This is a genomic window from Paenibacillus sp. KS1 (assembly GCF_001680695.1).
Lineage (GTDB): Bacteria > Bacillota > Bacilli > Paenibacillales > Paenibacillaceae > Paenibacillus_B > Paenibacillus_B suaedae.
Genome location: NZ_MAIS01000026.1, coordinates 1 through 57,671 on the forward strand (window position 1 = coordinate 1; position 57,671 = coordinate 57,671).

A 57,671-nucleotide genomic window follows, 5' to 3' on the forward strand; every position below is an offset into this window, starting at 1 on the left:
TATAAACAACGGCGGTTGTTTGTATAGAGCTGAAGCCTGAATGAAATAGATACCGCCATGACTTCAAATGAAGTTATGAAGTTGATAGCTTAGACTTTGCTCTCTTCACAGTACATTTCTGTAAGGGGTAGAGCGAAGATGAAATATGTAAATGCAGATCGAGTATTACCCAAGACATTGATTCAAGAGATTCAAAAATATATCCAAGGCGGACTGCTGTATGTCCCTGCGCCGAAGTCGCAGCATAAGAAATGGGGCGAACAATCGGGAGGCAGGAAGATGTTGAACAGGCGGAACACGGCTATTCGTCATTCCTTTGCAGCGGGCTCAACGGTAGATGAGCTTGCAGAGCAATATTGCTTATCCTCGGACAGCATTAAGAAGATTGTATATACAAAATCATAGTGATTTGGATGTAAAGACTGCATCAGAGGGATCTGGTGCAGTCTTTTTCTTGCAACATGTTGCAGCTTCTTGCAGCGTTTTTGTAATGTTTGTTTTAAATGATTTTTTCCCTATGTTGCTTGGAGTGCACCTACTACAATAAAGGCTGTAAGAGCTGCTTATGAATGTGTCGACCGAGAAATAGTTCGATAAGAACATCCAACCTTCGATACGAACTTCATGTGGCAAAGTGCTCGAATATGCTCAATATTGGAGTGGAGAAAAATGATTTCATTCTTTCAATTCGACACGAACGAAGAGAAACATGTGCTGCTGGCACGGGCGAGAAATGTGGCGCTAAATGCTATTCAGAAGTATGACATCGCATGGGAAAAAATCCAGTTCATACAGTTGTCGGATACGATTACGTATATGATTGAAGCGACTCCTCAAGAACGTTATCTACCGCGTATTCACTCGGATCGGTGCAGTCGAGATGAGATTGCTTCCGAACTCGCCTTTCTTCAGATGTTGCATCATTCGATGGAGCTGACAGTGCCGACTGGGGTGGCGAGCAAGGATGGATCCTATGTAATTGAAGTGGAAACGGAAACGGGTTATTGCAGGCCCGATGTCACGTTGATGAGATGGGTAGAAGGGGAGCATGCAATGGCATTAACGGATAGCCAAGCGTATCGAACGGGTACGATGATGGCACGACTCCATGAGGAAGCTGCACATTATGTTCCTTCCTCTGATTTCACACGTCCCGCCTGGGGCATTGACAGTTTTAGAAAGGGGTTCAAGAAGCTCGAACGATATTACCCTCGATTTTTAGCCGAGCAAGGTTGGGATCTCTATCAAGCAGCGGCCGATAAGGTTATTGCTCAAGTTGCCGGGATGGAACGAAATGCTGATACATATGGTCTGATTCATGCTGATTTGCATACAGGGAATGTTGTATATACCGGGGAAGAGCCGTCCGATTGATTTTGGTCGGTGCGGTTATGGTTATTATCTTTATGATATGGCGGGTGCACTATTAGGACTTGGTGTAAATCAGCGCAAGCAGTTTATTGCAGGATATGAAAATATGAAAAAGCTGTCCAGCGGCTATATTCAGCAGGTGGAGTGTTTTTTTATCATGTTTATGATCGAGAACTACTGTCATCATGCTGCAAATCCGGAAGAGACGGAAAATCTGAAATCCGAACAGGTATTTGCACAAACGTATTTGCATGCCTTTTTGCAAGATTCGTCGTTTTTATTCCGCCGAGTTGATCCGGTTCAAATAGGAAGTCCAGTGAACCCGGTGAACATCACTTCTCATTAGAACGTGCAAGGGGAATGCGCAGCGAGATATTATTCTCTCTTGCATTCCCCATATGTACGAGTACGATTGTTGTATTATTGTTTGCAGTGCGAGCTTACGAACTGTTGGACAAAATACTTAGGATGAAGTGGCTCGCCCGTTGCACGTTTCAATAGATCATTCCATGTCCATGTCGCGCCAGGGAAGAAAACTTGCTCCTTTACATAAGTTCCAGCTTCTAGAGAGAACAAGTCCCGCGAAATGTTCGTCATGATATAATGATGCAGTTGGGAAGCGGTCAGCTCACCTAATATATAGCTTTGATAGCTTACGGGAGCGAGCGTGAAATGCATCTTGGCAGCCCAGTCCGGATGCCGGGTATCCTCTGGCGCTTGCAAGTGCTGGATCTCTTCTACGAGCTGCCACCAACGTTCATTCACATTGGTATGCGGACGCTCATACAACTCGCGCTCGAACTTCACAAATGTAATATACCATCTCATACTGACCAGCATCTCGCGTTGAAGAGTATCGCGCAGGGCAGAGGCATGGGATGAAAAGGCGGTGGGTTCCGGCTTGATGAAGCGGGTAATCCAATCCTGATCCTTTGTCATTCGGCCAAAGAGCATCGCAATCGCTTCGGTAGTAAGCGTATGGGCAGGCTTGCGTAGAAGGAAAGGCAGCGCTGCGTCAATATTTTTCTCATATGCCGCATGACCGAACTCGTGCAGCATCACGCTCATCCAAAATTCGCTCGGATTCATGCTCATCATGACGCGTGGTTCGCCCGTACGTCCCATATCCGTGCAATACCCATATGGATATTTCTTATCGCGCGGATATAGGTCACTGCGTGCGATTACATCTGTGATATTGAGCCCCATGCTTTGAAACGTCTCTGCTGTAATGGCTTCCATCCTTTCATTTTGTAAATACTCAGCCATACTCCATTCACTGACGGCAGGCGTACTTTGAAAGAACGGATCTGAATAATGCCAAGGCCTAAGCTGCGATACCGTAATACGAAACTTTTGAGCTAGTTCCTCGTCAATTTGCTGCTTCACGAGCCGATACGGTTCTTCACTCTGGACAAGCAGCTCATCGATTAAGGCAAATACGACGTCAAGATCGAGATCCTGCGCGCTATATTGCATCTGATAATAATTGTCGTAACCAAGTGTGCGAGCCTCTTCATTGCGCTGCTGGATAAGCTGCAGCGCGCGATCGCAGACCTGCTTGCCGATTTGCTTGCTAGCGAGCCATGCCTGCTTGCGTTCTTCCGGATCAAGACTCGTTTCCAGAATCGTACGAATATCATTATTTGATACATGCTGGTTCTGTATGGTAGGACGGTAGGAATTGAAAATGTCCACTAGTTCCTTTGTCATGCGAGTAGAGCGTTCAGCCAGCTGCGGATCTAACTGTTGATTGATCATAAAGTGGTGAAGCTCTGTAAGCTGACGTTGTTGTAATGATGTAAGCTGCTTATTCTCTAGGTGCTTCGTAATGAGGGCGAACCGCTCTGTATCTGATAAATAACGCTTCCATTCATTTCGAGCAACCTCCAACGCATCATTCCATGATTCCTCACCTGTAGAAGTTACCATCCATCCTGTTTGACCAATCTTTACGCTTAGCTCCTGAAGATTCTTGTTCTCACGCTGCAAAAAAGACTCCACATCCATGACATCCATATGAATTCTCCTCTCCATAACACTACTAGCACAATGTGTAAGTTTATAGTTATTACCATACCAAAATAATGTAATTTGGAATTCTTGATTTATGGCATTAATCGTACAATTATGTAGGTATGTTGATGCTATAGTTAGGTATACCCGAGAAATTAAAAGAAAACAGGCAGAGCCAATTACAGTTACTTGAAGGTAACAAGGTTACTTTTAGGTTACTAGAACACTTCAAAGTGCGTACTTCCATTTCGATTCCATGTAAGCCATAATGCATGTATCGCGTTATGGTGAAATTCGCCGATCACATGACGTGTATAGGTGGATTCTTATGAAGAAGACTTAGGAGGAACGTGAAATGGCAGCGAATTTACAAGATAGAGTGACATTGCATAATGGAGTGACAATGCCGTGGTTCGGACTTGGCGTGTTCAAGGTGAATGACGGTTCCGAAGTTGTCGATTCCGTTGCGGCAGCAATCAAGAATGGATACCGCAGTATTGATACTGCAGCTATATATGGAAATGAAGCAGGCGTAGGCCAAGGAATCCAAATCGGATTGAAAGAAGCGGGTATCGCGAGAGAAGACTTGTTCATCACTTCGAAGGTGTGGAATTCGGACTTGGGTTATGAATCTACACTTGCAGCCTATGATGCAAGCTTGAAGAAGCTCGGTCTCGAATATTTGGATTTGTATCTGATTCATTGGCCGGTAGAAGGTAAGATTAAAGACGCATGGAGAGCGTTGGAGACCTTATATAAATCTGGTCGCGTGAAAGCAATCGGGGTAAGCAACTTCCACATTCATCATTTGCAAGATTTAATGAAGGATGCAGAAATTAAGCCGATGATCAACCAAGTCGAATTCCATCCACGCTTGACACAGCAAGAGCTGCGCGAATATTGCATGGAGCAAGGCATTCAGTTTGAGGCATGGTCTCCGCTTATGCAAGGACAACTGCTTGATCAACCTGAATTGCAAGAAATTGCTAGCAAGCACGGAAAATCGGTTGCGCAAGTAATCTTGCGCTGGGATCTGCAGCATGGCGTCATTACCATTCCGAAATCGATCAAGGAACATCGGATCGTTGAGAATGCCTCCATTTTCGATTTTGAATTGACATCAGAAGAGATGGAGCGCATTGATGGATTGAATCAACATCATCGTGTTGGTCCAGATCCTGACAATTTCGACTTCTAAATTGAATAACGAAGGGCTGCCCAAGTCACTAGTGTGACAAGGGGCAGCCTTTTTACGTTTATTGAACGGTCATCATGCATCATCTATGGACAAATGAAAACGAACATGAGAAAATAAGTCCCTGATATTGAGAATCATTATTAATTAAACAATCGTGGTTAACGAATGATAGGAGTAGGAGGAAAGTGGTGAAAGAGGATATACACAACGCCTTTTTACATAAGACCTTGTTGGAAATCAAACAAATGGAGCAGGTTGAAATTCACGATGGTAGTCGATGGGCGAAACAAGAGCTTATATCTCATATGTTACTGTATGTGGTGAATGGTAAGGGAAAATTGTACATGAACGACGGATGTAATGCCGCCGAGCTGCTGCCGAATACTGTTTTTCTTTTGCCGGTCGGAACCGTTCTTGCAGCTGAATGCGCCGCGGAACATGGACTGCACCTCTATAAAATCGAGTTCGACATCTATCGCGCAATGGAATGGAGCGATAAGAGAAGAGTATATGAGAAGGAGTTGACTTTGCCTGGTAACGGGGAAATACGGGTCGAGCAGCATCCTCGCATTAGACGCTTGATTCGATTAATATTCAAGGACAGCCCCTCTATAACGCGTATGGATCATTCCCCTAATAAGCCTTATCTACATGATTTATTAAGCGTCATATTTGACAACAGGATGTCCACGATATTAGAGAGCACCGACAATTTGCTGGATTACACGATTGAGTATATCCAGCAGGCATTTTCCACGAATATTACCTTGGCCAAGCTAGCGGATCTGACTGGTATGAATCCTTCTTACTTCTCTCAACTATTCAAACGGAAAATGAAGAAGAGTCCAATCGAGTATTTGACCGATCTGCGCATGAATCAGGCGAAGAAGCAATTGCTGCAGCCAAACGGAAAAATACGCGATATTGCCCAAGATGTAGGATACAAGGATGAGTTTTATTTCAGCAGGCGATTTAAGACATACAGCGGAATCGCACCAACCGCATATATGAAGCAGCAGCATATACATATCGTGTCACTCTCTCAGCCATACACAGACCATCTTTTAACACTGGGCGTGAAGCCATTAGCCATACATATCGATAAAGAAGCGCCAATGATGTCTATGCCAGTCTATGATCGATTGTGGGAACGATATCGAGAAACGTTATTGATGAACAAGCCCGATATGATTTTGTGCAAGGATCACATTTCCCAGCAAATGAACAGGTATTTTGGGGATATCGCTCCCATTGTAACGATTCCTTGGAAGCGTTTAGACGTATTCGGACACATGCGCGAGATTGCCCGTCTTGTGAGTAAAGAAAATGAAGCTTATGAATGGATAGCACGTCACGAAGAACGAGTCGAGCGCGACCAAAAAAAAGTAAAAGCAATGATCGGGGAAGGTACGGTTGGGCTGCTTACATTTGTCGATCATAAAGTAAAACTATATGGCGCGCGCAACATTGGACATGTGTTTTATCGATCTTTGAATTTATCACCACCTGAACAAATTCAAAGAGAAATAGATAAGCACTTGCCTGGAACGGTCTTTAATTGGATGTCTGCGACCACAGCAAATTTATCTGATTGCGATACGGACTATTTGTTCCTTGTAACGAAGTCTGGAGAGTGGGCGAGAGATTCCATAAAAGAGTTGCAGCAGAGCGAAGGCTGGCGCAGTCTTCCTGCCGTGAAGTATGGTAATGTGCATGTGTTGGATTGGGACAAATGGATGATGTATTCTCCACGGTCAATTGAAAGTCAACTCAGCGAGGCCGTAAGTCTGCTCATGGCTGCAAAATAAAAATTATACAAATAGATATCTAAAGATATGGCATGGATTAATGGATAGAGTTCGATCATAATAATGATTATCATTTTCATTTAAACAACATATAAAGGGGTTTTGGCATCATGATTACACGACATCGCATGAAGATACTTACTTGTATCTGCACATTACTCGTAATGATTACTGCAGCATGCAGCGGGCAAGTGCCCTCAAATAAACAGAGTGAATCGGGGAAATCATTACAGGTTCAAACGGCCACTTCCGATACGAAGCCGCCAGCTGATATTGCAGGAGCAGACAAACGGATTGCGGTATTATCTATTCCTTTTACGAGCGACTTGCTTGCTTTAGGAATTACCCCGATAGGAGCGGTTACGCAAAAAGGTAAAGAGTTTCTCCCACATGTAGCTGATCTCTTGCCACATACGCAAAATTTAGGGAATTCCCAAGATCCCAACCTTGAAGCGCTCGTGAACGTGGAACCAGACCTTATCATCGCGCAGGAAGAGCTGATAAAGGGCAAGGATGAACTTGAGAAGATTGCGCCGACAATTGTGCTTAATTTCAAGCAATCGACCTGGCAAGAACAGTTGCAGCAACTCGGTAAGGCGTTAGGCAAAGAAAAGGAGGCCGAAGCGTTCATTGCCGATTATAAGCAAAAAGCCGCTACAGCAAAAGAATCTATCAAGCAAGTGCTTGGTGACGAGACGGTGTTAGTGCTGCGCGTCATGAAAAAAGAGCTCAGAGTATACGGATTAGATCGCAATTATGGCTCGTTGCTTTATCAAGATTTGGGGATTAAACCCGCCAAGGGCTTAGAAAGTATAGGCCGAGGAAAGGAAGGGCCGCAATCCATCTCCAGCGAGCTGCTGCCGGATTTCGATCCCGATCACATTCTGCTTGAGGTATCTGCTGACAAGGCTGCGCAGCAGCTGTTCAAAGAGTTGGAGGATAGCTCCATCTGGAAACATCTAAAGGCGGTTAAAAACGGCAACGTTCATACGATTGAACAGCAGCCATGGTTAGATTACTCGGCTCTTGGCCAGCTTAAATCGTTGGATGAGGCGGTAAACCTATTTACGCGCAAATAGGTGACGGCGTCTAGCAAACAATAAGGGGCTGCCATTACATCATCAAGGAAGACGGGTGGAAGCCCCTTACTCTTATGACCATTCCTATTGAATGACCCCACATGCAATTCGATCACCTGAGTTGCCTGACGGATCAGTCGTATAATCATCAGGCTGTGCATGGATGATTAACGCTGTACCACCTGACTTCAACAGCGAATTCGGCTTATCCTTCTCCAGCGTGACCATCTCAGTTGTGAAGGTGGCTTGCGCTTTGCCGTCTTCTCCTACCTCTAGATTTGGCAAATCGCCACTATGGTAACCCTTCGGATTCTCAAAGCCATGCTCCTTATGAGTCGGGTTCAAATGGGCCTCAGCGGTCTTGAAGTCAGGGGTATCGCAACGGCCTACCGCGTGAAAGTGTATGCCATGCTTACCTGGTGACAGACTTTGGACATCGATCGCCATTTGAACCTTATTGCCGACTTGAGTTAGCTGTGCCGTACCGATGGAATCTCCTTTCGTGTTAATTATATTTACGTTTACACTGGGAGACTTCACTCCGGCCATTGTTTCCTTAGCTACACATGCGCTAAGCAGCAGACAGCTTATCAGCAGGCACGCGAATACGAATTTCTTCATGTTGACCTCCTTGAGTTATATCGTGTCGGTAACAGTGTTCACCTATTTTTCAGAAAGAAAACCGTCTTTCTTCAATTTGCTTATGGTTAAGGGATTAACAATCACAGATATGGTATGCTTGTACAGGAAGAATCTAGACAGGGCGTTAGCATGGTGCATGATGTTCGAATTAGCATGAGGTGCATGCTGTTGGAAGAAAGCCTAAAGCGAGGGTTGAGCATGATTCAGGTGAAAGGCGCAATTGACGCGAATACGAGATGCCGTCATTATCAATCAGAGGTGGACGTAATTGCGATTAAGTTCAAATGCTGTGGCACGTATTATGGCTGCTATTATTGTCATGAGGAGGCAGAGGATCACGAGCCTATGGTATGGCCAATAGCGGAATGGGGTACGAAGGCGATTTTATGTGGCAATTGCCATACGGAGCTCACGATTCATGAGTATCTTAGTTGTAACTATAAGTGCCCGATATGTCGAACCTCATTTAACCCAGGATGCAAGAACCACGATCATTTGTATTTTGAACAAGAGAAGGTAACGGCGGTTGTTAGTAAAGGCTAGAGAAGCAGACGGAAAATATACTTTCTTACTATGGAATACACAAAAGATGACTTCTGAATGGATCGAGGCCACTGAAAAAGTCCATCTCATGTTAAAGGTACAGCCCCCCCCCAAGAAAATTGAGGAAGCTGTACCTTTTTTTTGCTTATAATGAAAGCATCATGGAGAGCGGGTGAGCGAGATGATTCGTCAACAACAAACCTTGGTTCTGAGTCCTTATGTGGCATTGTACGACATCGTCGTGCCGAAGGACAACATGCTCCGTCAAATTAATGAACTGGTGGACTTCACCTTTATATATGAGGAACTGGAAGAAAAATATTGTTTGGATAATGGACGCAACGCCATCGACCCCATCCGCATGTTTAAATACTTACTGTTGAAAGCTATCTTTGAACTGTCTGACGTAGATATTGTCGAGCGTTCGAAGTACGACATGTCATTTAAATATTTCCTCGGCATGGCGCCGGAAGACTCGGTAATCGACCCGAGTTCCCTGACAAAATTCCGCAAATTGCGATTGAAAGACATGAATCTGCTCGACATGCTCATCGATCAGACAGTGGCCCTTGCAATCGAGCGGAATATCTTAAAGAGTACCTCTATCATCGTAGATGCTACACATACGAAAGCACGTTACAACCAGAAGTCACCGCAAGAAATCCTACAAGACCGTGCTCGAAAGCTGCGTAAGGTTGTTTACAGCATGGACGAGTCGGTCAAAACAAAGATGCCAGCGAAGAACATGAACAACGTGCTTGAAGACGAAATCGCATACTGCCAAAAGCTTGTCGCCTTTATTGAAAAGGAATCTGGAATCGCACAGGTGCCAAAAGTTCTGGAACCGCTTAATCTTCTGAGAGAAACAATTGAGGATGATGTGGAGCAACTGCAACTTGCAACAGATCCAGATGCACGCGTAGGACACAAGAGTGCAGATAGCGCCTTTTTCGGCTACAAGACACATCTAGCAATGACCGAGGAACGACTCATAACAGCAGCCGTAATTACGACAGGCGAGAAAAATGATGGCAAGCAATTGCAAACACTGATCGAAAAAAGCCAAGCTGCTGGAATGCAGGTCAAAACGGTGATTGGGGATACGGCGTATTCGGAGAAAGATAACCTGATCTACACGAAACAGAACGAAATTGAACTTGTAGCGAAGCTGAATCCACTAATTACCCAAGGCGCTCGCAAGAAAGAGAACGAATTTCTGTTTAACAAAGATGCTGGAATGTACGTTTGTCCAGCCGGACACATAGCGATTCGGAAAGCACGACAGGGTAAGAAAGGTGTCAGTAAAAACCAGCTGAAGACCTATTTTTTCGATGTGGAAATTTGTAAACGCTGCCCATTGAAGGAAGGTTGTTACAAAGAAGGAGCTAAGAGCAAAACGTACTCAGTGACGATAAAGTCTGATGAACACGTGGAGCAGATAGCGTTCCAGGAAACAGAATATTTCAAGGCGAAATCTAAGGAACGCTACAAAATTGAAGCCAAAAATAGCGAACTCAAACATAGGCACGGGTATGATGTAGCCACATCCTCGGGTCTGCTTGGCATGCAATTGCAAGGCGCGATGGCGATATTCGCTGTAAATCTCAAACGAATATTGAAGCTAGTGGACTGAGGATTACTAGAAAACCAGCTAAGCTAGACCCACAAAAAGAAGACATTCGTCTCGAAATGCGGTACGAATGTCTTCTTTTCTGTTGTCTAAATAGCATCTGAAGAAAATGGCTAGTTCTTCAGTGGCCTCGAATGGATCAGAGGTCATCTTTTTTTTGTGGGATCTAGCTATGGCTAGGAATGTGCAGTTGTTTGTGGTCATTAAGACATGCTTAATGTTATGTATAGTATGTATTATATGCACCCAATTTTCATTATAATACACATTTTAACCGTTGATTACCGAAATAAAATCGAATATAGTGTGTATTATATATTGAAATTCCATTTATTATGACGTAATATATGAGTTGAGCAAAGGAGGTTCAAACGATATATGCTGAAACGACTCGGTGTGAGTGGTACAGGAAGAATCGGCAGATTAGTTATTCGCAGTCTGTTCATGAATGGAAACGGTGCATCACTTGGCCTTATTAATTCTACCTGTGCACCTGATCAATTGGCGCATCTCTTGAAGTATGATTCGATTCACGGTCGCTGGGAGGAAGATATTAAGGCGGGAGATCAATGCCTTATCATTCGGGGACATCGGATTCCGTTAGTAAGCGAACGCAACCCAGAACTGCTGCCATGGAGAGAGCACGGAATTGATGTTGTCGTTGATGCAACAGGGAAGTTTAAGAGTCGTTCAGAAGCATCCCTGCATCTGGAAGCGGGAGCAAAGCGGGTTGTCGTGACAGCCCCAGGTAAGGATCTGGATTGTACTATCGTAATGGGCGTGAACGAGCACGCATATGATCCGCAGGAGCATACACTTATTTCTACTGCTTCCTGCACAACGAATTGTCTAGCTCCGCTTCTTCATGTTCTTGATCAGGAATTTGGCTTGGGCTACGGTTGGATGACGACGGTCCATGCGTATACGAATGATCAGAAGCATCTGGATAATGCACATTCGGACTGGAGAAGAGGCCGTGCTTGCGGCAGCTCCATTATTCCAACTTCAACAGGAGTTGGCAAAGCCTTGAAGGATATTCTGCCCCATCTGGCGGAGCGGGTTCAGGGTCTGTCCTTGCGAGTTCCCGTGCAAAATGTATCCTTAGTCGACCTTACTGCTCATTTGCACTGTGAAGTTACGAAGGAAGACATCGTCCGCGCATTTACAAATGCGATTAAGGAAGGCATGGGGCATTATGTAGAATACAATGAGGAGCCGCTTGTCTCCTCCGATTATATTGGCAACAACAAATCTGCAATTATTGATGGGTTATCAATTCAAACATCAGGGTATCAGGTGAAGCTGCTGGCATGGTATGACAATGAATGGGCATACGCATGCCGTGTAACGGATTTCGTCAAGTATATGTTCGTCCAATCCGAGGAGGTAGAACAATCATGCGGAACCAAATCGATGAGCTCATTGATCAGTATGTAAAAGAGAACGACTTGGGCACAATCATTTGCCGATATTGTGATGACATTATTGATACACTGCCTACGAATGGCGTGAAGACGAAATATATGGTGTGTGACAAAGAAGCGTGCCGCGAGCAAGAGGGGAGTGCTACGGCTTGATAAGTGTGCGCGTGAATTCGTTCCGAAATGGTGGCAAAGAGGATGCTGAGCTGCTGGGCGGCAAAGGTGCTAATTTGGCTGAAATGACGAAGGCGGGACTCCCAGTCCCGCCAGGCTTCACCATAACGACAGAAATGTGCAGACAGTATTACAGCAATGGATGCCGACTTCCCGAGGGATTAATGGATGAAGTAATGCGTGCAATGGTGGAACTGGAAAGAGTGCAGCAGCGCCGATTCGGCAGTGCTGAATGCCCGCTGCTTGTATCGGTTCGATCAGGCGCTGTGACATCAATGCCTGGAATGATGGATACGATACTCAATCTTGGGCTTACAGATCAGACAGTAGAAGGATTGGCTAAGCTCACGCAAAATCGCAGATTCGCTTATGACTGTTATCGCCGCTTCATTCAAATGTATGGCTCTGTTGTCTATAATATCGAGGCTGTCCATTTCGAACGCATACTTCAGCAAGAAAAGCTGCTCGCTGGGTGCACCGAGGATCAACAGCTTACGGAAGAATCGCTGTGTTCTCTTGTTCAGAAGTTCAAGCAGCTCATTGAAGTGCGCTCGGAACGCTTATTCCCTCAGGATGTGAAGCAGCAGCTTCAAGAAGCAGTTGAGGCTGTATTTCTGTCTTGGTCGAGTCCAAGAGCGAAGGTATATCGGAAGGTGCATCACATCCCACACGATCAGGGTACTGCTGTCAATATACAGTCGATGGTATTCGGAAATATGGGGGAGACAAGTGGAACTGGCGTGTTGTTTACACGCAACCCATCAACAGGAGAACCCGACTTATTTGGTGAATACCTCATGAACGCGCAGGGTGAAGATGTAGTTGGTGGTACAAGAACGCCAGTTTCGATCTCGCAGCTCGAAGTAACGATGCCACATGCCTATGAGGAGCTGACTTTATGCGCTAAGCAGTTAGAGCTTCAATATCGGGATATGCAGGATATTGAGTTTACGATCGAGAACGGGAAGTTGTATTTGCTCCAGACCCGCAATGCCAAACGCAATGCTAGAGCTGCCCTGCAAGTTGCAGCCGATTTAGTGAAGGAAGGCCTGATTAGCAAGGAAGAGGCCGTAATGAGAATTGATGTGCAGCACCTGAATCATATGCTTCATCGTTCGCTTCATACAGCTGCGGGCTATCGTGCAATCGCGACTGGGCTTCCTGCTTCACCAGGCGCGGCATGTGGGCAAGCGGTGTTCGACGCCGACACAGCAGATGAGTGGAAGCGACTAGGGAAGCCGGTTATTCTCCTTCGGATGGAGACAACACCGGAAGATATCCATGGTATTGTTGCCGCAGAAGGGATCGTAACACTGCGTGGCGGTATGACCAGTCATGCTGCCGTTGTAGCTCGGGGGATGGGTAAGCCGTGTGTGTGCGGCTGTGAAGCGCTGCAGATTGATGAGGAGCAGCGTCAGCTGATCGCCGAGGGGAATGTCCTTCGAGAGGGAGATTGGATTACGATTGATGGGGGCAGTGGACAGGTAATACCGGGGAGAATTGAGCTTCAAGATGCCAATGTATCACCCGAGATGCTGCTCATCTTGCAATGGGCGGATGAGATTCGTGCGATGAAGGTACTCGCGAATGCGGATTCACCAGCGGATGCCCGCAAAGCAAGAGAATTCGGTGCGGAAGGTATCGGCCTGTGCAGAACAGAGCACATGTTCCTGTCACCGGCAAGAGTGCCTATCGTACAGCAAATGATTATGGCAGATAAGGATATCGATCGTCAGCTGGCATTGAATCGGCTTTTGCCAATGCAGCGTGCAGACTTCGAAGATATGTTCCGTGAGATGAACGGATTGCCGGTTACCATACGCCTGCTCGATCCCCCGCTGCATGAATTCCTCCCGAATCTTGAGGAGCTTACAGAGCGATTGGATGCACTTCGCTCCTCGGGACAAGAAGAACGTGAGCAGGAATATGAGCGCAAGGAGCTTGAACGGATGATCCGCCGAGTTCGGGATCTGGAAGAAACGAACCCAATGCTCGGACAGCGTGGCTGTAGACTTGGAATTATGTTCCCCGAAATTTATGAGATGCAGGTAGAAGCAATATTCCAAGCTGTGCTGCGTTGTCTTCGTGATGGTGTTGCAGTTCAGCCCCAGATTATGATCCCACTTGTCGGTCACGTTAATGAACTGCAATTCCTGCGCAACATTGTCGATCTCGTGGCGGAACAGGTATTGGGTGAAGAGAGACGTAATTGCATGTATAAGGTAGGAACGATGATCGAAGTGCCTCGCGCGGCATTAACAGCAGGCGAAATTGCTCGTTCGGCGGATTTCTTCTCCTTCGGTACGAATGATCTGACGCAAATGACATTTGGCTATAGTCGAGATGACGCGGAGGGGAAGTTCCTAACGCATTACGTGGAAAATAAGCTGCTTCCTCATAACCCATTTCAAGTGCTGGATACGGAAGGTGTTGGCAAGCTGATTGAGATGGCGGTCAATCAAGGCCGCTCCGTTAACCCGATGCTCACGACCAGCATTTGTGGGGAGCATGGTGGCGACTATGAATCCATTATGTTCTGCCATCAGATCGGCTTGGATTATGTCAGCTGCTCTCCGTATCGGCTTCCAGTCGCTCGTATTGCAGCGGCACAGGCGCAGATCCGTCTGGGAGGCGCATTAAGGCGACAAGCAGAATCACATGCAGGAGAACGGCCAGTAGATCAATCATCACAAGAAGCAGCGGTATGATTAGCTTGACCTTATAACCCTGCGCATGACTTACGGGGCGGAGTACGTGATCTTCTGCAATTGGGAGTTACGCACTTTCCGCCCAGAATGCTATAATCTTGTCAGAAGATGAACAGAATCCTACGTATTTCACGTATGGGCAGGGATCGTGATTCAAGGCGACCTTTATAGCATGAAACGGAGGGATGCGCTATCGAACTAACAACGAGACAGTTAGAAATTATTAAAATCGTCAAGAAGCATGCCCCCATTACGGGAGAACAAATCGCGGAGATGTTGACGGTCAGTAGACCTACGATTCGTGCGGATTTATCCTTGCTGGTCATGCTCGATTATATTGCGGCAAAGCCCAAGGTAGGCTATTTTCTCGGGGAGAAGGCGGAGAAGAAGGAGTCGGATTCCTACGTCCTGCGCAACATGAAGGTCGGACAGGTTCAGGGCATGCCAGTTGTGGTTGATGTGAAGACGACAGTACAGGATGCGGTTGTCACCTTATTCTTAGAGAACATCGGCAGTCTCATTGTAACCGATGAAGGCGGCAAGCTTGCAGGTGTCATTTCGCGCAAGGATTTGCTTAAGGTTACATTAGGCAATCCGAATGCGTCCTCGATGCCTGTCAGCATGGTGATGACCAGACAACCGAATATTGTAACGATTACGCCAGAGGAATCTGTATTGGAAGCTGCGCGTAAAATGATACATCACCAAGTAGACAGCCTTCCGGTCGTATCTTACCCAGAGAATCGTTCTGATCTGGAAGGGAATGTCGTAGGACGAATAACGAAGACGACGATCATCAAGCTGATGCTCGACAAAGTAGACCAGGATTAGCAGGGGGACGAAGCGTATGGGGAACGCGTCATATACGATAACCGTGTGTTCAGATTCCGTCGGGGAGACGGCAGAGGCTGTAGTGAAGGCGACAATACGCCAATTCGAAGCGCCGCAAATCAGGATTAAGCGCTATATGAATGTGCGCAATGAGGAAGAGCTCCGCATGTTGATGGAGGAGGCTGCCGAATCCGGAGGATTTGTCGCGTATACGCTCGTTCAGCCTGAATTGCGGGAAGCCATTAAAGAGCATGCAATCCGTCTAAATGTTCGAGCTGTGGATGTTATGGGGCCGATGATTCAAGCTTTCGTCGATACGTTTGCGGATCAGCCGAAGCGAATGCCAGGATTGCTGCATCGTTTGGATGCCGATTATTTTCAGCGCGTTGAAGCCGTGGAGTTCGCTGTCAAGTGTGATGATGGCAAGGATCTGCATGCGATCCTGAAGGCGGATATTGTGCTGTTAGGGGTCTCTCGCACCTCCAAAACACCATTGAGCGTCTTCTTGGCTCATAAGGGGAAGAAGGTTGTCAATTATCCGGTAGTGCCTGAAATTCAGCCGCCAGAGCACTTGTACAGCATCTCCCCAAGTAAAATAATCGGTTTGACGATGAACGCTGAGCATCTATTGAAGATCCGTTCTGAGCGGCTGAAGACGATGGGGCTTCCTGTCTTAGCTAGATATGCTTCGCTCGATCGCATCGTCGAGGAATTGGAATATGCCCGTTCATTGTTCGACCGATTAGGTTGCCCTGTCATCGATGTGACGGATAAAGCAATTGAGGAAACTGCAGGCATTGTCATGGATTTGATTACGTGAGTGAAATCAACTTGTCGTAGATAAAAGGGAGAGAAGTGGAGATGGATCGTCAGCTAGCTCTGGAAATCGCACGTGTTACAGAGGCAGGCGCTCTGGCGTCAGCCTCCTGGATCGGCCGGGGTGACAAGCATGGCGCGGATTATGCCGCTACCTCTGCTATTCGGGAAATGTTCGATTCCGTTCCGATTAATGGGACGGTTGTAATCGGTGAAGGTGAAATGGATGAGGCACCAATGCTCTATATTGGAGAGAAGGTTGGGAGCCGCTTCGGGCCGGATGTTGATGTCGCAGTGGATCCGCTAGAAGGAACAGAAGTTGTCGCGAATGGATTGAATAACGGAATGTCAGTCATCGCTATTGCAGAGAGGGGCAATCTTCTGCACGCTCCAGATATGTATATGCAGAAGCTAGCCGTAGGCCCGCTGCTCGCAGGCCACGTCAATTTAGATGATCCGATTGAGGTAACACTGGAGAAGTCCGCAGCAAGGCTGGGCAAGTCTGTAGAAGATCTCACGGTCATGATTCTTCAGCGAGATCGCCATCGTGAACTTATTGAAGCCCTACGCAGCAGTGGAGTTCGGATTAAGCTGCTTGATCATGGGGATGTATCCGGTGCGATTGTACCGGCAATTATCGAGAGTGGCGTTGATCTGTACGTCGGCTCTGGCGGAGCACCGGAAGGCGTGCTGGCTGCTGCAGCTCTCCGCTGTCTTGGAGGAGAAATGCAGGGTCGGCTCATGGTGCAGAGTCGGGAACAGCTAGAGCGCTGCAAGCGGATGGGGATTCAACAGCCTGATTCATTGCTTCGAATGGAACAGCTTGTAGGTACAGGCGATATCATATTTGCAGCGACGGGCATCACAAATAGCGACTTGCTGAATGGGGTTCGTAACTTACCTGGTCAGCGTGTGGAGACGCACTCGGTCATCATGCGTGCGAACACAGGAACCATACGGTACTTGCGGTGTGTGCACAATATGTCGATCAAGCTTAAGTATGCGGCAGGGATGCATGGATAGAAGACGACGACTTCATTTCAAATGAAAAGACCGTCCTTCACCGGAATGAAGATGCAGCAAGGGAACATGATCCTCTACGATCACAAATCCAAATGTACTTCTCTTTTTGTAGACGAGACCCATCATGAATATACGTGCGAGAGCTGGATTGCAGCGGCTGGCAGCGTACATTCAATGATGGGTTTTTTGTTGTGTTTATTTGACGATCAGAGTACCTTGAATATGATGTATTTGCAGTAAATTTTCAGAAAAACAGATAAAAAGTCATAGCATCTATAAAAATTATGTCTGATTTTGTCGATAATGATAAAGTTACATAGAGGGGAGAGAAAGCATGAAGTTTAGATTTAGAGACCTGCGTACTTCAATTAAAATTTTTATACTGGTTGGTGTAGGCATTTTGCTGCTGGCATTAAGTACGCTGACTTCGTATCGCGCCATGAATGAGATCAATCATAAGAACGACACCATTTTCAAGCATAATCTGATGTCGATCATGTGGGTGAAGCAGATTATGGTGAATAACCGTTCCATTGACTCCGCCATATTCGAATTAATGGCAAGCAGTGATGATCGGCGGAATAGTGAGCTCAAAGCATCTATTGCTCGTTTCCGTGGTGAAAGTGATACACTCATGAAGAAATATAAGGAAGTCTTGCAAACGGATGAGGAAAAAACATTCGTAGCTGAGTATGAGAAGGCGCTAAAGCCATATCGCGATAGTAATATTCGTGCTATAGAGTTGGCAATCGCGAATAAGAATGAAGAGGCATATGACTATTACGTACACAATGTACGCGAGTCTCGCAGCAAGGTACAAGAAGTGTTGACCGAGCTTGTAAAGTGGAATGAAAATTTGGCGGAGCAGCAAGCGAAGAAATCAACGGAGCTAACGAAAGCTTCCACCACGACGAATGTAATCATAGGAATGATTTCACTGCTTGTATGCGTGCTAGTTGGATATGTGATCGCCAATCTGATTGTGAAGCCGCTTCGACAAATGCAAACCTTGATGAAACAAGCAGAACAAGGAGATCTCACGGTTCGCGGCTCCTATGATTCGAAGGATGAGATCGGGGTGCTGATGAAGGACTTCAACAAGATGATAGACGGTTTGTCCTCGATTATGAGCACGGTGCATGAGCGTTCGGTGCAACTGCTTCACAATTCACGCTTAGTCTCTGACAATGCGAATGAAACGGCGCAAGCGACAGAGCATATTGCCGCTTCAATGGAACAGGTCGCATCGGGTGCGCAGCTGCAGCAGACAGCATCGGAGGAAAATGCGATTGCGCTTGAAGAATTTGCGCGCGGTATTCAATCGATTGTCGAAAATACATCGAGCGTTGCAGAATTGGCCAATCATTCGGCCATACAAGCTGAGCAGGGCAATGCAACGATCGTCGATGCGATGGAGCAGATGAAGTCAATTAACCAATCCGTACAAACAACGGAATCTGCTGTTGAACAGCTGCATGATCATTCTCAGCAGATCGAGAACATTATTGATGTTATTACGAATATTGCAGGGCAGACGAATCTTCTTGCGCTCAATGCGTCGATTGAAGCAGCAAGAGCCGGGGAGAGCGGCAGAGGGTTCTCAGTCGTTGCCGGAGAGGTACGCAAGCTGGCTGAACAGTCTAGTGAATCTGCCAAGCAAATAGCCGAGCTTATTGTGGAAATGCAAAACAGCACGCAGGAAACGGTAAATGCAATGGCTTATGTACGTCAGGATGTTGCGTCAGGTATGAAGGTTGTTGCGCAGGCAGGGCAGATGTTCGAGCACATCATGGCGCTGGTGCAGCAAGTGACAGGGCAAGTACAGGAGACATCAGCTGCGACAGAACAGATGTCAGCAGGTACTGAGGAGATTACTGCTTCAGTTGACGAAATGGCGAAGATTGCAGCAGATACGTCTTCCACCGTACAATCGGTGGCGGCTGCATCTGAGGAGCAGCTTGCCTCTGTAGAGACCATTTCTGCTTCGATCGGACAGTTGAAGCAAATGGCGGAAGAGCTGCAGGAGATGGTGAATCGTTTCAAGCTATAATCGCATGTAGAATGGGGATTTCATTGTATTACCGGTTGCTAGAAATAGCGGCCGGTTATTTATTTTGTAAACGAAGCAGAAACATTATGTACAGAAAAAGGATGTGCCGCAGCACATCCTTTATGTATACGATTATTTATAATAGGAGTCGATGAGTGGAATAAAGTATCCACCGCCGCCCTTGACTTGGAAGCTGATAACAACATTTTTTACACCGCCAATATTGGCTTCAATTTCTTTGAGTCCATCTTCAGGAAGAATCGAATCTACTTTCTTTAGCAGTGCGTTCTTGTCGAGATCGGAAATCTCGATATTCGTTAACTCTTGATCGATTGCAGCAAGCTTGATGACGATCTTCTGATATTTTTTGTTAGGAGTGACGATGATGGATGGCGCTTGCGAACTATCAGAATGATCATAGATGACTTCCTTATAATTTTTGCCGCTGTAGGTCGTTTGTGCGGGGTCTTTGGAGTAGTAAGAGTTCGAAAAAATTTCTGCATTTAGAGGAGTGCCGTTAACTTTTTCGCCCACAATGATTTCATTTGTTTTCGAGTCGATGGCAACTGCAACATTCAATGCGCTGCCAATGCCTTTAACTGGTACATATACGTTGCCGTTATACCTAATCGGTTGCAGTGCCAATCCCTTGTCATCATTGAACTGAACTGCCTTTCCATTCACCTTCACCTTAGCAGTGCTGTCCAAGTAAGCCTCAATCTTCTTCAGGTTGGTGCCTGCATACACGCCAGTGCCTAGACCGACTAGTAATGCAGCGCTAGTTAGAGAAGCGACTAGTGCTTTTCTCAATTCATCCCACTCCTTTTTATTCACACAAATGAAAGGAAATCATAGCTAGATAGTAGAGGAACAGAGGTCTACAATCAATAGTTCTAATTGCTTATTATTCGAGCAAACTGTCACTTTCCCAGCGTCAAGAGGGAGTGATCATTGGAAGGAAAGTGTGTACATATAAATAAAACGCTTGGACTGCGAAGAGCCCAAGCGTTTGAGGGGGGAGATATACTAGCTTTATTGTGCTTTTACGAATTCAGCAGATTTAATACCTGCTTGGCGACCGAAGATAATGATATCTGCAACGGAGTTGCCGCCGATACGGTTCTCACCGTGCAGGCCGCCGATGACTTCACCTGCTGCGTAGAGACCTGTTATAGCCTTGCCATCCTTGGTTACAACTTCGGTGTTTGTGTTGACTTTTACGCCGCCCATTGTGTAGTGGATACCAGGAGCAATTTTGATTGCATAGAATGGTCCAGCGGACAATTCGTTGTCCATGCCTGTTGTTCTGCCGAATTCAGCATCTTTTTTGTCTTTCACCGCGCCGTTCCATGTATCAAGTGTAGCTTTGAGCTGGTCGCCCGGAACGCCCATTACTTTGGCCAAATCTTCAACCGTTTCACCTTGGATGACAAATCCCATTTTGTCGTATTGTTGAATAGCTTTTGCACGGGATTTCACGCCAGAATCAAATACAAGGTAAGCTGCTTTGTCAGACAGTTTATTAATTGCTGCCGTTACGTTATCGCGAGTATCCAGCTCGTTCGTGAATCGTTTGCCGTCTTTATCAACCAAGATTGCACCTTCACCGCGAACTGCTTCCCCGATAAGATAGGACTTCTCTTGCTGTACAGTAGGGTGAACCTGAATTTGATCCATATCTACAGTTACGCCGCCGAGCTTCTCAATCATCGTAATGCCGTCACCAGTGCTGCCGATTTGGTTCGTTGTTACGAGACCTTTCAAATCAGGGCGAACAGAGGAGATCATGTCCATGTTAGCACCATAACCGCCTGTTGTGACAACAACTGCGTTTGCGGCAATGTTCTTCTCATCCTTCTCTTCGAAGAGGACTTTAACGCCGTTCACTTTTCCGTCTTTTTCTGTTATATCAGTAACTTTTGCATTTACGAAAACCGGAATTCCTTTAGACTGTACATTCTTAACCAAGCCGCTGACGAGATATTGTCCAACTGCAGATCCGTCTTCAGGTCGGTGTGTACGTTTTTCCTTCATACCGCCAGTAATCGTAAGGTTGTTCAAGCGAATGCCAATGGAATCCAACCAGTCGATTGCGCTTGCGGAATTGTCGACGAAATAACGAAGCATTTCTTTGTCGTTCGTACCGTGACCACCTTTTAATGTTTGTTCGAAGAAGAGGTCGTTATTGTCTTCAATGCCTTGCTCTTTTTGGAACTTGGTTTGAGATGCATTCATACCCGAAGAGGATTTCATCGTATTTCCGCCGGCTGCTGGCATTTTTTCGAAAATAACCGGATTCATGCCTTTGGCTTTGGCCTCAAGAGCAGCCGTCATTCCCGCTCCGCCAGCACCGATGATGATGATATCATATTTGTCTTTCAGTTGATCGATAGGGGTATAGCTCGCTTTAGAAGCGCCGGACACAGCTTCTGTTTCTGGTTTCTCCGTTTTTGCTGCGTTGTCTTGATCCTGCGTCTTGTTCCCATTACCACCGCATCCTGCGATGATAAGCATGATCGACAGAAGAAGAATCATTGTTGCTGTAGCTTTCTTTCTCATGTGAAACCCTCCACTTTCTATCTCTTTATAAATGAACATAGTTTCAATACCCAGAATAAAATCAGACGAAGCAAACCAGATGTTGGGTGTGCTATGTACTCAATATCTCCGTTATTTTACGGTTATATCGGGTGCTGTTCCGTACTGACAGGGTATGTGTTTGATGCTCATTTCAATTTTAATCAATTATTAATACAAAGATTGTGATGTATTTCACATTCCGGGGTGATTTTTATCATATTTGTCCTGCGTAAATATTGGTAAATAGAAACGAAGTTAAATGATGCCTAGCATATAGGAGTTAGAATGGTGGGTATAGGTGGTTCTTGCTAAGAAGTTTTGCTATAATGTGGTTTATATTATGAATTTCCCCCTATTATTTATTATGTAAGGTGATCACTCATTATGGCACTCTCATTTGCAAGATTAATTAAATGCAAACCCCCGATACCCTGACATTTCGATGATGTAATTGAGATTTCCGAAATTATAGGGGGAATGCAAGTTGGCACAAAAAATCTCAACTCCATCATTGCTTTTGTTTATTATTCTTGTGGGATTTCCACAAATCAGTGAAACGATATATACGCCTTCCTTGCCGGACATTGCTAGTCAATTGCAGGCAAGCAACAACATGATTCAGCTTACGCTCAGCATTTATTTTCTTGGTTTTGCGTTTGGCGTGTTTTGCTGGGGAAGGTTATCGGATGCAATTGGCCGACGTCCTGCTATGCTGTGGGGCATTTTCGTATATGGAATCGGTAGCCTAGGCTGTTACCTGTCAGGTTCCGTGGAATGGCTATTGGTAAGCCGGTTCATTCAGGCATTCGGTGCAAGTACAGGCTCGGTTGTGACGCAAACGATTTTGCGAGAAAGTATCGACGGTTCGAAGCGTCATGCTGTATTTGCTCAAATCTCAGCAGCTCTTGCCTTTACACCGGCTCTAGGGCCGCTGATTGGAGGTTGGGTCGACCAGTCGCTAGGCTTCAAGGCCGTATTTCTAACCCTTGTCGTGATGAGTGTGGCAATATTCGCGTACACGTTCGCTTCTTTACCTGAGACGAGAGTTGCCACGACGACCTCGAATGTGAATACAATATCTGTCGTTAAGCGCCTCATTGCAGACGGCAGAGTATGGGCATTTGGCTTTCTAATCGGAGCAACAAATGGCATTCTGTTCAGTTACTATGCAGAAGCGCCTTTCGTTTTTATTGAATACTTTGAGATGACGCCCGGCATCTATGGCTTCTTTGGTATTTTTGTAGCGCTGTCTTCGATAATAGGAGCCATGCTGTCGAAGAGACTATTGTCCACCTACAAGCCAGAGCTAATCATACTGATCGGCTGTCTTGTTACCGCGCTCGGTGCTGGAGCGCTAGTCGGTTTTACGCTTAGTGGATTAAGCTCATCTCTGTTGTCCATGGGTGTATTTGTCGCCTGTATCTTCATTCTGCTGCTCGGTATCGGTATGGCGATTCCGAACTGCTTAAGCCTAGCGCTAATGCGCTACAGCGATGTATTGGGTACGGCAGGGGCTATTTTTGGATTAGGGTATTATCTCATCGTGAGTCTGATTACGAGCGGAATGAGCTATTTGCATAATGACTCATTAGTGACGATGCCTATGTACTTCTTCGTGCTGGCGGCTATTATGGTTATCGTGAGCAGACGAATTTCGAGTGAGTAAGCAAGGTAAACGCATAGCAACTAGAAGTGCTACTGCATAGAGACAGAAGCCGATTTTCTGAAATAGAAAATCGGCTTTTTTTGTTTTTTTCTTCATATGACCAAATGAATAACATTTCGATCGTAATCAAACAGTGGAGTTGAAGGAATTCCAAGTTCTAAGTGGAATAGGTAAACAGGTATTTTAGTTCATCTATATTACTTCATATAGGAGTGGAACCATATTTGAATGATACATTCAAAACTACCTTAATCATCTTATTATCAGTGCTAATTGTATTTGGAATCCCAACGTTCATATTCTTAGAAGTCTACCAATTTCCTAAGAAGATCGATGTGGTTCGATCTGCTATAACTTATAATGAGAAAGACCCTTCATCTTTTAAGAAAACCTCGATTCACATATCCGGGACATTCGTTCGACCTTTTCTACGACAACATAAATTCGTAGGTTCCATTCGAATTGACGGCATCGATATTTCGAACAAGTATAAATCATTAGATACGTATATATTTGAAAAAATAAAAGGGATTAATTCAGGAAGTTTGCTTTATCATAGCCCAGATCTAAAAAAGTATAAAGAGGAAGGAGCTATCTGGGCAGGTATGATTTGGTTTGATGATGATTTTCAGGATATAAACATAGAGTGTTTCAAAGAGATGAAGGAGAATGTGGACTTTATTGTAACGGCTGATTCTTATGAAGATGCGCTTCTTGTTCAACAGAAGATGAGGAAAGCTTTTGGATCTGGTTTTATGCCGAGTGAGTAGTTCGATTTGATATGCGTGGTATTCAATAGAGAAGTCCGTAAACATATAAAACAGCGGCAGTTCGGACGATGTGTTGTCCATAACTGTCGCTGTCTTCATTTCTAGCAAATCCATTTCTTGTTTTTGCAAGAAATGTGGTTGGTATTATATCAACCTAAGGTCAATTAATGAAATAAGTAGCCGTGATGTGGTTGATTGTATAGGTGGAAGGTGCCGCAAACTGCAAATACAGATACCCGTCTTCAGTCGCAGTGAAAATTCTTCCTACATTGCTGTTGAAAAATGTCCCGAGATGATTGCTCGAGTCATATACCGAAAAGTACGAATAGCTCCCTTGTGCATAGACCGTAAGCTGTTGGCCTTTCTTCAAATAGATCCCTTCCAGTGAGCTCAGTTCATTGGGACGAAGTGCAAAGTACTTAACGAACTTCTGTGTTTGTTGAACCTCAGGCTTGACAGCATCGATAGGTGCAGTGGAAGCATATGCAGGTGCTGCTGTAGCCAGGGCGACCAGTACTGATAATGACATAAGCAATTTCTTCAAACGAATTCAACTCCTCTGATAGTTTTGTAAGTAATATCTGGAAGTTATGTTAAATATAACTCAATATCGGATTCTTGTAAACAGTTAATTCCGATTTTTATTGTAGGAAATAAAATGTTATCAGTATGTAAAGAGAAGGCTGCCAGAATGATTGGCAGCCTTTAATCGAATGAGGATATTGTGATTCATTGATTTGTAGGATTGCGAACTCAAAACTATCAATTATTTGGGTCGATCAATGCTAAAGATTTTACCTAGCTTCGAGTAGTTGTTACCGGCTAATCGGCTCACAGGCTTTAATCGTTGTGCATCGATACGCCCGCTCTCAACCAATTCTTCCGCAATGTGAAAGCACACGACTCTCCCGATAATGAGATCACATGCTGGAGACGAAGGCGTTCCGCCGAGAGCAAGAGATTGCTCGAACGTACATTCCATGCGGATTTTGGCTTCGGCAATCCCTGGAACCTTAATCTTAGTGCTTGGGATGGAAGTAAGTTGTGCGAAGTCCACTTCGCTCTCATCAGGCGGAAGATTGGCCGCGGTTAGATTGATTGCCTCGATGTAATCCTCATCCGATATATGAACAACAAACGAACCTGTTTCCATCATATTTCTTGAAGTATCTTTGCGCACGCCATTTTTCCTTTGAACAGATACAGAAATCATGGGCGGATCAGCAGAGACGATATTGAAATAGCTATAAGGTGCGGCATTTAACACGCCTTCAGCAGACAATGTTGTGATGAACGCGATTGGTCTCGGGAGGATGCTGCCGATGAGCAGTTTATAATTATCCCGCTCCGTTTGCTCCTCCGGATAAATGGTTAACATGGGCTCACCCCTGAATGATATGGCTTTGTAACCAAGATGAGGCTGCATGAACCTCAGAATGCGTTAATTGATGGCCATGCTGCTCCCAATATACGGTTACATGTGCACCTGCTTGGGTTAACAGCGTCTGCAATTCTTCCGTCTCTTGCGGTGCGCAAATCGGATCGTTCGTTCCTGCACCGATAAATACAGGCGTACCGGACAGGTTGGGCAGTTTCAGCCCGCGACGCGGAACCATAGGGTGATGCAGTATTGCTCCTCTTAGAGAACCTTGGTGGTGAAATAAGAGGCTTCCGGCAATATTGGCTCCATTGGAGTAACCGACTGCAATGAAGTTGTTGCGATCAAGCTCATACTTGGTCGCCGCTTCATTCAGAAATTCATTTAGCTCAATGGTTCTAAAGATAAGATCCTTTTCATCAAAAACGCCTTCGCTTAATCTGCGGAAAAAGCGAGGCATGCCGTGCTCAAGTACGTTCCCTCTCACGCTCAACACGGAAGACTCCGGCGATACGATTTGCGCTACCGGGAGTAAATCATGCTCAGTTCCGCCAGTACCGTGGAGCAGGACGAGTGTAGGCTTTGAAGGATCCGTGCCTTTTTGAAAAATATGCTGCATAATTATTTTCCCTCCAATTCGCGTACTTGGATAGGAGGTAGGAGTTTCTCGATTTGCGCCCGGAGCGGTTCATATTGTGCAGGCAGCTTCAAGTCCGTACCAAGTTCCTCAAATGTCTCGTCACGGGTGAATCCTGGAGGATCGGTAGCAATCTCGAATAAGATTTCCCCCTGCTCACGGAAATAAATTGCATTGAAATATTGACGATCGACGACCGGAGTTGGGTGATATCCGGCTTGTGCAACATGCTCTCTCCATTCCTCATGATCCTCAAAGTCTTTGGCGCGCCATGCGATATGGTGCACGGTTCCGTATCCGCCCGAACCGCGTTCCATTGGTGCAATATTAATATCGATTACATTGCCAAGATCGGCGCTCCCTTTGAAGCGCATCCAGTCTCCTTCTTGCCCGATCATTTCGAGTCCCATCACGTTTTCAAGCAATTCAGAGGTTGCCTTCGGATGAGTGCTGTACAATACGGCTCCACCGAACCCTTTAATGGCCTTATCCACAGGGACTCCTCCAAAAGACCATTTGCTATTCGGACCATCCACTCGTGCCACGATTTCGAGCTGCAGCCCGTCATGATCCGAGAATTGCAAGAATTGTTCGCGGAATCTATCTTTACGGGTAATTTGCACGCCGAAATGTTGCAATCGCGCTTCCCAGAAGTCCAATGAGCCCGTAGGAACGACAAACGTTGTCACTCCCACTTGTCCGCCGCCGACGCGGCCTTTCCGTCCCGTTTCCCAAGGGAAAAACGTCATAATCGTTCCGGGACTTCCGTTTTCATTCCCGAAATAAAAATGGTACACCTCAGGGGCATCGAAATTCACTGTCTTTTTTACAAGACGAATACCTAGTATCCCTGCGTAAAAATCGATGTTTTCTTGCGCGTTTCTAGCAAATGCCGTGATGTGGTGAATACCTGTTGTATGTTTCTCCATGATAATTGCTCCTTTTGCATTTATTTTATTGTTTCCCATAACCTCTTTTTCAATTTAGAAGACCTTCGTATTGGAACGCTGCTCTCCTTTTCTAATAATAATTAATAATAAGCTGCTTTATAAAAGTTAGTATAACACATATTATCTCGAAATCAAGATATTAAAAAGCAAAGGGAGCAGAATGCTTAATGAATTTGGAATATGAGACAAGAAGCGGGTAATAAAATGGTGTGGACTCTAAGATGGAGAGGAATGATCCATATGTGGGTGTACCCTAATAATTGGATACCTACCAAATCGCTCGATGAAATGGCCAATACAGAATATGACGTGCTTATTGTTGGGAGTGGCGCAGGTGGGGGAGCGATGCTATATAGATTATGCGAGTTATGGAGAAATCAAGGGGCGAAGAAAATAGGGATTCTTGAAAAAGGGGATAAACTATTTCATTCGCATGCATTAAATATCCCCACCATGAATGTCGACCGGATGCGTGATCAATTATGGCCCGATAATTCTACTCCTATCGGGGAGCGGCTTCCGGAATTTTCAGGAGCTAGGTTAACGTTTGCTCTCGGCGGGAGAACATTGTTTTGGAATGCTGCTTGTCCTCGACCCGCAGAGTTTCAACTTCAATCTTGGCCTATTCATCCAGCAGAATTGGACGCATATTTTAGGACTGCAGAACGTGTATTGCATTGCACTACATCTTATGCCGATGGTTCATCCATGCAGAAGATTCTTATGAATCGGCTTCATGCAGGTGGAGTACTAGAAGCAACTGATATGCCTCTTGCCATTGATATGAGAGGCCCACGTATGGGGGAAATTCATTCTAATGCATGGTTCAGTTCCATTCATTTTCTTGCTTATGCCCTAAATGATAGACCTTTTGATCTTGCAGTGAATGCCTATACGACTCGGGTGCTCGTCGAAAATGGAAAAGCATCAGGCGTAAGTGTAATATCTCCAGATAAAAAAACGCATACCATTCGAGCCAAAAACATTGTTATATCTGCAAGTACGTTGGAAACGCCTCGCGTTTTGCTCAATTCGGGCATACAAGGAGAGGCAATTGGACGTTATTTAACCAACCATTCATTTGTATTGGGTACGGGGAAAATAAGCCGTCGTGAGTTTTCAGACAATCTTGGCAACCTGGCAATCTTGAAACGTGAAACAAGAGAATCCCCGTATCAAATCCAAATCTTAGGTCCTAATCAATTTTTCTCATACCAGCAATTCGAGGATAAGGTGCTCCCGGATCAACTGAGTATCGTATATGCTGCCTTTGGTTTAGTGGAGTCGCGGCCAGAGAATAGAGTTTATTTAGATCCAAACCGTCAAGATGAATACGGCGTGCCTTTGAACCAAGTTGATTTTTCTTATAGCAACAAAGAATATACAGTGATTCAGCAAATGCGTGATGGTATTGCTCGATCGGCAAATGCAATGGGAGTAATTTTAGATGGGGAGCCTACCTTATTTCCGCCAGGTAGCGATGTTCATGAATCTTGTACCTGCCGAATGGGAACTGACCCCGCTACCTCAGCGACTAACCATTATGGAGAAATTCATGGAGTTTCCGGTCTTTACGTCGCAGATAATAGCGTGATACCCGTTCTTGCTGCAGCGAACCCGACAAATTCTACGGTTGCATTAGCATTTCGAACAGCAGATCATATTGTGCGTACGAATAGGTAAAGGTAGTTTCTACTTGGGAGCGTTCATGGTTTCCAGGCATTTGTTCAGCGACTTAATAATGAACCTCCCAGGATAAAAACTTTTCCAGAGATTGACCTGAACCTATCCCGCCACAGATGGAAGAAGACGTATGAAACATGAATCAGGAGGCGAAACTCATAGTAAGTTTGTTTTGAAGTAAATGATGATTCCTAGTGAAGAATAGGAGCAAGTAGGATGGGTGCAGTTAAACTGGCAGTTATTTTTTACAGCATGACAGGAACGAATTATCGCTTGGCTCAATGGGCTGCGGAAGGCGGCAAGGAGCAGGGGGCGGAAGTAAGAGTATTACAAGTTCCAGAATTGGCTTCTAAAGAGACAATACTAGAAAATCCAGCGTGGAAAGAACATGTCGATCATGTGAAGGATGTACCCGTTGTAACTCTTCAAGATCTTGAATGGGCGAATGCCCTTATTTTTAGCGTGCCGACACGTTACGGCACAATGCCCGGGCAATTGAAACAGTTTTTAGATACCACAGGGAAGTTATGGTTCCATGGCAAGTTAGCTAATAAGGTGGTTAGCGCGATGGCTTCAGCTCAAAATCCCCATGGCGGGCAGGAGCAAACCATTCTGGGAATCTATACCGCTATGTATCACTGGGGTGCCATTATAGTTTCTCCAGGGTATACGGATCCATCCCTTTTTACAGCCGGGGGAAATCCTTATGGGACAAGCGTAACTGTACAAAACGGTAAAATGGTAGAGGATGTTCAGGCTGCAGTAAAACATCAAGCCAAACGTACCGTAGACGTCGCAAAATGGATCGTAGCAGGCAGTAATTAGTATGACTCTGTCCGTTGCTGTTCAGGAAGCTGAGAAAGGAAAAAGATTGCCTTCCAATGAGAAATAGGTTGTACCGCCGTTCGTGATTAATATAATCAATGCATCACACTTTTCTGACAAGCCGATTGCTGATAATTCCCGGATATCTGCTGCTCGATCCCAAAAAATTTGCTCAGTTAATGGCAAGGTGTTGGAAGCGGAAACAATCAAATCGGATTGAATGAGGACAGCTCCTTCTTGAAGCAAGCTATCAGGTTGAAATATAGATTCTAATAGTTGACTTGTAATTACCGCATTAATGGGTATCCCCCCGTTTATAAATGGTGCTACAGGGTCGTCAGCCTCTATTACAATGAGAGCTTCTTGGCGTTTTCGGCTAAGTTTATGTATGGCTAGTGATAATTCAGTACTGCATTTCGTATACTTGGACAACATACGATTAAGTAAGTATGTTGATGCAGTCGTTTCCAATTCAAGCAGTTCTCTTGACAACTTTTGGACAATGTCAATGATGCCAATATCATTATGACTGAGAGAGGCGATATTTTGATTCACCTTTTTTTCGATTTCCGTTAGCCTTTCGTTCATTTCGTTCCGAAGCTGCGAGAAATCATCATGGGTACTGTGTTTTTTCATATCAACAATGCACTCCTAATGGTAAATATGTTCACTCGTCAGGAATTTCAAATCCATATAACGAGCCGTTAAAGGCAAATGATTTCGCACCTGTTTCCTCAGATACGATGAAGGTTAGAGCATCTGTATTTTCGGATAATCCAATCGCTGCGCGATGCCTAGTACCGAGCTTAGTCTTGTATAATTTCCGGGTTAGCGGTAGTACATTTGCCGCTGAGACGATAGTATCTTTCTGAATTAAGACAGCACCGTCGTGCAGCGGGCTCCCTGTATGGAAAATGGAAACTAACAGCGTACTTGAGATCTCTGCGGATAGAGGAGTGCCAACGGTGATCAAATCGTTTATATTATCTTCTCTTTCAATGATAATAAGGGCACCTTTCCGTTGATCGCTCAGCAGCTTAATGGCTTTGAAAATTTCATTGCATTGCGTTGTATAGGGATGAAGAAGTCGACTCAAATGATAGGCGGAAACCAGCTTTCCCGTATCAGAACATATTTTAGAGAGCAACTTCAGATTTTTTAGAATATCGATATCTTCCTGATCCATGCACGCCAACATGCTATTAATCTTCGTGGACAGCTGTTGAAATTGATTATATACATCAGTCTGCTGAGGAGAAAATAAATCGCAATTACTTTCCATACGCAACCTCCTTTACATCATATTGTTTCCATTCCCTTTTAAATTATGAGTGATTTCATTCATCCGAGTGGTCTTACATATTAATGTTCTGAATTATTTCCCAGCGCAGAAAAGTTGACGAAAAGAGAATCATCATGTTACTATACATCTCGAATTCAAGATATACGAGTTCGAACATTTATGGGTTTTGAAAGGTGAGAGTAAGGATGAAGTTTTTAACCAAGTTCTTTACTTCAAAAAATAAGGAGGAAAAAGCAATGGCAGAATTAAATATCGGAATCATTATAGGATCAACACGTGAAGGTCGTGTAAGCCCGCAGGTGGCAAAATGGGTCAAAGACATTGCAGATCAACGGGGAGATGCGAACTATACAATTATTGATATTGCAGATTACAAGTTGCCTTTACTAGGTGAACCAGGGCAAGATGCTTCTGGTGCACAAGGTTGGTCAGAAGTGATTGCGAAACAAGACGGGTTTGTATTCATCGTACAAGAGTACAATCATTCCATTACAGGTGCTCTCAAAAATGCACTGGATTATCTACGTGTAGAATGGAATAACAAAGCTGCGGGTATTGTATCTTATGGCTCTGTAGGTGGTGCACGAGCAGCCGAGCATCTGCGCGGTATTATGGGTGAGCTATTGATTGCAGATGTGCGTGTACATCCAGCATTGTCGCTATTCACAGATTTTGAAAATGGTACTGATTTCAAACCAAAAGCAGTCCAAGCCGATTCTGTTAATCAAATGTTAGACCAATTGATCCCATGGTCCAAAGCTTTATATACAATTCGTTAATAGACCTATAACGAGTAACCCTAAGATTCATGCCGTCATGGCTACGAGTCTTGGGGTTGTTTATCGTTTACGTCGTCATTTCTTTGTTTCGAAACCACATTGCGAGCAGATCTGTAATAAGCAATACGGTGACTATGATCAACGGTTGTCCAAACTTACTCATAGGTAAGGGGATGGCAAAAGAAATTACTGCATTTATGCAGGCCATTCCTATAAATAACCCAGCAATTAGTACCAAGTAAACATGTAAGTCCCTCATGTTGTTGCGATATACAAAATGGATGGTTAGTAATGCAATAAAGAATAAATAATAAAATAGTGCCCCAAAAGTAGATGACCATTTTTCATACTGGATGGCAGTATCGAGCTCTAGCGAATGATTAAGTCGGAAATAGTCAAGCATTCCATAACTGTAGTAAAAAATAATCGTCAAAATGGAATATACAATAAATAATGTTCTAGACAAGGATGTATGTGAACGAAGCGCAGCGGATACATTCAACATTGACTCCTCCTCAATCTATTTCTTCTGTTATAAATTCAGTTATTTATTGCCATGGAAAATGATATCACTCATCCAGTAATTAGTAAATACACCATAATGATTTACGTAATTAAAATAATGTATCCCTCTTAGATTGGGTCATTTTCCTTAATTTCTTGAACCGAGTGTCCTTCATCAGTCATGGTTCCCCTTACTCATTTCACATGTAAGGCGTGATGATCGGTTTGCTGTGAAGCATCATCTCTAGATCTTAAGTCATTATTTTAGCTGCCTTAACAAGGTTGATACCGTGAGCGTTCCTGATTAGGAGATAAAATTAGGAACTTGACGATTTCCTTAAGCCCCTTTACTATGAAAACGAGGTACCCTTTTCTTGGTAAATAAGTGTGAAAATCCAAAACCTAAGTAGCCTGCAGTGAACGGTTTCAAATACTCATTTTAGTTGCTTTCTATATATTTACACTAAATCATCAAGGAGGTATAATGTCTAAATATAACCATACATAACAAATAAAGTCTGATCCTTGTGTCGAATTTGTCGTCGAAGCATTTGATGAAACGACAGGGTTTAGCAAAAATGAGACGATGAAAAGGGAAAAAGGCACATATTAAGCGTACACAAGACTTACTACAATCACTCTGTAAAGATTAATCGTTGTTTAGGCACGTTAATTTTTCTTAGTGGACATAGTTCTCGTAGGCAATAGTCTATTTTTTTAAAGAAGATAGATTAGTGGCGAAGCTATGCCTTTAGAGTAAAAATGATGGATTAATAAAATATTGTAGACATGGATGAGGAGCGACCTATGAATTCCTGATCCTTTTTTTGTTCTACGATAACGATACATAAGCGCAATAAACAGGTTTACATAGAAAATAGTTCACGGGTTAATAATTGAATTTCAAATCCGGACAGAATCTGAATTATGCCGTCAAAAGGAGAAATAGTATGGGATGGTATGCGCTTTTTGTGGAAACGGGCAGTGAAGACATGGTTCAGAAATGCTTGAAGTCACAATTCGGCCAAGCAGATTTGTATTCATGTGTTCCGAAACGGCTAGTTCCTGAAAAAAGAGATGGGGAATTTCACAGTGTCGTCAAAACATTATTTCCTGGCTATCTATTGATTCATACGAAGATGACTCCGACCATGTATTATGAGCTAAAAAAAATACCGAAGTACTATCGATTGCTCCGCAATTCAACGTTTATGCTAGACAAAGTTAATCGAAGGGCACAGAAGTCAATGGGACCACTCTTAGAAGTGGGACATCCAGACAATAATTGCGACGATTTTTTCAACGAAATAGATGAGGGCGAAATCAGACAGATCCTGCAGCTCATCAATCATGAAAATATTATCGAGTACTCAAACGTTATTGTGGAAGATTCCAAGGTATGTGTTCAATCTGGACCGTTGTATGGCTTAGAAGGGATGATCAAAAAAATTGACAAGAGAAAAAGAAGAGCACAAATTACGATTAGTTTTTCGGGTGGTGAGCGCTTGATTGATGTAGGAATTGAAATCTTGATGCCGGATAGACAACTCCATCACTAAAAAGAAGAGGGGTAATATTTTGTTTATCGAGAATCTTGAACTTTCGAAGCAACAAAAAGAGAAGCAAGAGGAATTTAAAGCTTTTGTTGATTCTGAAGTCGTACCCGTAGCAGCGCATATTGATCAAGAGGAATGTGTGCCGGATTCCATGCTTCAGAAGATAATGGAGAAAGGGTACTGGGGAGCACCGATCCCTGCTGCATACGGTGGGGCTAACATGGACTACATTACTTACGGGTTATGGAATGAAGAGATTGGTCGGGGTTGTGCAAATTTACGGAATATCATTGGTGTTCAAGGGATGGTCACTTCCTCTATTCTACGGTGGGGCTCCCAAGAGCAGAAGCAGTACTGGCTGCCACGGATGAGTTCAGGCGAACTCATGGCTGCATTTGCGATTACAGAATCCCAAATCGGAAGTGATATCAAGAACCTTCAAACGAAAGCTCAACGAGTGGGAGAAGAGTACGTTATAACAGGACAAAAAAACTGGATTACCTTCGCACAAAGAGCGGATGTCTTTTTGGTATTTGCACAATGTGAGGGACAAGCCGTAGCCTTGTTAGTTGAACGAAATACACCGGGCCTAACCATCCGTCCGATAACTGGCATGTTAGGATTCAAAGGATCCATGTTAGCTGAATTGCGTTTTGAAGAATGCAGAGTGCCGACCGACAACTTGGTTGGTAATGTCGGCTTCGGGCTATCACTTGTTGCTAATAACGGCTTAACTCATGGACGGTATAGCACAGCTTGGGGAGCCGTTGGCTTAGCTCAAGCTTGTTTGAATGCGAGCTTAGACTATGTAACGGATAGAAAACAATTTGATCACTATTTGAAAGAGCATCAATTGATTCAACAAATGATTGCTGATATGGTGACCAATACGATCGCTGCAAGGCACCTCTGCTTCAGAGCAGGCCAGTTATGGGACAAGAATGAGGTAACCGCTACCTTTGCTACTTCGTTGGCCAAATATTTTTCTTCTGTCCATGCCTTTAAGGCGGCGAAGGATGCGGTTCAAATACACGGAGCGAACGGTTGCAGCCGCAACTACCCTGTTGAGCGATATATGAGGGATGCCAAGATTATGGAGGTTGTAGAAGGAAGCACTCAGATTCAGCAGGTCTTAATTGCACAGGATGCATTTCATCTATTAAAAAACTGATTTGAAAAATCAATCAGAATAGAAGAAAGGAATGGGTATTACGATGAATAATAGTCATTGCATTCTACTTGATAAACCAATCTCCATTAACCACGCCGAGGAGTTAGAAAGACGGATATTTTTCGTCTCTGCCAACATCCAGCAATTTCAACTGATTAAAGGTGAGAGTACGATTGATGGCATTGAGGTCAGCCTCTTGCCAGGAACCGACCCAGTTGAAATTAAAAATAAACTCATCTCTGTGATCGAAAACGAAATTTTGCTTCAAATGGTGATACCACCACGAGTTGTTTGGGAATCCAATAAAAGCGGGACGAACTTTCAGGATGATGTATTTGATAAATTGCTTGAAAACCAAATGGTTTATGAGATGGGTGAAGGCCAGGTATGCTTCGGAGATAAGCTGATCCTCTTAATGGACTCCTTAGATCGATTGATTAAAGAAATGACGATATCTCAATTTGGGGCAACCGAATACCGCTATCCAACATTAATTTCGGCAAAAGCCTTAGAGAAATGCGGATATTTCAATTCGTTCCCACATTTCTTAATGTTTGTTACGAGGCTTCATAATGATATTGATAATTATCAAGATTTCCTCGATGAGTACAAATCTCACGACAAACTCGATTCCTATTTACTACCCTACTGTCAAAATGTCGACTACTGCTTGCCTCCAACCATGTGTTACCACACCTTTCATCAATTCCAAAATACGCAGCATGCTGAAACCCAAAATCGTGTCGTTACAGCTATCGGAAAATCGTTCCGTTATGAATCCAAGTATCATCGCACATTAGAAAGACTATGGGACTTTTCGATACGTGAAATTGTGTTTATGGGATCCAGAGATTTCGTGTTGGATAGCCGACAAAAATTTATGGAAGCATCGTTTTCTCTGTTTCAAAGATTAGGATTGGAAGGACACTGCGAGATCGCTAGTGATCCATTCTTCTGCAGCCATGATACGGCGGCGAAAATATTTAATCAAAGAATGCAAGAACTCAAATACGAGCTCCGATTAAAGGTTGCATGCGATCGAACCATTGCAGCAGCCTCTTTTAATTTTCACGATCACTTCTTTGGTGAGCAATTTAACATTAAACGTGGTGAAGAAGATTGGGTTTCAACTGGATGTGTTGGTTTCGGTATAGAAAGATTAGCATATGCGTTTATTTGCCAACACGGTTTGGACGAGAAACATTGGGCAAAGATTTTATCGAATGCATGTCCAGAAGCTCTTCTCGCTGAATAAATCGAACGACACGATGAACCTTCGACTGCTTGCCTGTGATGAAGCAACCTATCAAAGCTGTTTTTAAAATTTTATAATTATGGGGGATTGGATGGAGCAACAGCGTCTATTTCAAATCTTAGAACTCGATGGCACATTACGAATTGACAATATGGTAATCAACGAGAAATTGGCCATAGAGATGTACAAGCTTCTTGTATTAAATCGGGTATTTGATCGGAAGCTGGTGAACATGCAGCGAAAGGGCCAAATCGGTACTTATGCTGCGTTCGAAGGGCAGGAGGCAAGTCAAGTTGGAAGCGCTATGGCTCTAATGGAGCAGGATTGGATGTTTCCTACCTATCGAGATCATGCAGCGATGCTGACCTTCGGATATGAGATGGTAAAAATCATTTGGTATTGGATGGGTAGAATTGAGGGGTGTGTCCCACCCGATAACCGAAATATCCTTCCTCCTTATGTCCCGATTGCGACACAGATTCCCCAGGCAGCGGGGGCTGCCTGGGCTAGTAAATATAAGAATGAACGTGCTTGCTCTCTTGTTTACTTTGGCGATGGAGCAACCTCAGAAGGGGATTTTCATGAAGGATTGAATATGGCCTCTGTCTTCAAAGCGCCAGTAGTGTTTTTCTGCCAAAACAATGGCTATGCAATTAGTGTTCCGTTCTCCCGTCAAACTGCCAGTGAAACCATAGCGCAAAAAGCAATCGCTTATCAAATGGAGAATGTTCGGGTTGACGGTAATGATGTATTTGCTGTGTATGTTGCGACCAAAAACGCCTTGGAAGCTGCAAGAAGCGGTAAAGGGCCAACTCTAATAGAAGCGGTAACGTATCGATATGGTCCTCACACGACTGCTGATGACCCAAGCCGCTATCGAAGCACTGAGGAAAGTGAGTCATGGAAATCACGAGATCCAATACTGCGTTTAGAAGTATATTTGCGCAGACAGGGTGTACTGGATCAAGATGTACAAGAAAAAGTTGCTACAGAAGCGGAACGATTAGTGAATGATGGCATTCAATATGCACTCACAATTCCAAAATCGGATCCAGCGATCATGTTTAATCATGTGCTTTCCAATAAACCGTGGAATATTCAAGAGCAGGAGAGCAGTTTCAATCGCTTTATGCAAGAGCATCATCAATAGATTTCACGGAGGGACTGGATATGCAGAGGGACTTGAATCTCGTTCAGGCAATAAATGAGACCTTGGATTTGTTATTGGCCGAAGATGACAAGGTACTTCTCCTAGGACAAGATATCGGTAAAAATGGCGGTGTCTTCCGTGTGACCGAAAACTTGTTTCATAAGTATGGTGATCAGCGCGTAGTAGACACTCCTTTGTCTGAAGCCGGTATAGTAGGTTGTGGAATTGGTTTGGCGTTGAATGGTCTTAAACCCATTGTCGAAATCGAATTTTTGGGATTTATCTATCCTGCCTTAGAACAAATCTTGTCACATCTCTCAAGACTGCGCATGCGGACACAAGGCAAATATGAAGTTCCGTTAATCATAAGAGCTCCCTTTGGGGCTGGGGTACGTGCTCCTGAGCTGCATTCGGAGAGCATTGAGTCTCTTTTTTTCCAATCACCAGGGTTAAAAGTCGTCATACCTAGCAACCCCTATGATGCCAAGGGTCTTCTTATTGCTGCGGCAGAAGGCAATGATCCCGTCATTTTTCTAGAGCCTATGAAAATTTATCGCAGCGTGCGTCATCCTGTACCACAGCATCGATATTCGGTTTCACTTGGTAAGGCGAACGTTATGAAAGAAGGAACTGATATCACAGTTATCTCTTGGGGCTCCATGGTTTGGAATGTGGTTCAAGCGGCGGAGCTGCTTGAGAAGTCCCACGGCATTCGTCTGGAAATTGTGGATCTTCGTACCTTGTATCCGTTTGATATCGAGACGATTCAGGAATCCGTAAGAAAAACGCAGCGGGCCGTGATCGTACACGAGGCTCCATTGACAGGTGGTGTAGGAGCAGAACTTGTCGCTGTGATCCAGGAGCGAATGTTCAGTAATTTGAAATCTCCAGTAAAGCGAATCACGGGATTCGACGTTCCCATCCCTCAATTTTCAACCGAAGATTATTATCTGCCGTCTACCGACAGAATTGTTCATGAAATCGAACAAATGCTAGTTTCACTGGAGAGGTGAGCCGTTATGAAGTATGAATTTTATTTTCCGGAACTTGGTGAAGGACTTTTTGAAGGATATATTGTCGCCTATCTCGTCAAAGAAGGAGAACACGTCGTTGAGGATCAGCCGCTTGTAGAAGTCCAGACGGATAAGGTGACAACGGTGCTTCCTTCACCGGTTGCAGGGGTAATTGACAAACTGCCTTATCATCCTGGAGATGTCGTCACAGTTAACGATGTAATCATTGTCATTGATCACGGGAAGGGGGCAGCGTCAGACGCAGTAAATTTCGAGTGGTTAACAATGGACGCGACGAAGGGAAAGAAGGCTGCATGGAATGATTTTGGTATCAACCTAGGTGCCTATCCGAACGTAGTCGTGGACAATTCGCACGATGATTCGATTGTAACAATGACCTCCATGCGCAAGGAAATAGCGAATATTGTTACCAAATCAGTGCAAACCATTCCTCATGTAACGGTTTATGCAGAGGCGGATATTACAAATCTGCTCATGCATAAGCAAAGATTACAGATGAATCATGGCGTACGCTTCACATTGACACCAATCTTTTTGAAAGCATTATCTCTAACGCTAGGCCAATATCCGTTGTTTAACGCTCATGAGCATAACGGTTCATTGAAGCTCTTTCCAGCTCATAACATTGGGATTGCGGTGGACACGAACGACGGAGTCGTTATTCCTAATATTAAACAGGTGAATGAAAAACCAGTTGATGCATTGGCTGACGAGATTAATGATCTCATCGAGAGAGCAAGGTCAAGAAAATTGTTATTTACAGATTCACGAGAGGGAACAATTACAATTAGTAATGTGGGAGCAATAGGGGGAGGCTTCGCAACGCCAATTATTTTTTATCCCCAAGTTGCTATTGTTGCCTTATATCGTGCGGATAAAAAAGCAGTTGTCACCGAGAATGACGAGATTGTGGTTAGAAAAATGCTTCCGATTACGTTAACGTTCGATCATCGTTTCTTTGATGGTGCAGACGGACTCCGATTCATCAATACCTTTAAGGCTAATCTAGAGAGTCAATATGAAACATATTTAGATGAACTCCATTTTCACAGCGTAACGTCTAATTCCTCATTAAACGAATAATATTTATGGAATGACACCCTTGAATTAGAATACTTTCCCATCCAATCCAACATCCAAGACATTCATTTACATTCATTAGCAAAAGAGACCTAAGGGTGTACCTCACTTGATAAACTTACCGAATATCGCTGACATCTGGAATAGGAACGAAATGTAGTTTGACTTTTTCCATCTCCCTAGGAAATTGGGAAGCGAGTCAAACCCCAAATTCAAAAATATGCTATGAGGAGATGTAAGAAGTGAAAAATCTGATCGAATTCAGAAACGTAACAAAAGAATATAAAGTAGGGGAAGTACCGATCAAGGCTTTGGCCGGTGTTGATTTTTCCATAGCAGAAGGGGAGTTCGTTGTTGTCCTAGGTGCCAGCGGCGCCGGAAAAAGTACAATTCTGAATATCCTTGGCGGCATGGATACGGCTTCAACAGGACAAGTGCTTGTTGGCAATCAAGAAATCACGAAGTTGAACGAAAAAAAATTAACCGAATATCGTGCCGAGAAGGTTGGCTTTGTATTTCAGTTTTATAACTTAATTCCGAATTTGAATGCGCTTGAAAATGTTGAATTTGCCACGGAAGTATGTAAAAACCATCTGGATGCAAAAGATGTGTTATCCAAGGTTGGATTAAAAGACCGCATCAAAAACTTTCCTTCCCAACTATCTGGAGGAGAACAACAACGCGTAGCGATCGCGCGAGCCGTTGCGAAGAATCCGTTGCTCTTACTGTGTGATGAGCCGACAGGGGCATTAGATTATGTGACAGGCAAAGCCGTGTTAAAGCTTCTTCAAGATTTGAACAAGGAAACGAAGAAATGCGTGATCCTGGTCACACATAACTCCGCAATTGCTCCTATGGCGGACAAAATAATAAAGGTAAAGAGCGGGATGATCGAGAGCGTGACGATCAATCAGGACAAACAGAATGTTGAAGGGATCGAGTGGTAATGATGAAGTTATTTCTAAAATTACTCAGAGATATCAAACAATCGATCGGACAATTTCTCGCGTTTGTGTTGGTTATCGCAGTGGGCGCTTTTTTCTATGCAGGTTTGTTCACGTTAAGCGGTAATCTTAGCGATTATACAAAGGCTTACTATACGGCACATAATTTAAGCGATTTGAATGTTTACTACGATCACATATCCAAGCAGGACGTCACTAATTTAAGCGAAAACCAAGGGATTAACAAAATCGAAGCACGGTATACCTTGGATGCAACACAAGTTTTTGAAAATTTGAAGGCTACAATCAAAATTCACTCGATTCCCGCAAATAATGAAATTAACACACCTACAGTCATTGAGGGCCGAATTCCGTCAGGAGCGGATGAGGTCTTGCTCGATTCCCATTATGCTAAAGAGCATAAGTACCAAGTCGGTTCTCAAATTCATCTCAGCGTGAATGACAATCCGATGACATTCACCATTAGCGGCTTGGGCGAAAACGTGGAGTATGTAAAAAAGAACGAGATTCAAGATCATAAATCCTCTGGAGTGGCCTATATAGCTGAAGCGGCAATTCCACGAATCGCAGGCAGCCTAACCTATAATGAAATCTTGGTTGATGCGAAGGAAGGTTACGATATTGACCAATTGGGCCAAACCATTAAAGCGCAATCCACAGAGCTCACCTATGTGAACCAAGTCAGTAAAGAGCGTACATTCGGCTATTCCCAACTGAAGCAAACCATTCATAACAATAACTTGATGAGTAAGGTTATCCCGCTCGTTCTCTTTATTATCGAAGCGATTATTCTATTCCTCACCATGACGCGAATTATTGATTCGCAGCGAAATCAAGTAGGTATCATGAAGGCGCTGGGTATAAAAAACCGAAACATCATGCTCCATTACATGGGCTACCCGGTACTTGTAGGGATTATAGGCTCCATACTAGGCTGCATAGCTGCTTCAAGTATATTTATTCCATTAGTTAAGGTATCCAATGCTAAGGCCTACTCGCTGCCTGACATTGCCTTCTCTATGTCCTTAACTTCCGTGATTCCTCCCATTCTTGTCTCTAGCGCGTTCGGAATCCTGTCCTGTTACTTAAGCGGCAGAGCCATCCTTCGAGAATGTGCAGCTCAGGCAATGCGCCCCAAACCACCTAAGAAGATGAAGAAGCTGCTCGTCGAAAGAATTCCAGGGATCTGGAGTAATATTTCTTATAACTACAAGCTCATCTTGAGAAATATATTTTTAAATAAACCAAAAGCAATCGCCAGCTCAGTTGGCGTGGTGGTGAGCACGGTATTGTTAATTACAGCTTTTGGTACAATGACATCCTTGCAAAAGGTTGCCGACCAAATTGAAAAGGTGAACACCTATGATTTAAGAGTCGATTACACGAAAGAAAGTGCCCCGAAGACGATACAACTCCCCGCGGGCATTAAGAGCAGTTATGATTTATCCAACTTTTCCATGGAATTCATAAAAGGAGACACTAAACAAAATGCTACGTTAATTGTTACAGAGAAAGAAAACAGTCTTATCCACTTCTTCGACGAAAAAGGCAATTCGATCGCTTTGAACGATAACGGTGTGCTGGTACCCCAATCGTATGCCAACAACTATCAGATTGCAGAAGGGGATAGCATTCAAATCAAGTTCACTTCGCCAGAGTTTGCCAACAAAACAGTTGAAATGAAGGTAGTACAAATATCCACCCAGTTTTCGAACCCTTCGTTTTATATTACGCCTTCGTATTTGCAAAGCTTTGGCATCGAATACAAACCAACGTCGCTAGTAGTAGAATCAAGCAGCGCTTCAGACCTTCCTAGCGTTCGTCATTTCTTCGAACAAGATAAACAGGTAGATACGATTGCGGATAAGGCAGACTTGAAGAAATCCGCGCAATATATTTTGAAGCAAAATAGCTTTATTTTCATCATGTTTATTATCAGTGCCATCATACTTTCTTTTGGCGCAATCTATACGATATCCTCCATAAACATTTATGAGCGAAATCGTGAGCTGGCCACATTAAAGGTATTAGGCTATCCGAAGCCCAAAATAAACCGGCTTATCTTCTTCGAGAATATTATCCTTACCACCTTTGCGGTTATTATCGCGTTACCGATTAGTGGCTACATGTATACCCTTGTCGTGAAGGCGTTGTCCAGTGCCCATCAGCAAATTCCGAATCAATTAAACTTATTCGTCATGCTGATAGCGGTTATTCTTGCATTCGTGCTTACTATTCTTTCAAGCTTACTGCTACGGAGAAAAGTATCACGAATCAATATGATTGAATCGTTGAAGAGTGTGGAGTAGTGAAAAAACAGCCTTACGTTCTTTGAGAACTGTAGGCTGTTTTTTTATATGCAGCAAGAGATTCTCAATCGTTAAGAAACCAACCAAGAAGCCAAGAAAGGAATCCTTTAAGGAGGAGATGAGACAAGATGAGTGCAGAAAAATCCTTTACCAAAGCTGAGATTACGGCGTATTTGGCAGAATTAGTGGAAGACATTTTGGATGAAAAAGTGGAGGATTACAACGAACCATTTATCAACTTGGGATTAGTGTCGGTGGACATCCCACTTTTTACAAAAAAAGTGTCCTTGCAATTTGGGCTGGATATCGAAGTTACATCGATTTTTGAGAACTCGAACATCAATCTGTATACGGACTTCTTATACAACGCATTAAACCAATCAGAAACATCTGCATTGAGCAATGAGAACCCGGGCAGGAACTCGGAAGAACCTAATTCCGATGATGATGTTGCAATTGTCGGAATCAGCTGCCGTTTTCCAGGGGGAGCCAATAGTCCTGAGGAATATTGGGACGTGTTAATGAACGGAATTAATGGCATTTGTGATATGCCAGCAGATCGATGGGATGTTGATCGCTATTTTAGCGATAACAAAGAAGAGCCTGGAAAGATGTATTCCAGGAAGGGTGGATTTCTAAACATACCCATTGATCGATTTGACCCGAAATTTTTTAATATGTCACCCAAAGAAGCCAAGTCTCTCGATCCGCAGCAGCGACTGCTGCTGGAACTGACATGGGAGGCATTTGAAAATGGGGGCATCAATATTGCTCAGCATTATGGAAGCAACACGGGGGTATATATCGGAATCGCCGGAGAAGAGTATTCGTTCGGCCACTATAAATCGGGAGATTTAACTAAAATAGATGCCTACTCGCTTACTGGAACAACGTTCAGTACCGCTTGCGGCAGAATCTCCTACACGTTTGGGTTTGAAGGGCCTTCCTTCTGTGTGGACACCGCCTGTTCTTCCTCCCTGACTGCACTTCATTTAGCTAGCAAAGCGATTAAATCTGGTGAGGTAGATACCGCAGTCGTGGGTGCGGTGAATTTGATGATTTCACCTGCCGTTCATGTGTGCTTCTCCAAGCTGGAAGCCATATCTACCGACGGACAAAGTAAAAGTTTCGATGCTGCAGCAAATGGATATGGTCGAGGTGAAGGCGGCGGGGTGTTGATCTTAAAACGCCTGCGTGATGCAAAAAAGGATAACGATAATATTCTTGGTATCGTAAGAGGAACCGCGATCAATCAAGATGGCAAGAGCAATGGATTAACGGCACCGAATGGGTTAGCTCAAGAAAAAGTAATCACGAAAGCACTAAAAGAAGCAAGATTGAATTATTCCGATGTTGATTATATGGAAATGCACGGAACCGGTACTAAGCTTGGTGATCCGATTGAGGTGAAGGCCGTTGTCAATACCTATGGCAAAGATAGAGCTATGGACAATCCGCTTCAGATTGGTTCGGTGAAATCGAATATTGGGCATTTGGAAGCGGCAGCAGGAGTGGCTAGTATTATCAAGGTGCTATTAGCGTTCAAAAATGAGGTTATCCCTGCAAATTTGAACTTTAATGAGCCTAACCCTTTTATTCCTTGGGAGAAATCACCGGTTTCCGTTATTGCTGAAAATACAGCTTGGAAAAGCGAAGGTCGAGTAAGAAGGGGGGGCGTTAACGGTTTTGGCTTCGGAGGCTCCAATGCCCACATCATCTTGGAAGAGCCGCCTAAGAGAGAAGCGCCACAGACAAAAGATACTGATCCTATCACTATCGTAAAAATAGCTGCCAAAAGTGAAAAGGCATTAGTCGAAAATGTGAAAAGCAATCTTGCATATTTGAAGAGAAACCCTCAGATTGCGCTCAACGATTTTGCGTATACCAATAATAAGGCCAAGGCTGATTTTGCTTACAGGCTTACGGTTACGGGTCAGAACCGAGAAGAGTTAGTGAACAGGCTGCAAGCCTACATAGATACGAACAACAAAGCGGGGATCTCCACGAGACATCGTGAACACATCGATATGCATCAGGACACCAAGCTGGTGTTCTTGTTTACGGGACAAGGATCGCAGTACGTCGGCATGGGGAAGGAGTTGTACGAACATAACCCTTCGTTCCAATTGACTTTTGACCAATGTGATCGATTATTTGAGCCGTTTATCAATAAGTCGTTAGTAGAAATGATCTATAGCGATAAATATACCGGGAAAGATATTGCGAGAACCCTCTATGCACAGCCTTTAATCTTTTCAATCGAATATGCATTACTCAAGTTCTGGGAGAGTGTAGGGGTTACTCCTGAAATCGTGCTGGGCCACAGCATAGGGGAATATACTGCAGCAGTTGCCGCTGGCATTCTGACACTTGAGGACGCAGTGAAGCTGGTTGCGCTTCGCGGTCAACTGATGGATTCAGCTCCGGGAGAGGGAGCAATGTCGGCTATTTACACAAGTAAGACTGTGATCGAAGATCTGCTGAGAGGCTATGAGGGTAAGGTGTCTATTGCCCTGCATAATGCAGAAGAGAGTATCGTAATATCCGGAGAGCGGGATGCTGTTGAGGCAATCTCGACGGAAGCAGAGAACAGAAAAGTGAAAGTGAATCGACTGCATGTATCTCATGCATTCCATTCTCACTTAATGATTCCGATATTGGAGCAATTTCGAGATGTTGCGCAGAACGAGGTGGAATTTAGAAGCAGTAGGCTGACCTATATATCGGCCACCCTCGGGAGAGCCGTGGAACAAGATGAAGTATTAGACGCCGACTACTGGACGAATCACATCAAGGATAAAGTCGATTTCTACCATGCATTATCCCAATTACAGGATGCGCAAAACACCATATTCCTCGAAATTGGAGCAAACAACACATTATGCTCGCTTGGCAAGCTCATCCTGAATAAAGAGCATCTGTTGTTGAACTCTCTTGATATGAAGAAAAATGCATGGGAGCAAATCATGCATTGCTTAGGAGAACTGTATTGCCATGGCGTATCGATCCTGTGGGAAGGGCTCGAGACAAGCTTCAATCGTTCATACAATCGAGTAGCATTGCCTGCGTATGTGTTTGATCGGGAAGCTTCTTACTGGATGCAGCCAGTGTGCTCTCATGAGGACAGCATGCCTGCGCTTGCAGGTACTGACTACCATCCGCTTATTGGACAGAGAATCAGCACTCCATATCTAAAGAATAGTGCCTTGTACCAATCTACGTATACAGTAGAGAATCCGTATTTCATGCAGGAACATATTATCTTCGATACCGCGATAGCTCCTGCTGCTGCTCATATGTCTATGCTCATCTCGATTGCTAAGGATTTCCGTAATCCTGCAAGCAGTACGATATCCAATGTGGAATTTCATGCCCCATTAACAGCAATACAAGACGAGATGCGGGTTGTGCAATTCCTTATCGAGGATACTAATCTTGAGCAAATGAAATTTGAACTTGTAAGTACAGATAAGCAGTCACAGCATGAGAATTGGATGACACATTGCAAGGGAAATATTCTCATGTCCCAAGAACAAGAGCGTGAATCAGAGAAGCGTGTGTCGATTGATGAGCTCACAAACAAGTACCCTGAAGTAACATCCGGATACAATGCCTATGATGTAATGAAAAAGTTTGGTTTTCAATTAGGGGACGGCTTTACCCGAATCTCGAAAGTATGGAAGGGTGAAGCTGAAGGACTCTGCTATATCGATCCCAAAAAGGACATTCCAAATGGCAAAGACTACATCGTGTATGCAGGTACGATAGACTCTATCTTCCAATCTATATTCTTTGTATCCGAATTGAGCATGAGAATGGACTCACAAAGAGAGGCGTATGCATTAAAGACCGCTATTCCCATCTCGTTAGGCAAATTGAAATATCACTATAGAGATGCCGAAAGCTATTGGTGCCATATTAAGGTGGATGATTCTCAACAATCCGGCGTAGTGGGCGATATCGATGTCTACAATGAAAAGGGAGAAATCGTCTTTGAAATTGAGAGGTTAATGGCGAAGGTAACGGAGCGGGATACCTTACTCAAAGAAATAAATAATAATGGCGAGCGTCTGCTCTATCAAGTGGAATGGATGGAACAAGCTAGAGCCAGCAAGAATACAAAAGCTGGCGGTAACGAAAAAATGGTACTCATCGGTAATGACCCGGATATCATCGATCGATTCCATGAAAGGTTAAATGGTTATGGAATACCTTCGATTCGAGTCATACAAAGTGATAAATATGTAGAGCATGATGATGATATCTTCTTTGTTTCGTACACCAATAAGCACGACGTAAAGAGGCTGCTGGAAAATATCGCGAGTCGATATGGAAAGGATACGTGCAAGCTTATTTATATAAGTACAGCAGATGAGGCTAAGCTAAATAATCTGACTGCTGACCAATTGAAAGATACCGTTGAAAAGGAATGCAGCGGGTTATTGCATCTCGTTCAATCGATAACTGAATTAAATTACTCCAACAAAATGAAAATCAAGGTAATAACGAATAATGTGCATCAGATAGATGACGCAGTGAAAGGTGCAGCTACATCACTCTATCAAGCTCCGTTATGGGGATTTACCGAAGTTATTCGTCTTGAGCATACGCTGTTATGGGATGGCATTATTGATACAGATACCCATATGCTAAAAAACGAAATAGACGACATTATCAACGAAATCCTACATGGAGAAGAGAAGCAGGTCGTGCTCGGAGAACAGCATAAGAGGTATATTCCTCAGCTGATTAGAAACTCCAAGAGCCGTGCGAATAAAGAGGAGCTTGCGATTCGAATTGATGATGACGCCGCATATTTGATCACAGGCGGCACTGGTTCCATTGGTCAAGTTTACACAGAGTATCTGATCAACAGAGGCGCCAAAAACATCATATTAGTAAGCAGAAGCCAAGCCTCTGGCAAATTGCTTGAAACGATGAACTCGTGGAAGAAAAAGGGAGTGCACATCACCCTTGAACAGGCTGATGTGAGTGACGAGGCTGACGTAATCGCAATGGTACAGAAGTTGAAACAGAACAACCTGACGATTAAAGGTGTCGTTCATGCGGCCGGTATCATTGATGATAAGATGATCAAAGATCAAACCTGGAACAGCTTCGAAAACGCATTCAAGACAAAGGTATGGGGATCCTTCCACCTGCATCATGCATTGCAGGATGAGAGCTTGGATTTCTTTGTGATGATGTCATCTATTTCATCGGTAGTAGGGAATATGGGGCAGGCCAATTATGCGGCGGCCAATTACTTTATGAATAGATTTGCAGCATACAGAAGAAGCCTGGGAATGCCGGCGATGTCGATTTGCTGGGGACCTTGGGAAGAAGCTGGGATGGCGACAAGCAACAGCAATATATTAAAGAACATTGAGAATAAAGGGCTCTATGGAATGTCCAAAGAGCTAGGCAAGAAAATGATTGACAAGGTATTTCATAAGGATCTTGCTTCCATTGTCGTTGTCGATGCAAATTGGGAGCTATTTAGTCAGCGGACTGGTGTGGATGAAGTGACAGCGTTTTTAAGCAACTTCATCACGAACAATCATTCGCGAGGAACACAAGGTGAACAATCGGCGGCAAAAGAAGATGTCATCGCCAAGCTCCATGAATTAAGTGAAACGGAGAGATCCGAGTATCTATTATCCTTGCTGCATAAAGCTGCAGCTGACATTATCGGATTTCAGGATATCAATCAGTTATCGGTTGATAGTTCCTTTACCGAACAAGGAGTAGATTCCTTAATGATCTTCTCCTTAAGAAATGAAATAAAGGCACTGTTGGATCTGCAAGTCGACATTTCTGTCTTCTTCAATTATCCATCCTTACGGAAATTGAATGGCTATTTAGTAACCGAAGCTATGAGCTTTGAAGAGACAGAACAGAATGGCAGCAACGCAACCAATAATGAAGAATCCGTCGAGGATATTTTGTCCGAGATCAACTCCCTGCTTAATTAACGACGATAATTTACCTGTTACTTCGTACTTCGGAGGAGAACGTACCCATGAAATTGTTCTGTTTACCATTCGCAGGCGGCTCCAAGCGTGCGTACTCGAACTGGAGTAAACTCGCAAATCGCGCTATAGATATTGAAGCCATCGAAATAAAGGGAAGGGGGGAGAGATTCGGTCAAGACTTCTATGAGGATATGACAGAAGCAGTCGACGATATTTACTCTTTAATAAAAGATAAAATTCAGAAAGACGAGTATGCGCTATATGGACATAGCATGGGAACGCTTCTGGCCTACGAACTGTACTATAAAGTTACTGCAGAAGGACAACGGAAGCCAGCGCATATTTTTTTCTCAGGCAGGCAATCACCCATTGTGAAAAATAACATGTATGTCAGTTCCACGATGCCTGACGATGAGTTTATTGCAAAAATCATTGCCTTGGGAGGCACCCATGAAGAGCTCTCGCAGAGCAAAGAATTAATGAGGTTTTATCTTCCTATATTAAAAAATGACATCAGAATCATGGAAAACTACGAGTTTCAGCAAAGAGCAGAGAAAATTAAATGTGACATCTCCGTATTTATTGGGCTTGAAGATAGGATTGATGGCAAGCAAGAGATTGAATGGGATGACTTATGCGAACAAAGGATCAAGTTCTATCATTTTATGGGGGATCATTTTTTTATTAACGATCATACCAGTACAATCGTGAATATTATGGAGGGCGAATTATTGCCTGAAAAATGAGGGTGGTCATGAGCAAGTTAACGGATAACAAGCGGGCATTTCTTTTTCAGGGTGTTGGAGCGGACTATCGGGAGCTCTTGGGCATGTTGGAAGAAGGCCAGCTTCATGCCTTGAAGGATTACTGCTACACGGTAAATAAGGAGATTGGAATCGATTTGCTCGGCTATCTGTTCCACTCTCAGCATATCGAATGCGACAGGATGTTCTACGATTGGATTACGATTTATACATGTGATTATCTTGTGTATCATCAATATGTCGATTCAGGCATAAAGCCTGCCATTATGGCTGGTTATAGTATGGGCTTAATTACGGCTATGGCTTGTGGCAAGTCCATTTCTTTTGCCGACGGACTGCGAATGCTTCAAACGATTTATGAATACCCCAAAAGCTTTGCTATTCCATGCAGTATGGGGGTAATCGTTGGGAAGACGTACAATGAGGTTCACGATCTCATCGCCCGAGGAACGTCGGAACATGACGTATATATGGCTAGCGAGAACAACGATACGTGTCTGGTTGTTTCAGGAATTAAGGACAGCGTTGATCGGGTACTGAGACTCGCTGAGCAAGAGGGAGCAATCAAGGCTTCAACCATCAATGCTCCCTATGCGTTTCATTCACCGTATGCAGCAGAAGGCATTGACAGGTTCGTGCATCTTGTCGAGGAGATTTCGATTTGTGATGGCGATATCCCGATATTATCCGTATTTTCGCAGACTGCCATCCAAAGCGCTTCTGATTTAAAGAATGAACTCATCAAAAATATGACAAGCCCAATGAACTGGAATGCCTCCATCCTCACATTAGGTCAGTGGGGGATTGAAAGTTTTGTTGAAGTTAGCTTGGAGGATTCCCTTACAAAAATATCAAGACTCATCAATTTGGATGCTGAATTTTTAACGTATAAAAAGTTCATGCGATTGAAAATGCCAAGCAAGTAAAAATACTATTCAATGAGGTGTATCACGATGGAAGAAATCAAAAACAGAACAAGAGCATTTTTGAGCCAGTTTATTAAGAAGAAAGAACTGCAGGATCAAGATGATATTTTCGCGACTGGAGATGTCAACTCTCTCTTTGCTATGCAGCTGGTGATGTTCATTGAGAAGGAGTTCGGCATTGGCATTGATAACACAGATTTGAATTTGAACAACTTCCGGTCTATTGAAGCCATTTCTACGTTCGTCGCGAGCAAAAGTGCTGCAGTAAGTCAATGATTATAAGAACATAGGAAATGAGGCTGGAAGCAGTTAACCGTTCTCGCTCTCTTTTCTGACTTTTCTCTACGGCACTTGGTTTATTGGATGGATTGAGTCCTGCTCAAGAGCACTTCTTGGCTGTCGAGTCGGGATAGTATTGATAGCTTCTGTGCAGGACTCGAAACCATGTATGTTTGTGAGCTTTGAATCTAAAAATCGCGTTAAGGTATAACGATTCCAGCTCGTTCTATGCCTTAAACGATGCGAAGGGGATGGGTGTAAACATGAAGGTGATTGGAGTCATTGGTGCAGGCGTTATGGGAACTGGCGTTGCGCATAATTTTGCATTAGCCGGGTATGACGTAGTACTTGTTGATATTTCCGAAGACATTCTTACGAGAGCTAAAGAGAAAATTGCCAACAACATTCGTTTTCAAGGCTTATACAACAAAGATTTCGCGGCGGAGAAGCCGGAAACCATTCTGAATCGAATCTCCTTTACTATGGATTATGACCTATTACAAGATGCAGACTATATCATTGAGAACGTGCCGGAGAAGTGGGAGATCAAGAGAGACGTATATCTAAAGCTTGATCGAATCTGCCCCGATCATTGTATTTTTTCTGTTAATACTTCCTGTATTTCGATTACCAAGGTTGCTGCCCTTACGAACAGGCCAACACAGGTCATTGGTTCACATTATATGAATCCAGTCATCATGAAACCAGTGGTTGAAGTGATCAAAGGATACCATACTTCGGAGGAGACCATTGAAGCTACTGTTCATCTTCTCTCGACCTTGAATAAAGAAGCGATCATCGTTAACGACTTACCAGGCTTTGTGTCTAACCGTATTTCCCATTTGTTTATGAATGAGGCTGCATTCGTGGTTCAGGATCAGGTTGCAAATCCGAAAGATGTAGACGATGTATTCAAAAAATGCTTTGGACACAAAATGGGCCCGCTTGAAACCGCTGATTTAATCGGTCTGGATACCGTTGTGCAATCACTGGACATTTTATACGAGAGCTACCAGGATTCAAAATTCCGTTGCTGTCCGCTTCTTCGTAAAATGGTTGAAGCCGGAACACTTGGAAGGAAGAGTGGACAAGGATTCTACTCTTACCCAGTGTACGAAGGCAGTTTCGTAAAAGCATAATCAAACAAGTGTTGGACAAGGGAATCGTGTTCGGAGGGCGAGTGGATTATCACCCCAAACTGAGCGCGATTCTTTTGTTTTAGCTCTCGACAGGAGGAAACATGGAGAATACAAGCGAACCTAAAAAGCGGTTGTGGTCGATGAATTTCTTTCTACTCTGGCAAGGACAGCTGGTTTCTGCGCTAGGCGATTCCATCTATGAAATTGCCTTAACCTTCTGGGTACTGTACGAAACCGGTTCACCAGGTTTGATGGGGGCATTACTGGCGACATCGTTGCTGCCCAAAGTTCTCATATCACCCTTTGCAGGTGTCATTGTAGATCGAACAGACAGAAGAAAAATGATCCTTTTAATGGACTTCATACGAGGGGTATGTATTCTGTTCGTCGGCATTGCAGCCATATTGGGATATCTCGAAATTTGGATGGCTTTTGTTGCGGGGATTATTCTCGGCACGTGCGCTGCATTTTTTAATCCTGCAGTGACCTCAACGATCCCTGATATTGTTCCCTCTTCTCAGATTGTACAAGCTAGCGCCAATTTAAGTATGTTGCGTGCCATTTCTCAAATCATAGGGCCTTCATCTGGCGGTCTGCTGTATTCTCTCATAGGCGCACCCATTTTATTTTTATGTAATGGTATTTCTTATATCATTTCATTTATTCTCGCATTTTTCATGAAGGTTCCGAAGTCAACCAGTCAGGATCAACAATTCAACTTCTGGCAGGATATGAAGGATGGATTTAGGTATGTCTGGAAAATGAAAGGGCTAAGAGACTTAATTGTTCTAGCTGGTTTTTTGAATTTTTTTGCAACGATAAGCATTGTATTGCTTGCACCAATGTTTAAAAATGCAGAGAACCTAGGTGAAGTTAAATACGGGCTCGCCATGGCCATCTTTACATTAGGTATGCTTGCGGGAATGATATTTACTTCCGTATTTCGGATCAAGCCTGACCACAAAAGTATGGTACTAACCGTATCAGGATTACTGGCAGGGATTGTTTTCTCCATCGCAGTCATGATGAATAACTTTATTATCATGGCTATTTTGTTATTTATCGGCGGCATTTTCAACGCAATTGTAAATGTACTGATCGAATCAACGGTGCAATTAACTGTTTCTCAGGAAATGAGAGGCAAGGTATCCTCGCTTAAGGGAACTCTTACGATGGGACTTGCACCGCTGGCGATGTTTATTGGAGGTATATTAGGCGAATTTTTCCCAATAAGATACATTGTATTTACAGGCTTCATGGCAATGACCGTATTGTTTATCCCTTTATTTTTCTTAAAATCCTTTAAGGCTTTTATTCAATACAATCCGGAAAAGCAAAAAATTGGAGCGTAATTTCGAGAGGAAAAGGGAGTGAGTGTGTGGAGCACGAGATTGACAAATATAAATCGGCTCTCAAAAAGGCCGCTGCTAAAATAGAAGAGCTGTCCACGATCATTCAAGATCAGAAGAGCAATGAGGAAATAGCGGTAATTGGCTATTCATGTCGCTTCCCTGGAGATGCAGGGAATCCTGAAGGGTTCTGGCATGTAATGGCCAACCGAATGGATTCTGTCACCGAGATTAAATCGGATCGATTTGATTATCGCAACTATTACAGTGATGATCCTGAAGAAGAAGGCAAGATGGTTACGAAGAGCGCATCCTTCTTGCGTGATAACATCAGGGATTTTGATAATATTCATTTCGGCCTATCAGCCATAGAAGCTGCATCAATAGACCCTCAGCACAGGCTCTTGTTGGAGGTAAGCTGGGAGGCTATGGAGAATTCAGCCTTGAATATTGAGGAGTTGAAGGGGAGCAGAACAGGTGTATTTATTGGAATCAGCGCTTATGAATATGCCAATGCCGAATTGTATTCGGGTCAAGCTTCCGATATAACGGCTTATTCTACTGCAGGTGTCTCACTAAGCTCGGCTGCCGGTAGATTATCCTATTTCTATGATTTCAAAGGGCCTGCGATCATCTGCGATACGGCATGTTCGTCATCCATTTCAGCCTTGAATATTGCCGTCGACAGCTTGCGGAATAACCAGTGCGACATGGCCATTGTCGGGGGCTCGAATCTATTGCTTACACCAGAGCCATTTATAGGGCTTTCCAAATTCAGCGGTTTGTCTAAGGACGGAAAATGCAAGGCGTTTGATAATGATGCAGACGGTTTTGGGAGAGGCGAGGGCTGCGGTGTCATCGTTCTCAAAAGATTAAAAGACGCCAAGCAAGCCGGAAACGCAGTTGCGGCCCTTATCAAGCATGTAGTGATCGGACAGGATGGCAAATCAAACGGATTTACTGCTCCAAACGGATTGTCACAACAAGGCGTAATCAGACAGGCTCTACAACATGCTAATTTGACTGTTGATGATATCGATTATATCGAAACACATGGTGCTGGCACACCATTAGGCGACCTCATCGAAATCCAATCGTTATCAGAGGTCTTTAAGCATAAAAAGGAGCCTCTCTTTATCGGATCCGCCAAACCGAATATTGGGCATTTAGAAGCAGCTTCAGGCATGGCCGCATTGATTAAAGTCATTATGTCTCTTGAGAATAAGAAGATCTTGCCTAACATTTATACTCAAAACCCAAATAAGAACATTTCGTGGGGGAAGGTTAAGATCGCTGACGAGTTCATGGACTGGCAGAAGACTGAAGGAGTCAGAAGAGCAGGGATTAGTTCTTTTGGTTTCAGCGGAACGCTGGCGCATGTCATCCTTGAGGAGCCCCCTCAGCCTCATGACAAGGATGAGCAATTGGATGAACTGCCAGCTCATCTATTGACCTTGTCAGCCAAGAATGAAAAAGCTTTAAAAGGATATATAAGCGCGATGAAGGAGCAATTGGTGAAGGAAACTGGCTCCATCAAGGATATTGCTTTTACGTCCAATATTAGCCGCTCATTTTTGAACTACAGATTTGCAGCAGTGGGGAAGAACAAAGAAGACTTACTGGATAAAATGGATTTGGTTCTGAACAACTCTAGCCACCATGAGCTCCTCATCCAGAAGAGTACGGCCAAAGACAACAAAATCGCCTTTTTATTTACGGGCCAAGGCTCCATCTATGACGGAATTGCTAGAGAATTTTACACCACATCAAGAACATTTAGAGAAACGATGGATCTGTGTAATGAGAAGTTTAAAGCGATACTCGGCCTGTCGATACTAGACGGGATCTACGGGGAAGACACTACGCTGCTCACTAGACCGATCTATTCACAGGCAGCCATATTCTCCATTGAGTATGCCTTAACCAAGCTGTGGGGTGCGTTAGGGATAAAACCTGACGTTATTATCGGTCACAGCATAGGCGAGTATACGGCAGCCTGCTATGCAGGGCTTATCAGCTTGGACGATGTGATCCTGATGATTGCACAGCGTGGCAGAATGATGGAATCCATTGATGTCGAAGGCAAGATGGTCGTCATTCTGACGAATGTGGAATATGTGAAAGCTGCTTTGGAAGAGAGCGGATGCAAACATGTTACCATTGCTGCCATTAACGCTCCTGACAATGTTACGATTTCGGGCCGAAGCGATGAGGTCGATATCGTAATCGAAACCTTGCAAACCAAACATAGAGTCTTTTTTAATAAGCTCAATATTCCTCATCCTTATCACTCCATGTTAATGAAGGAGTATGAAGGCATGTATGAGCAAGGCATCGGAGACATCACATTCTCAAACCTGCAGACAGCAATGATATCCAGCATTACGGGACAAGTGGAGCAAGAAGAAGTGTTGGGTAGAAGCAAGTATTGGGTCGAGCATCTATCCAAGCCAGTTAACTTCCAAGGTGCCATGCAAGAAGCCAAACGACTTGGCGTCAATATTTTTATTGAAATCGGAGGCGATGCAACCCTAAGCGGGTTAGCCAACCAATGTCTACAAGATGATGAGATCATGTTCGTTCCTTCTATGAGACGAGAATCGGAGAACTACACGCAATTTTTTAATTCCGTCTCTGCTTTATTTATGAAGGGAATGGATCTGGATTGGAACACATTCTATCAATCCTATGCTACGTGTAGAGTAAAGCTTCCAAACTATCCATTTCAGAAGAAAGAACTGTGGAGAGAGGTGCGAAGAATGGATCGTGCAGCCGTTGATCCATTGCAAGCAGCAAGCTCATCCAAGGATATCAAAGAACTGCCGCCTATTTCACAACACTCACAGCATACACAGCATCCACAACAGCCGCAAGCTCGCGGGAATCGCTTGCGATCTAACCCTAAAGAGAAGATCAAATCTGAATTAAAAGAAATGATCCAGATTTTGACGGGGCTCAAGATTGAAGAAATCGAGGATGACCTCAATCTGCTGACGCTCGGCTTTGATTCTTTAGTACTTATCCAACTCAATAAACAAATTACGAATAAGTTCAACATCTCAATTACATTAAATGAGTTCTTTATTAATCTGGATACCGTTGAGAAAATCACCGAGCATATTAACAAACATACGGATTGGGTGGAAGAAGAGGAGATCGACGAAGTTGGTTATGAGACTGAGTATGATGAACCGGTGAAATCGATCTCAGAGACAATGAATACGATTCCAGATGCAGTGCCAATGAACAGCTTGGCTGCTGCTGGTCAGGCGCAGAACCATTCGTTAGGTGCACTGGACGGTATGGATGCTTTGCAGAATATTTTCAATACGCAGATGAAAATCATGTCCGAACAGTTGGATATTCTGAAGGGTCTTACGAATCCCAGTCAGAAGCCATTGGCAGATAGCAAGAGTCCGCCAAACTTGAAGCAGAGCGAGGTCATTGTGAGCAGCCCAAAGGCTTCAGCCTTGGCTGTGGACACCAAAAGCCATTATGTACCCTACAAAAAGCTGGAATTAATCGATAATGAAAATTTCAATGAATTGCAGCTTACCTATATTCGAAACATTGAGAAGAAATATACAAGCTTCACCCAAAAATCAAAAGCGAATATCCAAAAATACAGAAAAGTATATGCGAATAATCGAAATGTAGCGGGATTCAGGCCGGTCATGAAGGAAATGATCTATCAGATCGTGGCGGACACCGGACAAGGATCGAAGCTTCGCGATATTGACGGGAATAGCATTATCGATTTGACGATGGGCTTTGGCGTTAACTTGCTTGGACATAACCCGAGCTTTATCAATGAAGCATTAACGGAAGAGCTCCGCAGAGGAATGCCTCTTGGCCCAATGGGCAGACTGGCCGGAACCGTTGCCGAACAGATCAGTCAATTAACAGGCGTCGAGCGGGTAGCTTTCTATAATTCAGGAACGGAAGCAAATATGGTGGCCGTACGAATCGCCAGGGCAAGCACAGGCAAGAAGAAGATCGTTACTTTTGCGGGATCCTATCACGGCACCTATGACGGCTTGCTTGGATTGTCCTCCATTGGTGAGGACGGAAGCCTAACGACGATCCCGTTGGCTCCAGGTATTATGGAGAGCGTTGTCAGTGATTTAGTTATGTTGAATTACAATCAAGAGGCTTCGCTGGATTATATCAGAAATCACGCGAATGAAATCGCCGGTGTCCTAGTTGAGACCGTTCAAAGCCGAAGACCGGATGTTCAGCCTAAGGAGTTCCTGAAGAAACTTAGGAAAATCACGGAAGAAAACGGAGTTGCACTCATATTTGACGAGATCATTACAGGCTTTAGAATTGACCCA

General features: G+C 44.0%; 46 protein-coding genes (1 of these 46 running past the window's edge). 35 read left to right on the forward strand and 11 right to left on the reverse strand.

What is annotated here, in order from left to right; genetic code table 11:
* Positions 1-138: 138 nt before the first annotated feature.
* The 3 genes from BBG47_RS10915 to BBG47_RS30680 all read left to right on the forward strand — a co-directional run bounded on the left by BBG47_RS10915 (position 139) and on the right by BBG47_RS30680 (position 1,717).
* Entirely contained in the window at positions 139-405 is a 267-nt protein-coding gene (locus tag BBG47_RS10915; protein ID WP_021253788.1) for a CD3324 family protein, read from the forward strand.
* Between the two features lie 264 nt (positions 406-669).
* Positions 670-1,374 carry a phosphotransferase enzyme family protein gene (locus BBG47_RS10920; RefSeq protein WP_254659799.1) on the forward strand — a complete coding sequence of 235 codons (705 nt, stop codon included), beginning with the start codon at positions 670-672 and terminating at the stop codon, positions 1,372-1,374.
* On the forward strand, positions 1,340-1,717 hold the full coding sequence (locus tag BBG47_RS30680; RefSeq protein ID WP_254659800.1) for a hypothetical protein: 378 nt from the start codon (positions 1,340-1,342) through the stop codon (positions 1,715-1,717). Before BBG47_RS10920 ends, BBG47_RS30680 begins: the two co-directional genes overlap by 35 nt.
* Positions 1,718-1,791: 74 nt before the next feature.
* On the opposite strand, the gene BBG47_RS10925 is transcribed toward BBG47_RS30680, so the two are convergent.
* A complete protein-coding gene (locus BBG47_RS10925; RefSeq protein WP_254659801.1) occupies positions 1,792-3,390 on the reverse strand; it encodes a M3 family metallopeptidase in 1,599 nt (532 codons plus the stop codon).
* Between the two features lie 352 nt (positions 3,391-3,742).
* On the opposite strand from BBG47_RS10925, the gene BBG47_RS10930 reads away from it, so the two are divergent.
* The 3 genes from BBG47_RS10930 to BBG47_RS10940 all read left to right on the forward strand — a co-directional run bounded on the left by BBG47_RS10930 (position 3,743) and on the right by BBG47_RS10940 (position 7,472).
* Entirely contained in the window at positions 3,743-4,585 is an 843-nt protein-coding gene (locus BBG47_RS10930) for an aldo/keto reductase (protein WP_065291731.1), read from the forward strand.
* A gap of 188 nt (positions 4,586-4,773) precedes the next feature.
* Positions 4,774-6,393: a helix-turn-helix domain-containing protein gene (locus BBG47_RS10935; protein WP_065291732.1), complete on the forward strand. Its 1,620-nt coding sequence runs from the start codon at positions 4,774-4,776 to the stop codon at positions 6,391-6,393.
* 110 nt (positions 6,394-6,503) lie between these two features.
* On the forward strand, positions 6,504-7,472 hold the full coding sequence (locus BBG47_RS10940) for an ABC transporter substrate-binding protein (protein WP_065291733.1): 969 nt from the start codon (positions 6,504-6,506) through the stop codon (positions 7,470-7,472).
* Between the two features lie 84 nt (positions 7,473-7,556).
* On the opposite strand, the gene BBG47_RS10945 is transcribed toward BBG47_RS10940, so the two are convergent.
* Positions 7,557-8,093, reverse strand: coding sequence for a superoxide dismutase family protein (locus tag BBG47_RS10945; RefSeq protein ID WP_065291734.1), 537 nt, complete (start codon positions 8,091-8,093; stop codon positions 7,557-7,559).
* 219 nt (positions 8,094-8,312) lie between these two features.
* On the opposite strand from BBG47_RS10945, the gene BBG47_RS10950 reads away from it, so the two are divergent.
* The 9 genes from BBG47_RS10950 to BBG47_RS10990 all read left to right on the forward strand — a co-directional run bounded on the left by BBG47_RS10950 (position 8,313) and on the right by BBG47_RS10990 (position 19,310).
* Positions 8,313-8,657, forward strand: coding sequence for a CHY zinc finger protein (locus BBG47_RS10950; protein WP_065291767.1), 345 nt, complete (start codon positions 8,313-8,315; stop codon positions 8,655-8,657).
* 181 nt (positions 8,658-8,838) lie between these two features.
* Positions 8,839-10,290, forward strand: coding sequence for an IS1182 family transposase (locus tag BBG47_RS10955; protein ID WP_065291735.1), 1,452 nt, complete (start codon positions 8,839-8,841; stop codon positions 10,288-10,290).
* A gap of 375 nt (positions 10,291-10,665) precedes the next feature.
* Positions 10,666-11,724, forward strand: coding sequence for a type I glyceraldehyde-3-phosphate dehydrogenase (gap, locus tag BBG47_RS10960; protein WP_065291736.1), 1,059 nt, complete (start codon positions 10,666-10,668; stop codon positions 11,722-11,724).
* Complete coding sequence (locus BBG47_RS10965; RefSeq protein WP_021253777.1) at positions 11,685-11,864, forward strand: GapA-binding peptide SR1P; 180 nt, start codon at positions 11,685-11,687, stop codon at positions 11,862-11,864. The genes gap and BBG47_RS10965 overlap by 40 nt, the downstream gene beginning before the upstream one ends.
* The gene (ppdK, locus tag BBG47_RS10970) at positions 11,861-14,590 is read left to right on the forward strand and encodes a pyruvate, phosphate dikinase (protein WP_065291737.1); all 2,730 of its coding nucleotides are present in this window, start codon (positions 11,861-11,863) and stop codon (positions 14,588-14,590) included. The genes BBG47_RS10965 and ppdK overlap by 4 nt, the downstream gene beginning before the upstream one ends.
* A 222-nt stretch (positions 14,591-14,812) precedes the next feature.
* Positions 14,813-15,421: a helix-turn-helix transcriptional regulator gene (locus tag BBG47_RS10975; RefSeq protein WP_227774997.1), complete on the forward strand. Its 609-nt coding sequence runs from the start codon at positions 14,813-14,815 to the stop codon at positions 15,419-15,421.
* 16 nt (positions 15,422-15,437) lie between these two features.
* Positions 15,438-16,241 (forward strand): pyruvate, water dikinase regulatory protein, encoded by an 804-nt coding sequence (locus tag BBG47_RS10980; RefSeq protein WP_021253774.1) that lies wholly within the window; start codon positions 15,438-15,440, stop codon positions 16,239-16,241.
* A 41-nt stretch (positions 16,242-16,282) separates the two neighbouring features.
* Entirely contained in the window at positions 16,283-17,260 is a 978-nt protein-coding gene (gene glpX, locus BBG47_RS10985; protein ID WP_065291738.1) for a class II fructose-bisphosphatase, read from the forward strand.
* A gap of 334 nt (positions 17,261-17,594) precedes the next feature.
* Entirely contained in the window at positions 17,595-19,310 is a 1,716-nt protein-coding gene (locus BBG47_RS10990; protein ID WP_065291739.1) for a methyl-accepting chemotaxis protein, read from the forward strand.
* Positions 19,311-19,442: 132 nt separating this feature from the next.
* Here the strand turns inward: BBG47_RS10990 and BBG47_RS10995 are convergent, their stop codons facing one another.
* On the reverse strand, positions 19,443-20,120 hold the full coding sequence (locus tag BBG47_RS10995; protein WP_065291740.1) for a hypothetical protein: 678 nt from the start codon (positions 20,118-20,120) through the stop codon (positions 19,443-19,445).
* A 222-nt stretch (positions 20,121-20,342) separates the two neighbouring features.
* A complete protein-coding gene (locus BBG47_RS11000; RefSeq protein WP_065291741.1) occupies positions 20,343-21,869 on the reverse strand; it encodes a flavocytochrome c in 1,527 nt (508 codons plus the stop codon).
* A gap of 505 nt (positions 21,870-22,374) precedes the next feature.
* Here BBG47_RS11000 and BBG47_RS11005 point away from each other — a divergent pair.
* Positions 22,375-23,556: a multidrug effflux MFS transporter gene (locus BBG47_RS11005; RefSeq protein ID WP_065291742.1), complete on the forward strand. Its 1,182-nt coding sequence runs from the start codon at positions 22,375-22,377 to the stop codon at positions 23,554-23,556.
* Positions 23,557-23,780: 224 nt separating this feature from the next.
* Positions 23,781-24,326, forward strand: a complete 546-nt coding sequence (locus BBG47_RS11010; protein WP_065291743.1) for a hypothetical protein — start codon at positions 23,781-23,783, stop codon at positions 24,324-24,326.
* Between the two features lie 160 nt (positions 24,327-24,486).
* Here BBG47_RS11010 and BBG47_RS11015 read toward each other — a convergent pair whose 3' ends face one another.
* From BBG47_RS11015 to BBG47_RS11030, 4 genes are all read right to left on the reverse strand, one after another.
* Entirely contained in the window at positions 24,487-24,870 is a 384-nt protein-coding gene (locus tag BBG47_RS11015; RefSeq protein ID WP_065291744.1) for a hypothetical protein, read from the reverse strand.
* A 222-nt stretch (positions 24,871-25,092) separates the two neighbouring features.
* Positions 25,093-25,704 (reverse strand): flavin reductase family protein, encoded by a 612-nt coding sequence (locus BBG47_RS11020; protein ID WP_065291745.1) that lies wholly within the window; start codon positions 25,702-25,704, stop codon positions 25,093-25,095.
* A 4-nt stretch (positions 25,705-25,708) separates the two neighbouring features.
* Entirely contained in the window at positions 25,709-26,326 is a 618-nt protein-coding gene (locus tag BBG47_RS11025) for an alpha/beta hydrolase (RefSeq protein WP_175400514.1), read from the reverse strand.
* Positions 26,326-27,270 (reverse strand): ring-cleaving dioxygenase, encoded by a 945-nt coding sequence (locus tag BBG47_RS11030; RefSeq protein ID WP_065291747.1) that lies wholly within the window; start codon positions 27,268-27,270, stop codon positions 26,326-26,328. Before BBG47_RS11030 ends, BBG47_RS11025 begins: the two co-directional genes overlap by 1 nt.
* A 201-nt stretch (positions 27,271-27,471) precedes the next feature.
* Between BBG47_RS11030 and BBG47_RS11035 the strand changes: the two genes are divergently transcribed.
* Positions 27,472-28,974 carry a GMC oxidoreductase gene (locus BBG47_RS11035; protein WP_254659802.1) on the forward strand — a complete coding sequence of 501 codons (1,503 nt, stop codon included), beginning with the start codon at positions 27,472-27,474 and terminating at the stop codon, positions 28,972-28,974.
* Positions 28,975-29,190: 216 nt separating this feature from the next.
* Positions 29,191-29,799: an NAD(P)H:quinone oxidoreductase gene (gene wrbA / locus BBG47_RS11040; RefSeq protein ID WP_065291749.1), complete on the forward strand. Its 609-nt coding sequence runs from the start codon at positions 29,191-29,193 to the stop codon at positions 29,797-29,799.
* Between the two features lie 21 nt (positions 29,800-29,820).
* On the opposite strand, the gene BBG47_RS11045 is transcribed toward wrbA, so the two are convergent.
* Both BBG47_RS11045 and BBG47_RS11050 read right to left on the reverse strand, forming a co-directional pair.
* A complete protein-coding gene (locus BBG47_RS11045; protein ID WP_065291750.1) occupies positions 29,821-30,435 on the reverse strand; it encodes a diadenylate cyclase in 615 nt (204 codons plus the stop codon).
* A gap of 31 nt (positions 30,436-30,466) precedes the next feature.
* Complete coding sequence (locus BBG47_RS11050) at positions 30,467-31,081, reverse strand: diadenylate cyclase (protein WP_065291751.1); 615 nt, start codon at positions 31,079-31,081, stop codon at positions 30,467-30,469.
* Between the two features lie 257 nt (positions 31,082-31,338).
* Here BBG47_RS11050 and BBG47_RS11055 point away from each other — a divergent pair, with 257 nt between their 5' ends.
* Complete coding sequence (locus BBG47_RS11055) at positions 31,339-31,881, forward strand: NADPH-dependent FMN reductase (RefSeq protein WP_036667277.1); 543 nt, start codon at positions 31,339-31,341, stop codon at positions 31,879-31,881.
* A 67-nt stretch (positions 31,882-31,948) separates the two neighbouring features.
* Here BBG47_RS11055 and BBG47_RS11060 read toward each other — a convergent pair whose 3' ends face one another.
* Positions 31,949-32,386 carry a hypothetical protein gene (locus tag BBG47_RS11060; RefSeq protein WP_065291753.1) on the reverse strand — a complete coding sequence of 146 codons (438 nt, stop codon included), beginning with the start codon at positions 32,384-32,386 and terminating at the stop codon, positions 31,949-31,951.
* Between the two features lie 949 nt (positions 32,387-33,335).
* Between BBG47_RS11060 and loaP the strand changes: the two genes are divergently transcribed.
* The 15 genes from loaP to BBG47_RS11135 form a co-directional block, all read left to right on the forward strand.
* On the forward strand, positions 33,336-33,944 hold the full coding sequence (gene loaP, locus BBG47_RS11065) for an antiterminator LoaP (protein WP_065291754.1): 609 nt from the start codon (positions 33,336-33,338) through the stop codon (positions 33,942-33,944).
* Positions 33,945-33,963: 19 nt separating this feature from the next.
* Positions 33,964-35,112, forward strand: a complete 1,149-nt coding sequence (locus tag BBG47_RS11070; protein WP_251485314.1) for an acyl-CoA dehydrogenase family protein — start codon at positions 33,964-33,966, stop codon at positions 35,110-35,112.
* A 31-nt stretch (positions 35,113-35,143) separates the two neighbouring features.
* On the forward strand, positions 35,144-36,367 hold the full coding sequence (locus tag BBG47_RS11075) for a class-II aminoacyl-tRNA synthetase family protein (RefSeq protein ID WP_065291755.1): 1,224 nt from the start codon (positions 35,144-35,146) through the stop codon (positions 36,365-36,367).
* A 91-nt stretch (positions 36,368-36,458) separates the two neighbouring features.
* A complete protein-coding gene (gene pdhA, locus BBG47_RS11080; protein ID WP_065291756.1) occupies positions 36,459-37,517 on the forward strand; it encodes a pyruvate dehydrogenase (acetyl-transferring) E1 component subunit alpha in 1,059 nt (352 codons plus the stop codon).
* A gap of 20 nt (positions 37,518-37,537) precedes the next feature.
* Positions 37,538-38,530, forward strand: coding sequence for an alpha-ketoacid dehydrogenase subunit beta (locus BBG47_RS11085; RefSeq protein ID WP_065291757.1), 993 nt, complete (start codon positions 37,538-37,540; stop codon positions 38,528-38,530).
* A gap of 6 nt (positions 38,531-38,536) precedes the next feature.
* Positions 38,537-39,634: a dihydrolipoamide acetyltransferase family protein gene (locus BBG47_RS11090; protein WP_065291758.1), complete on the forward strand. Its 1,098-nt coding sequence runs from the start codon at positions 38,537-38,539 to the stop codon at positions 39,632-39,634.
* Between the two features lie 239 nt (positions 39,635-39,873).
* On the forward strand, positions 39,874-40,578 hold the full coding sequence (locus tag BBG47_RS11095; RefSeq protein WP_065291759.1) for an ABC transporter ATP-binding protein: 705 nt from the start codon (positions 39,874-39,876) through the stop codon (positions 40,576-40,578).
* A 2-nt stretch (positions 40,579-40,580) separates the two neighbouring features.
* A complete protein-coding gene (locus tag BBG47_RS11100; RefSeq protein WP_065291769.1) occupies positions 40,581-42,905 on the forward strand; it encodes an ABC transporter permease in 2,325 nt (774 codons plus the stop codon).
* Positions 42,906-43,033: 128 nt separating this feature from the next.
* The gene (locus tag BBG47_RS11105; RefSeq protein WP_065291760.1) at positions 43,034-48,880 is read left to right on the forward strand and encodes a type I polyketide synthase; all 5,847 of its coding nucleotides are present in this window, start codon (positions 43,034-43,036) and stop codon (positions 48,878-48,880) included.
* Positions 48,881-48,927: 47 nt separating this feature from the next.
* Positions 48,928-49,626 (forward strand): thioesterase II family protein, encoded by a 699-nt coding sequence (locus BBG47_RS11110; protein ID WP_065291761.1) that lies wholly within the window; start codon positions 48,928-48,930, stop codon positions 49,624-49,626.
* Positions 49,627-49,634: 8 nt separating this feature from the next.
* The gene (locus BBG47_RS11115) at positions 49,635-50,570 is read left to right on the forward strand and encodes an ACP S-malonyltransferase (RefSeq protein ID WP_175400513.1); all 936 of its coding nucleotides are present in this window, start codon (positions 49,635-49,637) and stop codon (positions 50,568-50,570) included.
* Positions 50,571-50,597: 27 nt separating this feature from the next.
* The gene (locus BBG47_RS11120; RefSeq protein WP_028532981.1) at positions 50,598-50,846 is read left to right on the forward strand and encodes an acyl carrier protein; all 249 of its coding nucleotides are present in this window, start codon (positions 50,598-50,600) and stop codon (positions 50,844-50,846) included.
* Positions 50,847-51,112: 266 nt separating this feature from the next.
* On the forward strand, positions 51,113-51,988 hold the full coding sequence (locus tag BBG47_RS11125; protein WP_083189228.1) for a 3-hydroxyacyl-CoA dehydrogenase family protein: 876 nt from the start codon (positions 51,113-51,115) through the stop codon (positions 51,986-51,988).
* Positions 51,989-52,089: 101 nt separating this feature from the next.
* Positions 52,090-53,340 (forward strand): MFS transporter, encoded by a 1,251-nt coding sequence (locus tag BBG47_RS11130; protein WP_065291763.1) that lies wholly within the window; start codon positions 52,090-52,092, stop codon positions 53,338-53,340.
* A gap of 26 nt (positions 53,341-53,366) precedes the next feature.
* On the forward strand, positions 53,367-57,671 hold the 5' portion of the coding sequence (locus BBG47_RS11135) for a type I polyketide synthase (protein WP_065291764.1). It continues 2,886 nt past the right edge of the window; only the first 4,305 of its 7,191 coding nucleotides appear in the window; it begins with the start codon at positions 53,367-53,369; its stop codon lies beyond the right edge, outside the window.

What these genes read in the sequence shown, in the direction of transcription:
- BBG47_RS10915 (WP_021253788.1), top strand. Translation starts at nt 139, where the DNA reads ATGAAATATGTAAATGCAGATCGAGTATTACCCAAGACATTGATTCAA.
- BBG47_RS10920 (WP_254659799.1), top strand. Translation starts at nt 670, where the DNA reads ATGATTTCATTCTTTCAATTCGACACGAACGAAGAGAAACATGTGCTG.
- BBG47_RS30680 (WP_254659800.1), top strand. Translation starts at nt 1,340, where the DNA reads ATGTTGTATATACCGGGGAAGAGCCGTCCGATTGATTTTGGTCGGTGC.
- BBG47_RS10925 (WP_254659801.1), bottom strand. Translation starts at nt 3,390, where the DNA reads ATGGATGTCATGGATGTGGAGTCTTTTTTGCAGCGTGAGAACAAGAAT.
- BBG47_RS10930 (WP_065291731.1), top strand. Translation starts at nt 3,743, where the DNA reads ATGGCAGCGAATTTACAAGATAGAGTGACATTGCATAATGGAGTGACA.
- BBG47_RS10940 (WP_065291733.1), top strand. Translation starts at nt 6,504, where the DNA reads ATGATTACACGACATCGCATGAAGATACTTACTTGTATCTGCACATTA.
- BBG47_RS10945 (WP_065291734.1), bottom strand. Translation starts at nt 8,093, where the DNA reads ATGAAGAAATTCGTATTCGCGTGCCTGCTGATAAGCTGTCTGCTGCTT.
- BBG47_RS10950 (WP_065291767.1), top strand. Translation starts at nt 8,313, where the DNA reads ATGATTCAGGTGAAAGGCGCAATTGACGCGAATACGAGATGCCGTCAT.
- BBG47_RS10955 (WP_065291735.1), top strand. Translation starts at nt 8,839, where the DNA reads ATGATTCGTCAACAACAAACCTTGGTTCTGAGTCCTTATGTGGCATTG.
- gap (WP_065291736.1), top strand. Translation starts at nt 10,666, where the DNA reads ATGCTGAAACGACTCGGTGTGAGTGGTACAGGAAGAATCGGCAGATTA.
- BBG47_RS10965 (WP_021253777.1), top strand. Translation starts at nt 11,685, where the DNA reads ATGCGGAACCAAATCGATGAGCTCATTGATCAGTATGTAAAAGAGAAC.
- BBG47_RS10980 (WP_021253774.1), top strand. Translation starts at nt 15,438, where the DNA reads ATGGGGAACGCGTCATATACGATAACCGTGTGTTCAGATTCCGTCGGG.
- glpX (WP_065291738.1), top strand. Translation starts at nt 16,283, where the DNA reads ATGGATCGTCAGCTAGCTCTGGAAATCGCACGTGTTACAGAGGCAGGC.
- BBG47_RS10990 (WP_065291739.1), top strand. Translation starts at nt 17,595, where the DNA reads ATGAAGTTTAGATTTAGAGACCTGCGTACTTCAATTAAAATTTTTATA.
- BBG47_RS11000 (WP_065291741.1), bottom strand. Translation starts at nt 21,869, where the DNA reads ATGAGAAAGAAAGCTACAGCAACAATGATTCTTCTTCTGTCGATCATG.
- BBG47_RS11020 (WP_065291745.1), bottom strand. Translation starts at nt 25,704, where the DNA reads ATGTTAACCATTTATCCGGAGGAGCAAACGGAGCGGGATAATTATAAA.
- BBG47_RS11030 (WP_065291747.1), bottom strand. Translation starts at nt 27,270, where the DNA reads ATGGAGAAACATACAACAGGTATTCACCACATCACGGCATTTGCTAGA.
- BBG47_RS11035 (WP_254659802.1), top strand. Translation starts at nt 27,472, where the DNA reads ATGAGACAAGAAGCGGGTAATAAAATGGTGTGGACTCTAAGATGGAGA.
- wrbA (WP_065291749.1), top strand. Translation starts at nt 29,191, where the DNA reads ATGGGTGCAGTTAAACTGGCAGTTATTTTTTACAGCATGACAGGAACG.
- BBG47_RS11045 (WP_065291750.1), bottom strand. Translation starts at nt 30,435, where the DNA reads ATGAAAAAACACAGTACCCATGATGATTTCTCGCAGCTTCGGAACGAA.
- BBG47_RS11050 (WP_065291751.1), bottom strand. Translation starts at nt 31,081, where the DNA reads ATGGAAAGTAATTGCGATTTATTTTCTCCTCAGCAGACTGATGTATAT.
- BBG47_RS11055 (WP_036667277.1), top strand. Translation starts at nt 31,339, where the DNA reads ATGGCAGAATTAAATATCGGAATCATTATAGGATCAACACGTGAAGGT.
- BBG47_RS11060 (WP_065291753.1), bottom strand. Translation starts at nt 32,386, where the DNA reads ATGTTGAATGTATCCGCTGCGCTTCGTTCACATACATCCTTGTCTAGA.
- loaP (WP_065291754.1), top strand. Translation starts at nt 33,336, where the DNA reads ATGGGATGGTATGCGCTTTTTGTGGAAACGGGCAGTGAAGACATGGTT.
- BBG47_RS11075 (WP_065291755.1), top strand. Translation starts at nt 35,144, where the DNA reads ATGGGTATTACGATGAATAATAGTCATTGCATTCTACTTGATAAACCA.
- pdhA (WP_065291756.1), top strand. Translation starts at nt 36,459, where the DNA reads ATGGAGCAACAGCGTCTATTTCAAATCTTAGAACTCGATGGCACATTA.
- BBG47_RS11085 (WP_065291757.1), top strand. Translation starts at nt 37,538, where the DNA reads ATGCAGAGGGACTTGAATCTCGTTCAGGCAATAAATGAGACCTTGGAT.
- BBG47_RS11090 (WP_065291758.1), top strand. Translation starts at nt 38,537, where the DNA reads ATGAAGTATGAATTTTATTTTCCGGAACTTGGTGAAGGACTTTTTGAA.
- BBG47_RS11100 (WP_065291769.1), top strand. Translation starts at nt 40,581, where the DNA reads ATGAAGTTATTTCTAAAATTACTCAGAGATATCAAACAATCGATCGGA.
- BBG47_RS11105 (WP_065291760.1), top strand. Translation starts at nt 43,034, where the DNA reads ATGAGTGCAGAAAAATCCTTTACCAAAGCTGAGATTACGGCGTATTTG.
- BBG47_RS11110 (WP_065291761.1), top strand. Translation starts at nt 48,928, where the DNA reads ATGAAATTGTTCTGTTTACCATTCGCAGGCGGCTCCAAGCGTGCGTAC.
- BBG47_RS11115 (WP_175400513.1), top strand. Translation starts at nt 49,635, where the DNA reads ATGAGCAAGTTAACGGATAACAAGCGGGCATTTCTTTTTCAGGGTGTT.
- BBG47_RS11120 (WP_028532981.1), top strand. Translation starts at nt 50,598, where the DNA reads ATGGAAGAAATCAAAAACAGAACAAGAGCATTTTTGAGCCAGTTTATT.
- BBG47_RS11125 (WP_083189228.1), top strand. Translation starts at nt 51,113, where the DNA reads ATGAAGGTGATTGGAGTCATTGGTGCAGGCGTTATGGGAACTGGCGTT.
- BBG47_RS11130 (WP_065291763.1), top strand. Translation starts at nt 52,090, where the DNA reads ATGGAGAATACAAGCGAACCTAAAAAGCGGTTGTGGTCGATGAATTTC.